Genomic DNA, 56,155 nt, shown 5'->3' on the forward strand with positions numbered 1-56,155 from the left:
CAAGACTTTTTGGTTACTTTTGAGGCGTTTGTCAAAAGTGACCCGCCGTAAGGGCGGAACCATAGGAGGCCGTTACCGCAGCAACGGATATGCACCCAAAACCCCAAAACCCAGTCGGCCCACAGGCCGCTGCGACCAGACAAACAAAAACGGCCTCTATATAAGAGGCCGTTCCCGATACAACTTCAAGACGTTATCGCAAGACAAGCCTTATTTGCGGTCTTCCAGCTTGGTGATATCACGCGACTCGTAGCCAGTGTACAACTGGCGCGGACGGCCAATCTTGTACGGGCTGGAGAGCATTTCTTTCCAGTGCGAGATCCAGCCCACAGTACGGGCCAGAGCGAAGATCACGGTGAACATGCTGGTTGGAATGCCGATCGCCTTGAGGATGATCCCCGAGTAGAAGTCGACGTTCGGGTACAGCGAGCGCTCGATGAAGTACGGGTCGGTCAGCGCGATCTCTTCCAGGCGCATGGCCAGTTCGAGTTGCGGATCGTTGTTGATGCCCAGTTCCTTCAGTACTTCGTCGCAGGTCTGCTTCATTACAGTCGCGCGCGGATCGCGGTTCTTGTAAACGCGGTGACCGAAGCCCATCAGCTTGAACGGATCGTTCTTGTCCTTGGCCTTGGCGATGAACTTGTCGATGTTGGACACATCACCAATCTCGTCAAGCATGGTCAATACGGCTTCGTTCGCACCGCCGTGGGCAGGGCCCCACAGTGCGGCGATACCGGCGGCGATACAGGCGAACGGGTTGGCACCCGAGGAGCCTGCCAGACGCACGGTGGAGGTCGATGCGTTCTGCTCGTGGTCGGCATGGAGGATGAAGATCCGGTCCATGGCCTTGGCGAGTACCGGGCTGATCGGTTTGATCTCGCACGGGGTGTTGAACATCATGTGCAGGAAGTTTTCCGCGTACGTCAGGTCGTTGCGCGGGTACATCATGGGTTGGCCCATGGAGTACTTGTAAACCATCGCTGCCAGGGTCGGCATCTTGGCAACCAGACGGATCGCGGAGATTTCGCGATGCTGCGGGTTATTGATGTCCAGGGAATCGTGGTAGAAGGCCGAGAGGGCGCCGACTACGCCGCACATGACGGCCATTGGGTGGGCATCGCGACGGAAGCCGTTGAAGAAGGTTTTCAGCTGCTCGTGAACCATGGTGTGGTTTTTCACGGTGCTGACGAACTGGGCCTTCTGTTCTGCGGTCGGCAGTTCGCCGTTGAGCAGCAGGTAGCAGGTTTCCAGGTAGTCCGACTTTTCAGCCAGCTGTTCGATCGGGTAGCCGCGGTGCAACAGAATGCCGTTGTCGCCGTCGATATAGGTGATCTTCGATTCGCACGAGGCGGTCGACATGAAACCCGGGTCGAAAGTGAAGCGGCCCGTGGCCGTCAGGCCCCGAACATCGATTACATCGGGACCAACGGTGCCGGTTAAAATGGGCAGCTCGACGGGGGCTGCGCCCTCGATGATCAACTGCGCTTTTTTGTCAGCCATGTGGCCTCCTATTTATGCTTGAACCATCAGACAGACCCCCCACGCAGGGCCCGCACCACTATAGTGAGATAAATTCGAATGTCAATTTGCCTAAAGTCTTGCTCCAGAAGGCTTTAAGCGCACTTTTTCCTCGAAATTGACTGCCATTTACGCCTTTTATGCGACTTGTGCAATCAGCTATTGGGGGTAGGTGATTGCGTTGTCATTAGTAGCCTAACTGTCTATACTCGGCCACCGACCGCCAAGGGCTTTTGGGCTTGCTTTCATTGGGGGTCGCATCCCTGGGTGGTGGTTACCTGACCAGTGCACTCCCCAACAACTTTGCCCTGATTGTTAGGGGCTCTTCAGTGTGAAAAAAAAGCCGTGAAAAGCCAACGACCTGTAAACCTAGACCTAAGGACCATCAAACTCCCAGTCACTGCTTACACGTCCATTCTTCACCGTATCTCCGGTGTCATCCTCTTCGTGTGCCTTGCCATCATGCTTTACGCATTGGACAAGTCGCTGAGCTCCGAGGAAGGCTTCGGTCAGGTGAAAGCGTGTCTGACCAGTCCGCTAGCCAAGCTAGTGATTTGGGGCATCCTGTCCGCTCTGCTGTATCACCTGGTTGCCGGTGTGCGCCATTTGATCATGGACATGGGCATCGGTGAGACGCTGGAAGGCGGCAAGCTGGGCTCGAAAATCGTTATCGCCGTTTCCGTGGTGGTAATCGTTCTGGCAGGAGTCTGGATATGGTAACTAACGTCACGAACCTCTCGCGTTCGGGCCTCTATGACTGGATGGCGCAACGTGTGTCGGCGGTCGTTCTCGCGGCTTACTTCATTTTTCTGATCGGATACGTCGTGGCCCACCCAGGCCTCGAGTACGCCCAGTGGCATGAACTGTTCGCCCACAACGGGATGCGTATTTTCAGCCTCCTGGCCCTTGTTGCTCTCGGCGCTCACGCCTGGGTCGGCATGTGGACCATCGCGACTGACTACCTGACGCCAATGGCGTTCGGCAAGTCCGCGACGGCTATACGTTTCCTTTTCCAGGCAGTATGCGGCGTTGCGATGTTCGCTTACTTCGTCTGGGGTGTGCAGATTCTCTGGGGTATCTGAGTCATGGCTAACATTCCAACGATTTCTTTCGACGCCATCATTATTGGTGGTGGCGGTGCCGGCATGCGCGCTGCGCTGCAACTGGCACAAGGCGGTCACAAGACTGCGGTGATCACCAAGGTTTTCCCGACCCGTTCGCACACTGTATCCGCCCAGGGCGGCATCACTTGCGCGATCGCGTCCGCTGACCCGAACGATGACTGGCGTTGGCACATGTACGATACCGTCAAGGGTTCCGACTACATCGGTGACCAGGACGCTATCGAATACATGTGTCAGGAAGGCCCGGCTGCCGTTTTCGAGCTGGACCACATGGGTCTGCCGTTCTCGCGTACCGAGCAAGGCCGTATCTACCAGCGTCCGTTCGGTGGTCAGTCCAAGGACTACGGTAAAGGCGGCCAGGCTGCACGTACCTGCGCAGCGTCCGACCGTACCGGTCACGCGCTGCTGCACACCCTTTATCAGGGCAACCTGAAAGCCGGCACCACGTTCCTGAACGAGTACTACGCTGTCGATCTGGTGAAAAACCAGGAAGGCGAGTTCGTCGGTGTGATCGCGATCTGCATCGAAACCGGCGAAACTTCGTACATCCGCGCCAAGGCTACCGTATTGGCCACTGGCGGTGCTGGCCGTATCTATGCCTCCACCACCAACGCCCTGATCAACACCGGTGACGGCGTTGGCATGGCGCTGCGTGCTGGCGTACCGGTACAAGACATCGAAATGTGGCAGTTCCACCCGACCGGCATCGCCGGCGCCGGTGTACTGGTGACCGAAGGTTGCCGTGGTGAAGGTGGTTACCTGATCAACAAGCACGGCGAGCGTTTCATGGAGCGTTATGCTCCGAACGCGAAAGACCTGGCTGGTCGTGACGTGGTTGCCCGCTCGATGGTTAAAGAAATCATCGCCGGCAACGGTTGCGGTCCGAATGGCGACCACGTAATGCTCAAACTCGACCACTTGGGCGAGGAAGTGCTGCACAGCCGTCTGCCAGGCATCTGCGAACTGTCGAAGACTTTCGCACACGTTGACCCGGTGGTTGCTCCGGTTCCGGTTGTTCCGACCTGCCACTACATGATGGGCGGCGTTGCCACCAACATTCATGGTCAGGCGATCACCCAGAACGCCGAAGGCGTGGATCAGATCATTCCTGGTCTGTTCGCCGTAGGTGAAGTGGCTTGCGTATCGGTACACGGTGCCAACCGTCTGGGCGGCAACTCGCTGCTCGACCTGGTGGTATTCGGCCGCGCTGCCGGCCTGCACCTGGAAAAGGCGCTGACCGACGGCATCGAATACGACGACGCTACCGAAGCCGACATCGAAGCTGCCCTGTCGCGTCTGAACGCGCTGAACGGCCGTACCGATGGCGAAGACGTGGCGACCCTGCGTCGCGAGCTGCAAAGCTGCATGCAGAACTACTTCGGTGTATTCCGCACTGGCGAATACATGCAGAAGGGCATCGCTCAGCTGGCCGATTTGCGCAAGCGCATCGCCAACGTGAAGATCAACGACAAGTCGCAAGCGTTCAACACCGCGCGTATCGAAGCTCTGGAGCTGCAAAACCTGCTGGAAGTGGCTGAAGCTACCGCCATCGCGGCCGAAGTGCGTAAAGAGTCCCGCGGCGCTCACGCCCGTGAAGACTTCGAAGACCGTGACGACGAAAACTGGCTGTGCCACACCCTGTACTTCCCGGGTGAGAAACGCGTCGCCAAGCGTGCCGTAAACTTCTCGCCGAAGACTGTTCCGACTTTCGAACCTAAAGTCCGGACTTATTAAGGGTGATCGCCATGTTGCAAGTCAGTGTTTATCGCTACAACCCTGATCAGGACGCTGCGCCGTTCATGCAGGAATTCCAGGTCGATACCGGTGGTAAAGACCTGATGGTGCTGGACGTGTTGGCCCTGATCAAAGAGCAGGACGAGGGTTTCTCCTATCGTCGCTCTTGCCGTGAAGGCGTCTGCGGCTCCGACGGTATGAACATCAACGGCAAGAACGGCCTGGCGTGCATCACGCCGCTGTCCGCTGTCGTAAAAGGCAACAAGTTGATCGTTCGTCCGCTGCCAGGTTTGCCGGTTATCCGTGACCTGGTTGTCGATATGAGCATCTTCTACAAGCAATACGAGAAGGTTAAGCCTTACCTGCAGAACGACACGCCGGCTCCGGCCATCGAGCGTCTGCAGTCCCCAGAAGAGCGTGAAAAGCTCGACGGTCTATACGAGTGCATCCTGTGCGCCTGCTGCTCGACCTCGTGCCCGTCCTTCTGGTGGAACCCGGACAAGTTCCTGGGTCCAGCTGCCCTGCTGCAAGCGTATCGCTTCCTGGCAGACAGTCGTGACACCAAGACGTCCGAGCGTCTGGCTTCGCTCGATGATCCGTTCAGCGTCTTCCGCTGCCGGGGCATCATGAACTGCGTCAACGTATGTCCGAAAGGCCTGAACCCGACTAAGGCCATCGGTCACATCCGTAACATGTTGCTTTCGAGCGGCGTGTGATTCAGCTGCTGTAACCGTAGAACCGCTGTAACGAAGAGGCTGTGGCGCGGGCTTCAACCCGCGTCATGGCTATAACCAGAGCAGTAGCCACAAGCTGCAGCTCTTATTTTGAAGAAATGAGACAAGCAGGGGCATCCGGGCTGGTACCCGGACTATCAGCGTGATCCTAAGTGGCTTGTTTTGGTCGCTGCATTCGGACTTCTGCAAGTTTGCTCGGTATTGACGCCGATGGTGTTCCCCTAACCGAGGGTGACCAAGCATGCAAGAAAGCGTGATGCAGCGCATGTGGAACAGCGCCTACCTTTCAGGTGGAAACGCTGCCTATGTGGAAGAGCTTTATGAGCTCTACCTGCACGACCCTAACGCTGTGCCAGAAGAGTGGCGCACCTACTTTCAGAAGCTGCCTGCCGACGGCAGCTCTGCCACTGATGTTTCGCACTCCACAATTCGCGATCATTTCGTGCTGCTGGCAAAGAACCAGCGCCGCGCCCAACCGGTTTCCGCCGGGAGCGTGAGCAGTGAGCACGAGAAGAAGCAAGTTGAAGTGCTGCGATTGATCCAGGCCTACCGTATGCGTGGCCACCAGGCAGCCCAGCTTGACCCGCTGGGGCTGTGGCAGCGTCCTGCACCTGCAGACCTGTCGATCAATCATTACGGCTTGACCAATGCCGATCTTGATACGACCTTCCGTGCCGGCGACCTGTTCATCGGCAAAGAGGAAGCGAGCCTACGCGAAATTCACGAAGCGTTGCAGCAGACATATTGCCGCACCATCGGCGCTGAATTCACGCACATCACCGATTCCGAGCAGCGCCAGTGGTTCCAGCAGCGTCTGGAAAGCGTGCGCGGTCGTCCGACGTACTCCGCCGACATCAAGAGCCACCTGCTCGAGCGCGTCACTGCCGGTGAAGGCCTGGAAAAATACCTGGGCACCAAATACCCGGGCACCAAGCGTTTCGGTCTGGAAGGCGGCGAAAGCCTGATTCCTATGCTCGACGAACTGATCCAGCGTTCCGGTTCCTACGGCACCAAGGAAGTCGTCATCGGCATGGCCCACCGTGGCCGTCTGAACGTGCTGGTCAACACCTTCGGCAAGAACCCGCGCGAGCTGTTCGACGAGTTCGAAGGCAAGAAGAAGGTCGAGCTGGGTTCCGGTGACGTCAAATACCACCAGGGCTTCTCGTCCAACGTGATGACCACCGGCGGTGAAGTTCACCTGGCCATGGCGTTCAACCCGTCCCACCTGGAAATCGTTTCCCCGGTGGTAGAAGGTTCGGTTCGCGCCCGTCAGGATCGTCGTAACGACCCGACCGGTGAGAAGGTGCTGCCGATCTCCATCCACGGTGACGCTGCATTCGCAGGTCAGGGCGTGGTCATGGAAACCTTCCAGATGTCGCAGACCCGCGGTTTCAAGACCGGCGGTACCGTGCACATCGTGATCAACAACCAGGTCGGTTTCACCATCAGCAACCCGCTGGACTCGCGTTCCACCGAGTACGCCACCGACGTTGCGAAGATGATCCAGGCGCCGATCCTCCATGTGAATGGTGATGATCCGGAAGCCGTGCTGTTCGTGACCCAGATGGCCATCGATTACCGCATGCAGTTCAAGCGTGACGTGGTGATCGACCTGGTCTGCTACCGTCGTCGCGGCCACAACGAGGCCGACGAGCCAAGCGGCACCCAGCCGCTGATGTATCAGCAGATCACCAAGCAGCGCACCACCCGTGAGCTGTACGCGGATCGCCTGACTCAGGCCGGTGTGCTGGACGCTGAGCGTGTTCAGGCCAAGGTCGACGAATACCGCAACGCGCTTGACAACGGTCTGCATGTAGTGAAATCGCTGGTCAAAGAGCCGAACAAAGAGTTGTTCGTGGACTGGCGTCCGTATCTGGGCCACGCCTGGACTGCGCGTCACGACACGCGTTTCGACCTGAAGACCCTGCAGGAACTGTCCGCCAAGCTGCTGGAAATTCCGGAAGGCTTCGTGGTTCAGCGTCAGGTCGCGAAGATCTACGAAGACCGTCAGAAGATGCAAGCCGGCGGCCTGCCGATCAACTGGGGTTACGCCGAAACCATGGCGTACGCGACCCTGGCGTTCGAAGGTCACCCGATCCGCATGACTGGTCAGGACATCGGCCGCGGTACGTTCTCGCACCGTCACGCTGTGCTGCACAATCAGAAAGACGCGGGCACCTACATTCCGCTGCAGAACCTGTACGACGGTCAGCCACGCTTTGACCTGTACGACTCGTTCCTCTCGGAAGAAGCGGTATTGGCCTTCGAATATGGTTACTCGACCACCACGCCAAACGCGCTGGTGATCTGGGAAGCCCAGTTCGGCGACTTCGCCAACGGTGCACAGGTTGTTATCGACCAGTTCATCACCAGCGGCGAACACAAGTGGGGCCGTCTCTGCGGTCTGACCATGCTGTTGCCACACGGCTACGAAGGTCAGGGCCCTGAGCACAGCTCGGCTCGTCTTGAGCGTTACCTGCAGCTGTGCGCCGAGCACAACATTCAGGTATGCATGCCGACCACCCCGGCCCAGATCTACCACTTGCTGCGTCGTCAGGTGATTCGCCCGCTGCGCAAACCTCTGGTAGTGCTGACGCCGAAGTCGCTGCTGCGCCACAAGCTGGCCGTCTCGACTCTGGAAGATCTGGCTGAAGGTTCGTTCCAGACCGTGATCCCGGAAATCGATGCCCTAGACCCGAAAAAGGTCGAGCGCGTTGTTCTGTGTAGCGGCAAGGTCTACTACGACCTGCTGGAAAAACGTCGTGCCGAAGGCCGTGACGATATCGCCATCGTGCGTATCGAGCAGCTGTATCCATTCCCTGAGGACGACTTGAAAGAAGTCCTGGCGCCTTATACCAACGTCAAGCATGCCGTCTGGTGTCAGGAAGAGCCGATGAACCAGGGTGCCTGGTACTGCAGCCAGCATCACTTGCGTCGCAGCATCGGTAACCTCGACAAGTCTCTCGTACTCGAGTACGCGGGCCGTGAGGCTTCTGCTGCCCCAGCATGTGGTTACGCATCGATGCACGCCGAGCAGCAGGAAAAACTGCTGCAAGACGCGTTTACCGTTTAACGCCTTCGCGCACCTGAAACCGAATTTAAGGAACCACAGATAATGGCTATCGAGATCAAAGCCCCCACTTTCCCGGAATCGGTTGCCGATGGCACCGTTGCCACCTGGCACAAAAAACCGGGCGACGCTGTCAAGCGTGACGACCTGATCGTCGACATCGAAACTGACAAAGTCGTACTGGAAGTGCTGGCGACCGCTGACGGCGTGCTGGGCGCAATCGTCAAGAACGAAGGCGACACCGTTCTGTCCGACGAAGTCCTGGGCTCCATCGAAGCGGGTGGCGCTGCTGCCGCTGCTCCAGCCGCCGCTGCTGCTCCGGCCGCTGCTGCCGCTGCTGCCGAAGGCGAAGATGATCCTGTTGCTGCTCCGGCTGCGCGCAAGCTGGCTGAAGAAAACGGCATCAACATCGCTTCCGTTGCCGGCACCGGCAAAGGCGGTCGTGTGACCAAGGAAGACGTGGTGGCTGCTGTTGCCGCGAAGAAAGCCGCTCCGGCTGCTGCTCCTGCAAAAGCCGCTGCTCCAGCCGCTGCTGCTCCGGTATTCGCTGCCGGTGATCGCGTTGAGAAGCGCGTACCGATGACCCGTCTGCGTGCCAAGGTTGCCGAGCGTCTGGTTGAAGCCCAGTCGAACATGGCAATGCTGACCACGTTCAACGAAGTCGACATGACCGAAGTCATGGCGCTGCGTTCGAAGTACAAGGACCTGTTCGAGAAGTCCCACAACGGCGTACGCCTGGGCTTCATGTCGTTCTTCGTCAAGGCTGCCACCGAAGCGCTGAAACGCTTCCCGGCAGTCAACGCTTCGATCGACGGTGCAGACATCGTCTACCACGGCTACGCCGACATCGGTGTTGCCGTTTCCAGCGACCGTGGCCTGGTCGTACCGGTTCTGCGTAACGCCGAGCTGATGAGCCTGGCTGAAATCGAAGGCGGCATCGCTACATTCGGCAAGAAGGCCCGTGACGGCAAACTGTCGATGGAAGAGATGACCGGCGGTACCTTCACCATCACCAACGGTGGTACCTTCGGTTCGATGATGTCGACCCCGATCGTCAACCCGCCGCAGGCAGCGATTCTGGGCATGCACAACATCATCCAGCGTCCTATGGCCATCAACGGTCAGGTCGTGATCCGTCCGATGATGTACCTGGCACTGTCCTACGATCACCGCCTGATCGATGGCAAAGAAGCTGTAACCTTCCTGGTGACCATCAAGAACCTGCTGGAAGATCCGGCTCGTCTGTTGCTGGATATCTGATAGAAGCAGCCATGCGCTGCGGGTGGCGTATCGTCGGCAACGGCGGTACGGCCCGCAGCGCGCGGCTTGAAGCTTTTCGCTAAAGAGGATTTTTTGAATGTCGCAGAAATTTGACGTAGTAGTGATCGGTGCCGGCCCTGGCGGCTATGTAGCTGCCATCAAGGCCGCGCAGCTGGGTCTCACCACTGCCTGCATCGAGAAGTACACCGACGCTGAAGGCAAACAGGCCCTCGGCGGTACTTGCCTGAACGTCGGCTGCATTCCGTCCAAGGCGCTGCTGGACAGCTCCTGGAAGTACAAGGAAGCCAAAGAGAGCTTCAACGTTCACGGTATCTCGACCGGCGAAGTCAAAATGGACGTCGCTGCGATGGTTGGCCGCAAGGCTGGCATCGTCAAGAACCTGACTGGCGGCGTTGCCACTCTGTTCAAGGCCAACGGCGTTACTTCGATCCAGGGCCACGGCAAGCTGCTGGCTGGCAAGAAAGTCGAAGTCACCAAGCCGGACGGTTCGGTTGAAGTCATCGAAGCCGAAAACGTCATCCTGGCTCCAGGTTCGCGTCCGATCGACATTCCGCCGGCTCCGGTCGATCAGAAAGTCATCGTCGATTCGACTGGCGCTCTGGAATTCCAATCCGTACCTAAACGTCTGGGCGTGATCGGCGCTGGCGTGATCGGTCTGGAACTGGGTTCGGTCTGGTCGCGTCTGGGTGCAGAAGTGACTGTCCTGGAAGCTTTGGACACGTTCCTGATGGCAGCGGACACCGCCGTTTCCAAGGAAGCGCTGAAAACCCTGACCAAGCAGGGTCTGGACATCAAGCTGGGCGCTCGCGTCACCGGTTCCAAAGTCAACGGCGACGAAGTCGTTGTTAACTACACCGATGCCAACGGCGAACAGACCATCACTTTCGACAAGCTGATCGTAGCCGTTGGTCGCCGTCCGGTGACCACTGATCTGCTGGCTGCCGACAGCGGCGTGACCCTGGACGAGCGCGGTTTCGTGCACGTTGACGATCACTGCGCCACCACCGTACCGGGCGTTTACGCCATCGGTGACGTGGTTCGCGGCATGATGCTGGCGCACAAGGCCTCGGAAGAGGGCATCATGGTTGTCGAGCGCATCAAGGGCCACAAAGCCCAGATGAACTATGACCTGATCCCTTCGGTTATTTATACTCACCCGGAAATCGCGTGGGTTGGCAAAACCGAGCAGGCCTTGAAAGCCGAAGGCGTTGAAGTTAACGTCGGCACCTTCCCGTTCGCCGCTTCCGGCCGTGCCATGGCCGCCAACGATACCGGTGGTTTCGTCAAGGTCATCGCTGATGCCAAGACCGACCGCGTATTGGGCGTGCACGTGATTGGCCCGAGCGCTGCAGAACTGGTTCAGCAGGGCGCGATCGGTATGGAATTCGGCACCAGCGCTGAAGACCTGGGCATGATGGTTTTCTCCCATCCGACCCTGTCTGAAGCCTTGCACGAAGCTGCTCTGGCTGTGAATGGCGGCGCCATCCACATTGCCAACCGCAAGAAGCGTTAAGACACAATAAGAAACCACGGCGGTAACGGCCCGTCGTGAGCCTTGCGAGCAAGTCTCACCGCGGAATGTCCGCTGGACGCAGTCTTGCGTAGCTGCACCGGGTATCCGGAAAGGCTACGCAAGCAGCAGTCACAGGTGGCGCGGCACTCATCAAGAGCGCAGCGCCGAATGCGCAGTACCTAACGAAGACGGTAAAAAGCATGAATCTTCACGAGTATCAGGGTAAGCAGCTGTTCGCTGAATACGGCCTGCCAGTTTCCACTGGTTACGCAGTAGACACCCCGGAAGCAGCAGCAGAAGCTTGCGACAAAATCGGCGGCAGCGAGTGGGTTGTCAAAGCCCAGGTCCACGCCGGTGGTCGCGGTAAAGCGGGCGGCGTCAAGCTGGTTCGCAACAAAGAAGACGCCAAGGCCTTCGCACAGCAGTGGCTGGGCAAGCGTCTGGTGACTTACCAGACTGACGCCAATGGTCAGCCAGTCACCAAGATCCTGGTTGAATCGTGCACTGATATCGCTAAAGAGCTGTACCTGGGCGCTGTCGTTGACCGTTCGAGCCGTCGCATCGTGTTCATGGCTTCCACCGAAGGTGGCGTGGACATCGAGAAAATCGCTCACGACACTCCAGAAAAAATTCTGAAAGCCACTATCGATCCACTGGTTGGCGCTCAGCCGTTCCAGGGTCGCGAGCTGGCGTTCCAACTGGGTCTGGAAGGCAAGCAAGTTGCCCAGTTCGCCAAGATCTTCGTTGGTCTGGCCAAACTGTTCCAGGATCACGATCTGGCCCTGCTGGAAGTGAACCCGCTGGTGATCAAGGCTGACGGCGATCTGCACTGCCTGGACGCCAAGATCAACATCGACGCCAACGCCATGTACCGTCAGCCTAAGCTGAAGACTTTCCACGATCCGTCGCAAGACGATCCGCGCGAAGCGCACGCTGCCAAGTTCGAACTGAACTACGTAGCCCTGGAAGGCAACATCGGCTGCATGGTCAACGGTGCCGGCCTGGCCATGGGTACCATGGACATCGTCAACCTGCACGGCGGCAAGCCAGCCAACTTCCTCGACGTAGGTGGTGGTGCTACCAAAGAACGCGTTACCGAAGCATTCAAAATCATTCTGTCCGACACCAACGTCGCTGCAGTACTGGTTAACATCTTCGGCGGCATCGTTCGTTGCGACATGATTGCCGAAGGCATCATCGGTGCAGTGAAAGAAGTCGGCGTGAAAATCCCGGTTGTTGTTCGCCTTGAAGGCAACAACGCTGAGCTGGGCGCTAAAGTACTGGCAGAAAGCGGTTTGAACATCATCGCTGCTACCAGCCTGACCGACGCTGCTCAACAAGTTGTCAAAGCTGCGGAGGGCAAATAATGAGCGTCCTGATCAATAAAGACACCAAAGTTATCTGCCAGGGTATTACCGGTTCGCAAGGTAGTTTCCACACCCAGCAAGCCATCGAATACGGCACCAAGATGGTTGGTGGCGTAACTCCGGGCAAAGGCGGCACCGAGCACTTGGGTCTGCCAGTGTTCAACACCGTTAAAGACGCAGTAGCTGCCACTGGCGCTACCGCCAGCGTGATCTACGTTCCGGCTCCTTTCTGCAAGGACTCGATCCTGGAAGCAGCGTTCGGCGGCATCAAGCTGATCGTCTGCATCACCGAAGGCATTCCTACCCTGGACATGCTGGACGCCAAAGTTAAGTGCGACGAGCTGGGTGTTACCCTGATCGGCCCTAACTGCCCAGGCGTGATCACCCCAGGCGAATGCAAGATCGGCATCATGCCAGGTCACATTCACTTGCCAGGCAAGGTCGGTATCGTTTCGCGTTCCGGCACCCTGACCTACGAAGCTGTGAAGCAGACCACTGACGCCGGTTTCGGTCAGTCGACCTGCGTCGGCATCGGTGGTGACCCGATCCCGGGTTCGAACTTCATCGACATCCTGAAGCTGTTCCAGGAAGACCCGAAGACCGAAGCGATCGTGATGATCGGCGAGATCGGCGGTTCGGCTGAAGAAGAAGCGGCTGCCTACATCAAGGCACACGTGACCAAGCCGGTTGTTTCCTACATCGCTGGTGTGACTGCTCCTCCGGGCAAGCGCATGGGCCATGCTGGCGCAATCATCTCTGGCGGCAAAGGCACTGCAGACGAGAAATTCGCTGCGCTGCAAGACGCAGGCGTAAAAACCGTGCGTTCGCTGGCAGACATCGGCAAGGCCCTGGCCGAGCTGACCGGTTGGGCTGTCAAGTAAGCCTCGTGCTTGACTGACGCTTCACCAGACAAAGGCCACCTTCGGGTGGCCTTTGTTGTTTCTGAAGATCAAAAGATCGCAGCCTTCGGCAGCTCCTACAGATGATCCTGCGTAGGAGCTGCCGAAGGCTGCGATCTTTTGATCTTTGCTTTGTTTATGAAATTTAAATGCGTAAACGCGACACAGACACGTCGTGTATCGGATAGTTCGCCCTCAAACAGTGCGTTTGTCAGACAAATTCGTTAGGCTAGCAGCCATTTTTGCGTCTGCCGCCCACAAGGCATGCAACGCGCTAAACGGGTCAGTCTTATACGGACTGACAGCATTTCCCTAACCCCACAGGGAAATCCCCCTCTAAATTCCGATTCAGTAGTGTGGTATTTCCTTAATGAAAGTTTTGAAAGGTCAGGACATCCTGGCACTGGGCTTTATGACATTTGCCCTGTTTGTCGGGGCCGGCAACATCATTTTTCCGCCTATCGTCGGCCTGCAGTCCGGACCTAACGTCTGGATGGCGGCGCTGGGCTTCCTGATCACGGCCGTCGGTCTGCCGGTGGTCACCGTCGTCGCCCTGGCCAAGGTCGGTGGTGCGATGGATGCGCTGAGCAGTCCGATCGGCAAGATCGCCGGTGGTGTGCTCGCCGCGGCATGCTACCTGGCGGTCGGCCCGCTGTTCGCCACCCCGCGGACCGCGACCGTGTCGTTCGAAGTGGGTCTGGCGCCGCTGACCGGCGAAAGCCCGCTGGCGCTGTTCCTCTACAGCTCGGTGTACTTCCTGCTGGTGTTCTTCATCTCGCTGTATCCGGGCCGTCTGCTCGATACCGTGGGGCGTTTCCTCGCGCCGCTTAAAATCATCGCCCTGGCGGTACTCGGCATCGCCGCGTTCGCCTTGCCGGCGGGTGATATCGGTCAGGCCACGCCGGAATATGTCGCGGCACCGTTCTCCCAGGGCTTCATCAATGGTTACCTGACCATGGATACCCTCGGCGCGCTGGTGTTCGGTATCGTCATCGTCAACGCGATCCGCTCCCGTGGCGTCGAGTCGCCTGCGCTGATCACCCGTTACGCGATCATTGCCGGTCTCATCGCCGGTGTCGGTCTGGCGCTGGTGTACATCAGCCTGTTCCGCCTCGGCTCCGGCAGCCACGAAGTCGCGGTCGGTGCCACCAACGGCGCGGCGGTGCTGCATGCTTACGTGCAACACACCTTCGGTTCGCTGGGCAGCGGTTTCCTCGCGGTGCTGATCTCGCTGGCGTGCCTGGTGACGGCGGTCGGTCTGACCTGCGCGTGCGCCGAATACTTCAGTCGCGTGCTGCCACTGTCCTACAAGACCCTGGTGATCATCCTGGCCGCGTTCTCGTTGCTGGTGTCGAACCTGGGCCTGACCAAGCTGATCGCGTTCTCGATCCCGGTGCTGACCGCGATCTACCCGCCATGCATCGTTCTGGTGGCTCTGAGCTTCTGCAAGGACTTCTGGCATGAACACGGTCGGATCCTCGGCCCGGTGATGCTGGTATCTTTCCTGTTCGGCACCATCGACGCGCTCAAGGGCGCCGGTCTGGCTGACTGGATGCCGTCGCAGCTGTCGCACCTGCCGCTGAGCGAGCAGGGTCTGGCGTGGCTGGTGCCATGCGTGATGACCCTGGTGGTCGCCGTGGTCTGCGATCGCCTGCTGGGCAAGCGCAGCGAAGCCGTTGCCTGACGTTGTCTGACCCGCCACAAGCGGGTCTTCAGCGCTTAAACAGAAATGCCCCGTATCAATCGATACGGGGCATTTTTTATGGGCGTCTGGCAGTGTCTTTTTCCGCGAGCTAACGTCGAAGCACTGCACAGATTTTATGTAGGAGTGAGCCTGCTCGCGTTGGCGTCGTACCTGTCGGATCAATGCCGGGTGTGCCAGCGAATCGCGAGCAGGCTCACTCCTACAGGTAATGCATCCACACTTCACAGGAAAACGAATGTCGTTCATCCAAGCCAATCTGATCCACCTGCTGGCCGCGCTCTGGTTTGTCATCTGCTGGGGCGGCTACACCCGCTATGCGTCGTGGAAGGCCCGCGACACCGCTTGCCTCGCCAGCGTGCTGCACCTGTATCGCGAAGACTGGATGCGCCGCATGCTGCTGCGTGACAACCGTATCGCCGACGCCAGCGTGATCGGCAATCTGGAGCGCAACGCCTCGTTCTTCGCCTCCAGCACCCTGATCATCCTCGCCGGCATTCTCACCGTGCTCGGTGCATCCGAGCGCGCCGTGTCGTTGCTGGCGGATATCCCGATGGTGCAGCAGGCATCGCAGGGCATGTCGGAGATCAAGTTGCTGTGTCTGGCGCTGGTGTTCGTCTATGCGTTCTTCACCTTCAGTTGGTGCATGCGTCAGTACAACTTTGCTGCCGTGCTGGTCGGTTCCGCGCCGATGATCGGTGAGCGTCAGGTCTCGGAGCAGGAGCGCAAGGCGTTCGCACTGCGGGCGGCGCGGGTGATTTCGATGGCGGCCAACCAGTTCAACTTCGGTCTGCGTTCTTATTACTTCGGCATGAGCATGCTGGCGTGGTTTGTCAGCCCGTGGCTGTTCATGTTGATGAGTGCCGGGGTGGTCATCGTGTTGTACCGCCGCGAGTTTCATTCCGACGTGCTGGATGTGATGGTCTATACCCCTACAGAGGCACCATTGCCCGAAACCAATAAAGAGGCCGCTTGATGAGTATTCCGTTCTGGTGTGTGTTTATCAGTGCACTGTTGATTTACATCGCGCGTATGCCGGTGGGTAAAGCCATGAAAGAGCAGGGCGGTTACAACAACCACCTGCCGCGCCAACAACAGGCGCAACTCACCGGTTACGGCGCGCGGGCGCTGGCGGCGCATCAGAACTGCATCGAAGCGTTCATCCTGTTCGCAGTGGGTGTGCTGATGGCGCACACCACGCAAACCCAAGGCTGGTTGATCGATGCTCTGGCAATCATCTTTGTGATCGCGCGGATTCTTTACGTGTGGTTGTACCTGGCGGATAAACCATCCCTGCGCAGTCTGGTGTGGCTGGTCGGCCTGGTCTGCAGTTTGTTGCTGATGATTAGTCCGACTTTTAGAACCGTATTGCTCTAAGAAAGCCTCTAAGCCAAGACTGACAAAAAATCACAGGCAAAAGAAAACCCGCACTTGGCGGGTTTTCTTTTTCTGCATCAAGTCGCAATTATTGCTTCTTGGCAGCTTCTTCCTGAGCAGCTTGATTCGATTCAGCCTGAGCTTTGGCAGCTTCGGCATTTTCTTTTGCTGCGTCGTTCACTTTATCCTGAGCTTTGTTCATGTCTTGCTGAGCTTGCTCAGCATGTTGGTTGGCATCTTGAGCTTTGTCCTCGGATTTTTTATCGCAGGCAGCGAGACCGAGGGAAGCGGTCAACATCAAGGCAATAGCTAAAGTCTTACGCATGGGGTGTTTCTCCTTATGGAAAATAACTACTGGCCTTAAGAGCACTGGCCCAAAGGTTAAGTTCCTCATTTCGTTCAGATATATAAGTTTGTTTTTTAGTGGAACTTTTGCCGTATTTCTTACTACTGGCAAAAGGCTCTGACGAGAGTAATTATCAAATGGCTGAAAACCCCGTTTTTGAGCGCGCGACACGATTTCTTTCGGCCCTGCGCCATTGTCAGGTGCTCGGTTTGACGGTACACAGCGCCAGCAGCGAAGGGCTCACGGTGAGGTTGCCGTACAGCGCGCAAATCGTCGGCAATCCACAGACCGGGGTCATCCACGGCGGCGCCATTACCTCGCTGATGGACACCGCGTGCGGCATGTCCACGTTGTGCGTGCTGGCGGAGTTCGAAGTCTGCCCGACCCTGGACCTGCGTATCGACTACATGCATGCCGCCGAGCCGAATAAGGATGTCTATGGCTTTGCCCAGTGTTACCGGGTCACCACCGACGTGATCTTCGCCCGCGGCTTCGCTTATCAGGACGACCCGCAGCAACCGATCGCCCATGTCGTCGGCACATTCATGCGCATGGGCAAGGGCCTGAAAGGTACCCAGGGATTTGGCGGCAAGGTCAAAGGAGAAAATCGATGAGCGATGACTGGAAGCAACAGTTGCTGCAGGCTCACGCTCAGGGCGATTACGCGCCGCTGCTGCAACTGATTCCTTATGCAGGGCTGATCGGCGTCGAATGCGCGCGAGTCGGCGATGAGTTGCTGTTCAAGCTGCCGGCGAACAAGGACAACATTGGTAACCCTTTATTGCCGGCGATCCATGGCGGGGTGATTGCCGGGTTCATGGAGCTGGCGGCCGCGTTACATTTGCTGATCTTCACCGGTTCGCCCGGGGTGCCGAAGATCATCGACTTCTCTCTGGATTACCTGCGCGCCGGGCAGTTTCGCGACACTTGGGCCAAATGTCAGGTCTGTCGTCAGGGCCGGCGCGTGGCCAACGTCGCCATCACGGCCTGGCAAAGCACCGAGAGCGAACCGATTGCCACCGCCCGTGCACATTTCAAAATTGATGAGCCCTTGAAATCCTAAACGCTGCCCCCAACTCAGTGAACAACCCGCCGTTGACCCTCTGGGTCGCGGCCACTGCCATCTGATTGGAGTTTGATGACCATGAGTGTGGAAACTCAAAAGGAAACCCTGGGCTTCCAGACCGAGGTAAAGCAGCTGCTGCACCTCATGATCCATTCGCTGTATTCCAACAAGGAAATCTTCCTTCGCGAATTGATCTCGAACGCCTCTGACGCTGTCGACAAGCTGCGCTTCGAAGCCCTGGCCAAGCCTGAGTTGCTCGAAGGTGGCGCTGAACTGAAAATCCGTGTGAGCTTCGACAAGGACGCCAAGACCGTCACCCTCGAAGACAACGGTATCGGCATGAACCGTGACGATGTGATCACCCACCTGGGGACCATCGCCAAGTCGGGCACCGCCGATTTCATGAAGAATCTCTCGGGCGATCAGAAAAAAGATTCTCACCTGATCGGCCAGTTCGGTGTCGGCTTCTACTCGGCCTTCATCGTGGCTGACAAAGTCGACGTGTACAGCCGTCGCGCCGGCACTCCGGCCAGCGAAGGCGTGCACTGGTCGTCGAAAGGCGAGGGCGAATTCGAAGTCGCCACCATCGACAAGCCAGAACGCGGCACCCGCATCGTCCTGCACCTGAAATCCGCTGAAGACGAGTTCGCCGAGGGCTGGCGTCTGCGCAACATCATCAAGAAATACTCCGACCACATCGCGCTGCCGATCGAGCTGCCGAAAGAAGTCACTGCCGCCGAAGGCGAAGAGAAGCCTGCCGTTGAATGGGAAACCGTCAACCGTGCCAGCGCCCTGTGGACCCGTCCGCGCACTGAAGTGAAGGATGAGGAATACCAGGAGTTCTACAAGCACATCGCTCACGACTTCGAAAACCCGCTGGCCTGGAGCCACAACAAGGTCGAAGGCAAGCTCGAGTACAGCTCGCTGCTGTACGTGCCGGCCCGCGCGCCGTTCGACTTGTACCAGCGTGAAGCGCCGAAAGGCCTGAAGCTGTACGTGCAGCGCGTGTTCGTGATGGATCAGGCCGAGTCGTTCCTGCCGCTGTACCTGCGCTTCATCAAGGGTGTGGTCGATTCCAACGACCTGTCGCTGAACGTATCGCGGGAAATCCTGCAGAAAGACCCGATCATCGACTCGATGAAGTCGGCGCTGACCAAGCGCGTGCTGGACATGCTGGAAAAACTGGCGAAGAACGAGCCTGAGCAATACAAGGGCTTCTGGAAAAACTTCGGTCAGGTCATGAAAGAAGGCCCGGCAGAAGATTTTGCCAACAAGGAAAAAATTGCCGGTCTGCTGCGTTTCGCATCGACTCAAGGCGACGACGGCGAGCAAGTTGTCGGTCTGGCTGACTACCTGGCGCGCGCCAAGGAAGGTCAGGACAAGATCTACTACCTCACCGGCGAAACCTACGCGCAGGTCAAGAACAGCCCGCACCTGGAAGTCTTCCGCAAGAAAGGCATCGAAGTGCTGCTGCTGACCGACCGTATCGACGAGTGGCTGATGAGCTACCTCAGCGAATTCGATGGGAAGACGTTTGTCGACGTGGCACGCGGTGATCTCGATCTGGGCAACCTGGACTCGGAAGAGGACAAGAAAGCCGCAGAAGAAGTCGCCAAGTCCAAAGAAGGTCTGGTCGAGCGCCTGAAAACCGCGCTGGGCGATTCCGTGGCGGAAGTCCGGGTTTCCCATCGTCTGACCGACTCGCCAGCCATTCTGGCGATCGGCGAACAGGACCTGGGCCTGCAAATGCGCCAGATCCTCGAAGCCAGCGGGCAGAAAGTGCCGGAGTCGAAGCCGATCTTCGAGTTCAACCCGAGCCACCCGCTGATCGAGAAACTCGACGGCGAGCAGAACGAAGGGCGTTTTGGCGACCTGTCGCACATCCTCTTCGATCAGGCCGCTCTGGCGGCTGGCGAAAGCTTGAAAGACCCGGCCGCTTACGTGACCCGTCTGAACAAGCTGCTGGTTGAACTGTCAGCTTGATCACGTTGTAGAAAAACCCGCTTCGGCGGGTTTTTTCATTCTGGTGTTTAACTAATCAGGAGTCAGAAATGAGCCAAGTTACTGTACGTTCCGTGGTCTATCAGCTGGATGGCCAGCCCTTTGAAGGTCGTCTGGCATTCGATGCTGAGCACAAGGGCGCACGCCCGGGCCTGTTGATGGCGCCGAACTGGATGGGCGTCAGCGCCGGGGCGGAAGAAATCGCCAAATCGGTCGCGGCCAAGGGCTACGTGGTGTTGATTGCTGACGTGTATGGCCAGGCAGTACGTCCGCAGAACGCTGACGAGGCCGGCGCGGCGATGATGCCGCTGAAGAACGACCGCGCACTGCTGCGCAAGCGCATGCAGGCAGCGTTCGAACAATTGCAGAAGCAGGGCGAGGCTGCGGTCGATGCCTCGAAGCTGGCGGTGTTCGGGTTCTGCTTCGGTGGTTGCTGTGCACTGGACCTGGCGCGTACCGGCGCACCGGTCAAGGCGGCGGTGTCGTTCCACGGCACGCTCGACTCGCCGAACCCGGCGGACGCAAAGAACATCAAGGGCTCGGTGCTGGTGCTGCACGGTGCCTCCGACCCGTTGGTGCCGAAAGAGCAATTGCCGGCGTTCGAAGATGAAATGAACGCGGCGAAGGTCGATTGGCAGCTGCTCAGCTACGGCGGTGCGGTGCACTCGTTTACCGATCCGCATGCCAATGTGCCGGGCAAGATGATGTACGACGCGAAGACCGCCAAGCGTGCGTTCAAGTCGATGCATGATTTGCTGGATGAAGTGTTCAAAGGCTGAAAAGCAAAAAGCCCCTCACCCTAACCCTCTCCCAGAGGGAGAGGGGACTGAATGGCGTATGCTGTAAATTTGCACCGACCTGAAAGTGCCTGCGGTGAATCTATAATCGCCAAGAATTTTCAGGTCGGTGTATGACGCAAGACAGCTCAGTCGGCTCCCTCTCCCTCTGGGAGAGGGCTGGGGTGAGGGTAAAGGCTTAACGCGGCAATTCAATCCGCTCCACTTCCCCCGGCACCGTCGGCCAATCCCCGGCCGCCCACTTGCGCCGCGCCTCATCAATCGCCGCCGAATCGCTCGCGACAAAATTCCAGTTGATCCGCCGTGGCCCGTCCAGCGGTGCGCCGCCAAACACCACTGCGTGCACATCGCTTTCGGCGAACAGGCTCAGCTCTTCCCCGGCCGGCAATACCGCCAGCGCATGGGATTCGAGGGGGTCGCCATTCAACTGCGCATCGCCACTCAGCACATAAATAGCGCGTTCTGCGTGCTCGGTCGGGATCAGCAAAGTGGTGGCGGTGTGCATCTTCACTTCGGCGTAGAGCGTAGGAGAAAGCACCGGCACCGGCGATTCCAGGCAAAAGCCTGACCCGGCGATCATCCGAATCTGCACACCAAGGTTATCGCTGACCGGCAAGGTTGCCGCCGGGTGATGGCTGTAATGTCCCGGGCCTTGCTCGTGATCCTTGGGCGAAGCGAGCCAGATTTGCAAACCGTGCATGGTGAAGCTTTGCTGCCACAACGGCTCGGGCGTGCGCTCGACGTGGGCAATCGCACTGCCGGCGGTCATCCAGCTGACATCGCCGGCGCTGACCACCTGATCGGAGCCAAGGCTGTCCTTGTGCTGGATCTGTCCTTCGAACAGGTAGGTCAGGGTCGACAGACCAATGTGCGGATGCTGTCGGATGTTCATGCCTTTGCCCGTCGGATAAATCGTTTCGAGCATGTGGTCGAAAAACACGAAAGGCCCGACGCTGCGGCATTTGGCTGACGGCAGCGGGCGCAGGATCGGCTGGCCTTCGACGTCTTCGGCGCGCGGGCGGATGATCAGTGGTTGCGTATCCATGGTGCATTCCAGGCTGAGCGGGTGATGCCAGAAGCATAACCCGCCGCTGGCAGAGGGTGATTACTGGCTGTCGAAGCCCTGTGGAGCGTGGGTTTCGATGCTGACGTCGGTGGTAGTCATCAGTTTGTGGATCGGGCAGCGATCGGCGACGCGCAGCAGTTCTTCACGCTGGGCATCGGTGAGGACGCCCTTGAGGGTAAGCGTCACGTGCAGGACGTATTTGCCTTTCTGCTCTTCGCTGTTGTCGCGCTTGACCTCGACACCCACGCCGGTCAGCGGGATGTCTTTCTTCTTCGCGTACATTTTCAGGGTCAGGGCTTTGCAGGCACCCAGCGCGGCGTCGAAGTAGTCGTGTGGCTCGGGTGCCGAGCCTTCACCGCCGGCAGACTTCGGCACGTCGGCAAACAATTCATGGTCATCGATCTGTACGGTGTGACGAAAACCTTCGGCGGAGACGGTATTGACGGTAACAGTCATGGCAACCTCACTGGCAGTAGGAAAAGTCGTGCGATCAAAAAAAGACCTTGCAGTTATAGAGCATTCCTACGGAGGCGCGTTCCACTTTCCTGCAGGATGAACCCTTGTCATCGGCTCAGGGTCTAGGCTATGCCTACCTGCCGGAGATTACTTGTGTCCTTGTTTCGTTTGAGTCTTGCCTGCCTGCTGGCATTTGCCGGAAGCGCCAGCGCCCGCGATTACACCTACAGCGATGCGCACCTGCATTACGTGGATTTTTTCCAGGAAACCGCCGGCATGGCGAAATTGCTCACGGCGATGAAGGACAATTCCATCGACCATGTGATGATTTCCGGTATTCCCGTGGCGAAGAAATGGCATGAGGACGAACCCAAGCGTCCGCGTTATTACGCCGGCGATGATGCCGATGCCTACTGGTACAGCGCCACCGACGTGATCGTTGCCGATGCCGTGCAAAAGCTGACTTCGGAGCAGCGTCAGCACTTCCATCCGTTTCTTTCCGGGTTTAACCCCAACGACAAGAACTCCGCCGCGCACATCCAGCGCATGCTCGATCTATATCCGGGGCTGTGGCAGGGCATAGGCGAGGTGTTTACCCGCCATGATGACCTGACGGCGCTGACCGCCGGCGACACGCCACGGGCCAATAACGAAGCGATGAAGCGGATTTATCACCTGGCAGCGGAAAATGATCTGCCAGTGATGCTGCATTCCAATATCACCTCCAAGCGTGAGAGAAATCCGCTGTACCTGAAGGAAATCGAGGAGCCGCTGCGTAATCACCCGCACACGCGTTTCATCTGGGCTCACGCCGGTACCAGCGCCGAGATTCATCGGCACCAGACGCAGCTGAAATTCCTCCTGCCCACCGTGAGCCGGATGCTTGAGGCCTACCCGAACCTGTTCATTGATCTGTCGTGGAGCATGCTCAGCCCTTATTTGCTGGACGAGCAGGGCAAGCCGCGAGCGGAATGGCTGGCATTGGTGGAAAAATACCCTGAGCGCTTCATGGTCGGTTCGGATGTTGTCGGCCGATTCAACAAGCTCGGTCAGGAAATGCACAGTTTCACCCCGTTCCTTGATGCCTTGCCCGAGGATGTCGCCCGTAAAGTGGCCCGGGACAACTTCCTGGCAATATTGCCGCGAACAGCGGCAAAGTCCGGGGAAACCGCGCTGAATCGTTAATGCCGAGGGTTCGAAGTATCAAGGCCTTTTGATATCACCTTTTGGTCTTACGCAAATTTTCGCCGGGCCGATACCTTCTAAAGCAACCAGCTGCAGGGTTGATGCAGCGCTTTTGGAAGGAACCAGAGTCATGAGCATCCGTAGTCTCAATATCGCGCCGCGAGCCGGCCTTGGTTTTGGTGTGTTGGCGCTGATGGTATTTGCCCTGGGGGCGTTCGCCCTGCTGCAAATGGCGAACATGCGCGCCCAGTCTGATGAGGTCGACAACAACTGGCTGCCGAGCGTGATGGCGGTCGGCGAGATGAGTCAGGACATGTTGCGCCTGCGTGCGCTGACCATGCGCCTGCTGCTCAATCGCGACCCGCAGGCGCTGGCGCAGAATGTCGCCAAGCTCAATGACCTGCGCGGTGTCTTGAGCGAAGCGCAACAACGCTATGACGTGTTGATCGTGCTGCCCGAAGAGCGCAAGTTGTTCGACCGCTTCAAGGTCGCCGAGCACAAGTACCTGGAGTTTCAGGCGCAGGTCATGCAGTTGTCCGCACAGAATCGGGTGGAGGAGGCGGCGGCGATTCTCAACGGTGAAATGAGCCCGTTGGCCGACGACATGGCGGCCACCCTGAAGGAGTTGGTCGAGCTGAACAAGCACAACGCCAATCTTGCCACTGAAGCAGCGCGCCTGGTTTTCATCAATTCGCGGGTGTGGGTCGGGGTGATGATTGGCATTACCGCATTGATCACCATCGGTCTGGCGTTGTTGCTGACCCGCAGCATCGTCCTGCCGCTGGCGCAATCACTGGGCGTGGCGGAAGTGGTGGCCGGCGGTGATCTGACGGGCGATATCAACATCTCCGGCAAGGACGAACCGGCGCGGCTGCTGCAGGCGCTGAAAAGCATGCAGCACAACCTGCGCGACACCATTCGGCAGATTTCCGAATCGTCCAGCCAGTTGGCGTCGGCTTCGGAGGAACTGAGTTGCGTCACCGAGGACGCCACGCGCGGGCTGCACCAGCAAAGCCTGGAGATCGAGCAGGCCGCCACGGCGGTCAATCAGATGACCGCTGCCGTGGAAGAGGTGGCGAGCAACGCCGTGGCTACTTCCGAGGCGTCGCGCGAGTCTGACCGGATTGCCCAGCATGGGCGCGAGCAGGTCAACCAGACGGTGACTTCGATCCAGTCCCTGGCTGACGACGTCACGTCCAATGCAACGCAGGTCGAGGATCTGGCGCAGAAGGTTCATGGCATCAGCAAAGTGCTCGATGTGATCCGCTCGATTGCCGAGCAGACCAATCTGCTGGCACTGAACGCAGCGATTGAGGCGGCGCGGGCCGGGGATGCCGGGCGTGGCTTCGCGGTGGTGGCCGATGAGGTGCGGGCGCTGGCCCATCGCACCCAGCAATCGACCCAGGAAATCGAGCAGATGATCGGTGGCATCCAGCAGGGTACCGATTCGGCGGTCAGTTCGATGCAACAGAGCAGCGTCCGCGCCAATTCGACTCTGGAACTGGCCAAGGCTGCGGGTTTGGCGCTGGAGGAAATTGCCTCGGCGTTCACCTTGATCAACGAGCGCAACCTGGTGATCGCCAGCGCCTCGGAGGAGCAGGCAGCGGTGGCGCGGGAGGTGGACCGCAACCTGATGAACATCCGCGATCTGGCGATGCAGACGTCGGCGGGGGCAAATCAGACCAGTGCGGCAAGCCAGGAGTTGTCGCGGCTGGCGGTGGATTTGAACAATATGGTGGCCAAATTTTCGGTCTGATCCTGTCCCTGTAGGGGCTGCGGCACGCTGCGATCTGTTGATTCTGCTTCAAGATCAAAAGATCGCAGCGTGCCGCAGCTCCTACAGGGCGGAATTGCAGGCATAAAAAAGCCCCGCATCTGCGGGGCTTTCGGTGTAGCGGCGGATCAGCTGCCTTTAACGGTTTTGCCGTTGACCGTGCCGTCCTGAAGCATGATGTTGTACTCCTTGCCGTCGGTTTCAACCTGTTGCAGGCGGACCAGCAGGTAATCCCAGTCCTTGGCGAACCACAGCACCGTGATGCGCTTGCTTTGTGTCGGGTCACGCACGCGCTCGACCTTGATTGCATCGATCTTGCCGGCCTTGGTGTCGACTTTCTCGGCACCCAGTACACGGAAGTCATAGGTGTCGACTTCACCGTCGTCGACCACCTGATAGCTCATGGTCTTCTTGCCGGCGGCCACGTCATGCTGCAGGGCCAGCTGGTAGGTCGACTTGTCGACCATGCCACGGTTCAGCGGGATCTTCACCGCGTCGCCCCGGTCAGTGCCGGTGACCATCTTGCTGTTCCAGTCGAAGTCCAGATCAGCCTTTTTCGCTTTGCCCAGACCGCCACGTTCGAAGTGGTAGGACTGTGGCAGCAGGGTGTCCTTGTCCAGGGTCAGGGTGCTTTCTTCGGTCAGGCTGGCGATCATCATCGACGCTTTGAAGCTGAGTTTCCAGACGCCGTTGGCTTCCTTGGTCAGGCTGCGTTCGGCGGTGCCGCTCATGGGCAACTGTTTCCAGTCGGCGGTGTAGCTGGCGGAGAACGGTTGAAGGTCTGCCGCCTGCGCGAAAGGCAGGGCGAGCAGAGCGCAAGCGAAGAGCAGGGCGCGACGCATAAAATCTCCTAGTGTCGAATCAAGTGGCCGCTGGCCGCGAGTAACTGGCCATCCAGTAAAGCACCTTGCTCACCGAGTGCCAGTCGGCCTTCGGCAAACCAGCGTACAGCCATCGGGTAGATCAGGTGTTCCTGGACATGCACTCGCTGCGCAAGTGTCTGCGGCGTGTCGTGCAACTCTACCGGTATTACTGCCTGTACGACCAGTGGTCCACCATCGAGTTCCTCGGTGACGAAGTGCACGGAGCAGCCGTGCTCCGCATCGCCGGCCTCGAGCGCGCGCTGATGAGTGTGTAACCCTTTGTATTTGGGCAGCAGCGACGGGTGGATATTGAGCAGACGACCCTGATAGTGGCGCACGAAATCAGCGCTGAGAATGCGCATGAAGCCGGCCAGTACCACGAGTTTCGGTTTGAATTCGTCGATCAGTTCGATCAGGGCAGCATCGAAGGCCTCGCGACCTTCGAAAGCCTTGTGATCCAGCGAGCGGGTGGCGATACCCGCGTCACTGGCGCGTTGCAGGCCATAGGCGTCGGCGCGGTTGGAAATCACCGCAGCGATGCGGACCGGGCTGTCGCCGGTCCGCGTGCTGTCGATCAGAGCCTGCAAGTTACTGCCGGTGCCGGACAACAGCACCACGACATCACAGGTCTGGGACATCAGTGAGCCTTGAGGTTTTTCAGCTCGACTTGAGCAGCGCCTTCGGCAGCGGCAGCGATCTGGCCGATGACCCAAGGCTGTTCGCCGGCGTCACGCAGGGTGTTCAGGGCCACTTCAACGTGCTCCTGAGCCACGCAGATCACCATGCCCACGCCGCAGTTCAGTACGCGGTGCATTTCGGTCTCGTCGACGTTGCCTTTCTCTTGCAGCCAGTCGAAGACCGCCGGGCGAGTCCAGCTGGCTACGTCAACCACGGCCTGAGCGCCTTTTGGCAGAACGCGCGGAATGTTGTCCAGCAGGCCGCCACCGGTGATGTGGGCCATGGCTTTGACCGCACCGGTGTCTTTGATCAGCTTGAGCAGCGGCTTCACGTAGATGCGGGTCGGGGCCATCAGCAGTTCGGTCAGTGGCTTGCCGTCGAGCTGAACGGTTTCAATGTCGGCACCCGACACTTCGATGATCTTGCGGATCAGCGAGTAGCCGTTGGAGTGCGGGCCGGACGATGGCAGGGCGATCAGCGCGTCACCGGTGGCGACTTTCGAGCCGTCGATGATTTCGGCTTTTTCCACGACGCCGACGCAGAAGCCGGCCAGATCGTAGTCTTCGCCTTCGTACATGCCAGGCATTTCAGCGGTTTCGCCGCCGACCAGGGAGCAGCCAGCCAGTTCGCAGCCTGCACCGATACCGGTGACCACGGTGGCAGCTACGTCGACGTTCAGCTTGCCGGTGGCGTAGTAGTCGAGGAAGAACAGCGGTTCTGCGCCGCACACCACCAGATCGTTGACGCACATGGCGACCAGGTCCTGGCCGATGCTGTCGTGCTTGTTCAGGTTCAGCGCCAGGCGCAGCTTGGTGCCGACGCCATCAGTACCGGAAACCAGCACCGGCTGTTTGTAACCGGCCGGGATCTCGCAGAGGGCGCCGAAACCGCCCAGGCCGCCCATGACTTCCGGGCGCGCAGTGCGCTTGGCGACGCTCTTGATGCGTTCGACCAATGCTTCACCGGCGTCGATGTCTACACCGGCGTCCTTGTAGCTCAGGGAGGGTTGCTTGCTCATGATCCAGGCCTTTAGGGGAGGGGATTCAGGGGTAACGACCGAGTTCAGCGGGAACATCGAAATCGAGAGGGCGATGGCCTTACGCGAATTTCGGGGTGCCCGGCTGTTGCCGGTCTGCGAAGGCGCGCGATTTTATCAGGCTTGAGGGGCAGCGGCCATCCTCGCGCCGACGGGCAGGGGCATAATCGACTGAAATTTTTTGCAATTGTGCCGGGCGGCTGCCTGTATAAGGTGTGCCGATTAACCGTCTATCGTTATCACTGTGCAAAAACTTACCGCTAGCGTGTGAATGTTTTGCGATGGCAGATTGTCACAGCCTTGCTTAACCGGTTCACGCGGCCTGTTCCAGCCGCTCCTGTCGACGGGAATTTTCCATGCGTTTTTGTAAATTGTTGGTTGTGGGTTGTTTGTCGTTGGTCAGCCTGGCGAGTCATGCCGAAAACCTCAAGGGTCTCTATCAAGTGCGCCAGCCGGTCAGCAGCCAGGCGCCGGAAGAGCGTGATCGCGCCACTCAGGCGGCACTGGATACGCTGGTGTTGCGCCTGACCGGTGACCCCAAGGCTCCGCAGAATCCGGGGTTGGCGGCGATTCGCAAGGATCCGCAGCAGATCATCAGTCAATTCGGTTTCGATGCCGGGCCGCCGGAGGTGCTCAAGGTCGATTTCGATCCGGCCACCACCGAGCAGGCGCTGCGCCGGGCCGGGCTGTCATTGTGGGGGGCGAGTCGGCCGTCGATTCTGAGCTGGTGGTTGAACGATTCGACTGAAGGTTCGAGCCTGGTCGGCGACGGTCAGGCAGCGGCTGCACCATTGCGTTCTGCGGCTCAGCATCGCGGCTTGCCGCTGCGTCTGCCGCTGGCGGATCTGAGTGAGCAACTGGTGGCTACCGCGCCAGTGCTGGATGGCACCGATCCCGCGCCATTGCGCGGCGCTTCGGAGCGTTACGGCGCGGATGCCTTGCTGGCGGTGCATGCGCACGAAGAGGGCGGGCAGTGGCAGGCCAAATGGCATCTGTGGCTGGGCGATCAGAAAGAGGCCGGCAGTGTGCAGGGCGCCGATCAGGCTGCCGTGGCCGATGCCGTGATGCTGGCGGTGGCCGAGCGTCTGGCGCCGCGCTTTGTCGCCAAGCCTGGCGCTTCGGGCCAACAGACTCTGGAAGTGCAGGGCATGAATCTTGAGCATTACGCCACGCTGCTGCGGTTACTCGAACCGTTTGGTGTGCGTCTGCAAAGTGTCGATGGTGATCGCATCGTGTATCGGGTCAACGGCAGTGCCGATCAATTGCGCGCGCAATTGTCGCTGGCGAAGTTGCAGGAGTTGCCGGCCGAAGCACCGACGCCAGTGGCAGCGCCGCAGCCAGCCGTCGCAGGTGCAGCGCCTATTGCGGCTCCAGCGCCTGCACCGGTAGCACCTTCGTTGCGGTTTCGCTGGTAAGTCTTTCCTTATATAGAAGCAGTGGGAGTGGTACATGGCCGATACGCGGCGTTGGTTCTGGCTCGGTGGGGTAGTCCTGCTTTGCGCATTTGTCTGGTTGCTGCATCCGATCCTCACGCCGTTTCTGGTGGCGTTGCTGCTGGCGTATCTGTTCGATCCGCTGGTGGATCGGTTGGAGAAACTCGGTTTGTCGCGAACCTGGGGTGTGATCGCGGTGTTCGCCTTGTTCACTCTGATCGTCACCACGTTGCTGTTGGTGCTGGTGCCGATGCTTGCCAAGCAGTTGGTGCGTTTGTATGAGTTGGCGCCGCAGATGCTCGACTGGCTGCAGCACACGGCGTTGCCGTGGGCGCAATCGAAGCTGGGCCTGTCGGACGGTTTCTGGAAGTTCGACAAGGTCAAGGCTGCAATCAGTGAACACATGGGGCAGACCACTGACATCGTCGGCGTGGTGCTGAGTCAGGCGACGGCCTCGAGTCTGGCGCTGATCGGCTGGCTGGCGAATCTGGTGTTGATCCCGGTGGTGAGTTTCTACCTGCTGCGTGACTGGGACGTGATGATGGCCAAGATCCGCAGCCTGCTGCCGCGTGATCGTGAAGAAACCATCGTCTCGCTCGCAGCTGAGTGCCACGAGGTGCTCGGCGCGTTTGTGCGCGGACAGTTGCTGGTGATGCTGGCGCTGGGCGTGATCTACGCAGCGGGCCTGATGATTGTTGGTCTGGAACTGGGGCTATTGATCGGCCTGATCGCAGGTCTGGCGGCGATCGTGCCGTACATGGGCTTTGTGATCGGTATTGGCGCGGCGCTGATTGCCGGGCTGTTCCAGTTCGGTGGCGACCTGTACCCGATGATCGGCATCGTGGCGGTGTTCATGGTCGGGCAGGCGCTGGAAGGCATGGTGCTGACGCCACTGCTGGTGGGGGATCGGATCGGCCTGCATCCGGTGGCGGTGATCTTCGCGATCCTGGCCGGCGGCGAGCTGTTCGGCTTTACCGGTGTGCTGCTGGCATTGCCGGTGGCGGCGGTGATCATGGTGCTGGTGCGTCACGTGCACGATTTGTACAAGGACTCGGATATCTACAGCGGGGCAGATGAACCCGAGTTGTAATTCGATCACGGGCGGCCCGGCGTCGTGCCGGGCTGGCCCGGGCTTTGCGGCAGGTTGGTTCGCTACTGCGTCAGAGAAACTGTCATAAAACCAGCGTGTTAACGCAAACCTTTGATTTTGCTTGGGGTCTGTCGCATTGTGCGCTCAGCTTCACGGGTATAAACTTCGCAAACTTTACACAGAGGCCACTAACGGTTCCTTGAGAACTGTTCAGTCAGCATGAAACCGATTCAGCTGCCCCTAGGTGTGCGTCTGCGTGACGACGCCACCTTCATCAACTACTACCCAGGCGCCAATGCCGCTGCACTCGGCTATGTCGAGCGCTTATGCGAAGCCGACGCCGGCTGGACCGAAAGCCTGATCTACCTGTGGGGCAAGCATGGGGTAGGGCGTACGCATCTGTTGCAGGCGGCTTGCCTGCGTTTCGAGCAGATGGGCGAACCGGCGGTGTATCTGCCGCTGGCCGAGCTGATGGATCGTGGTATCGAAATCCTCGACAACCTTGAGCAGTACGAACTGGTTTGCCTGGATGACTTGCAAGTGATTGCCGGCAAGCCGGACTGGGAAGAGGCGATGTTTCATCTGTTCAACCGCTTGCGTGACAGCGGTCGACGTTTGCTGATTGCCGCTTCAACCTCGCCGCGCGAGCTGCCGGTGAAGCTGGCTGACCTCAAATCGCGCCTGACCCTGGCGCTGATCTTCCAGATGCGTCCGCTCTCCGATGAAGACAAATTGCGTGCCCTGCAATTGCGCGCGTCGCGTCGCGGTCTGCACCTGACCGATGAAGTCGGACACTTTATTCTGACTCGCGGCACCCGCAGCATGAGTGCATTGTTCGACCTGCTCGAACAGCTGGATCAGGCCTCGTTGCAGGCGCAACGCAAGCTGACGATTCCGTTCCTGAAAGAAACCCTCGGCTGGTAGCCAGCCCTTGAAATACGCGGCTTTGACCGCGTTTCGACATATTTCAGGCGCCAGAAAATCCGCTTTTCCGCAACGTGTGCAGACCGCGTATCGAGTCAAATGGGCTTAAGCGCTTAGATGTAAACGAGAAACCGGGAAGTCACAAAAAGATCGATTGAATTTGCAAATGAGGCCGATAGCGGGCATAGTCTCGGCTTCTTTACAACTTCAGCCACGGTCGTGCCCATGCTAAATCGCTTCGCACCCCTCGTGCCTCTCGCACTCGTCACCCTGTTGTTCGGTTGCGCTGCTCATTCTCCAGTTCAAGAGCAGCCTCAACAGGTCAAAAATTCTGCCACTGCCCAGTCTTCCGTTATTTACCAGGAAGAGCTGGACACCGAAAAAGAACTCTCGGACTTCAACAAGAAGCCGTACGAGCTCCCGGTTCTGGCCGACAGCATCCTTGAACGCGGCATGTCCCTGATCGGTACCCGTTACCGTTTCGGCGGCACCTCTGAAGCCGGTTTCGACTGCAGCGGTTTCATCGGTTACCTGTTCCGCGAAGAAGCCGGCATGAATCTGCCGCGCTCCACCCGTGAAATGATCAACGTGGATGCGCCTCTGGTCTCGCGCGGCAACCTTGAGCCGGGCGATCTGCTGTTCTTCGCCACCAATGGTCGTCGCGGTCGTGTGAGCCACGCCGGGATCTACCTGGGTGACAACCAGTTCATCCACTCCAGCAGTCGTCGCAGCGGCGGTGTTCGCATCGACAGCCTGGGTGACAGCTACTGGAGCAAGACCTTCATCGAAGCCAAGCGCGCCCTCGCGATGGCTCCGACCGTGGTAACCGCTCGCAAGTAATTCCCCCGTTGTCGCCACGTCCGTGGCGACAAAACGGTGCCCGGCAAGGGAGTAGACCTAGACTTTACAAGGTGAAGTTAAAGTCTTACTTGAAGTTTGCCGCGTAGCCGCTAGAATCCTGTATCTATATTGATGGCAAACCGCCTGCGTGCTGCGCAGGCGGTTTTGTTTCTGTCCATTCGGCAGAGAAAGCCGCAGCCAGATCAGGATGTTCTGCTTATGATGATGTCGGCCCGCCTCACGTTGATCTTCTTCGCAGCGCTGCTCAGCGCTTGCGCCAGCCGCACTCCGCCGCCTGCGCCCGTGGTACGCGCCCCGATGGTGTTCGGGCCTTCCCAAGCTTTTTCACCGGCTGCTGAAGACGTGCTGTTTCGCGCGCTGGGCCTGGTTGGCACGCCTTATCGCTGGGGCGGCAACACTCCGGATTCCGGGTTTGATTGCAGCGGCCTGATCGGTTTCGTCTACCGCGACGCGGCCGGTATCTCTTTGCCGCGTTCGACGCGCGAGATGATCGTGATGCAGGCGCCGAATGTCGGCAAAGAGGGTTTGCAGACCGGCGACCTGATCTTCTTCGCCACCAATGGCGGCTCACAGGTCAGTCATGCGGGGATCTACGTCGGCGAAGGGCGCTTCGTGCACGCGCCGGCCACCGGCGGCACGGTGAAGCTGGACAGTCTGTCGAAGGCGTACTGGCAGAAGGCGTACCTGAGTGCCAAGCGGGTATTGCAGCCGGAGCATCTGGCGCGTAACCCGTAGTAAAGATCGCAGCCATTCCAATGTAGGAGCGAGCCTGCTCGCGAAAGCGGTGTATCAGTCAACCCAATGGAGACTGACACTACGCATTCGCGAGCAGGCTCACTCCTACAGTTGTTTCAGGTCAGGCAAAAGTTACTTGGCCGACGACACACGCCACACCTTGTTACCCACATCATCCGCCACCAGCAAACCACCTTGCTGGTCGATCACCACGCCTACCGGGCGGCCAAGTGCGTTTTCGTCCTTGTCGAGGAAACCGGTCAGCACATCCACCGGTGCTCCGCTCGGCTTGCCAGCGGCGAACGGTACGAAAATCACTTTATAGCCACTGTGCGGTTTGCGGTTCCATGAGCCGTGCTGGCCGATGAAGGCGCCTTCCTTGAACTGCGCCGGCAGGCTGTTGCCTTCGGCGAAGGTCAGGCCCAGCGAGGCAGTGTGCGGGCCGACGGCGTAGTCCGGGGCGATAGCTTTGGCCACCAGATCCAGATTCTGCGGCTTCACCCGCACATCCACGTGCTGACCGTAATAGCTGAAGGGCCAGCCATAGAAGCCACCGTCCTTGACCGAGGTGATGTAGTCCGGCACCAGGTCACTGCCGATCTCGTCACGCTCATTGACCGCTGTCCACAGCGCGCCTGTCGTGGGCTCCCACGCCAGGCCGTTGGGGTTGCGGATGCCCGAGGCGAAGATCCGGTGGTTGCCGGTGGCGCGATCGACTTCCCAGATCGCCGCGCGACCTTCTTCTTTATCCAGACCATTCTCGCCGACGTTGCTGTTCGAGCCGACAGTGACGTACAGCTTGCTGCCGTCCTTGCTGGCGATGACGTTTTTGGTCCAGTGATGGTTCAGCGTGCCGCCCGGCAGATCCGTGACTTTGATCGGCTGGGTCTTGATCTCGGTCGCGCCGGATTCGTAGTGAAAGCGCAGCAGGCGATCGGTATCAGCGACGTACAAATCGTTGCCGACCAGGGTCATGCCAAACGGCGAATTGAGGTTTTGCAGAAACACCGTGCGGGTCTCGGCCACGCCGTCGTGGTCGGCATCGCGCAGCAGGGTGATGCGATTCGGGCTTGGCACACCAGCGCCGGCCTTGCCCATGACTTTCTTCATCACCCAGCCGCGAATACCGCTGCTGTCGTCAGGCTTGGGCGGGGCGTTGGTTTCCGCCACCAGCACGTCACCGTTGGGCAGCACGTAGAGCCAGCGCGGATGGTCGAGGCCTTCGGCGAATGCAGCGACTTGCGTGCCGGCTGCGGCGGTCGGTTTACCGCCGGCGGGCCAGCCGACCGCCGGGGCGATGTTCACCGTCGGGATCAAAGTTTTGTTTGGTTCAGGCAGTTTCGGTGACGGGCCGGTGCCGTCAGAAACTTGCAGGCTGGAGGATTCACCGCAGGCGGCGAGCCCTCCGGCGAGGGCGATGACGAGAGCGAGTTGGGTTTTGCGCATTACTGATCTTCCCTATGAATGCATGCCTAATCATAGAGGAGTGCGCGCACCCGATGGTTCAACCGCTCAACCACGGGCCTCTTTGAACAGCACGGCGATGCCTGGGTGATAGTTACCCGCTTCGCTGCGCAACTTGCGGTAGGCGTAGGGGAAATACCAGGCCACGGCGCAGCAGTGTTCCTTTTGCAGGTCGTCGACCATGTCCTGCAACTCTTCGGGGCTGGCGCTGTGTTGGGCTTTTTGCGGGGCGACGAACAGACAACCGAGCTTGAGGTCGCTGGCAAAACTGATGCGTTTGGCGTCGCTGGTGATGTCCAGCAGGGCCTGGGTCAGATTAAGGTTGTTGACCCGTGGCCAGCGCTGGGTCGCCTGAAGGTAGGCGCGGTCTTCGGCGCCGGCGATGAACAGGTCGGCGCGAGCATTGCGTTCGCCTTCCTCGTTCTGCTTTCGGGTCGAGGTATCACAAAGGGTCACCAGCTCGGCCATCCATGCCGCCGCGGAGAGCAAGCCGAGATTGGCGTTCTCGTCATGCCAGTAAGGGGTGTCGTTGTCGCCGCGAATGGCATTGTAGCGGTCGATACAGTCAAACCAGCGTTCCAGCATCGGGCGCAGGAATTCCAGGCGCGGGTTGCTGATGATCATGCCTTGCATCGTCATCATCCTTATTGTTGTGATGTGCTTTTCTATCAAAAGCATGGCTCTTTGATATCACTTGTCTCAATGTGGCACAAGATTGGCGTCAGTTAATTGATCGGCGGCAGTTATTCGCCCGACGGCCCCCTCTTTAATTGACGCTCCACCCCCAACCCTCTAACCTTCGCGGCTTGTTTCAGGTGCTCTGTGACGTGTGTCGACAGGGTGAAACAGGGAAGCCGGTGAGGGTTGTCTTCAGGCGAAGCACGATCACGATCCCGGCGCTGCCCCCGCAACGGTAAATGAGTGAAAACTGCGCATTGAGCCACTGTGTCGACAGACGCGGGAAGGCGCGCAGTCAGGCGATGCGCCGCTCATGAGCCCGGAGACCGGCCTGATCCATCCAGCGGCATCACGGTGGGCGATGCCAGGCTTTTTGCCGTCTATTCTTGTGCCTGCCCGCCGTTATCCAGCCTCAACGGAGAGCTCCCCCATGACCGATTCCCCCGAGCGCGACGAACGCCATCTGGCGCGTATGCAGCGCAAAAAAGCCGTGATCGACGAACGCATCGCCAATTCGCCTGACGAGTGCGGCCTGGTGCTGGTGCTGACCGGCAATGGCAAAGGCAAAAGCAGCTCGGCGTTCGGCATGCTCGCCCGCGCCATGGGCCACGGCATGCAGTGCGGTGTGGTGCAGTTCATCAAGGGCCGCAACAGCACAGGCGAAGAACTGTTTTTCCGCCGCTTTCCCGAGCAAGTGCGTTTTCACGTGATGGGCGAGGGTTTCACCTGGGAAACCCAGGATCGCCAACGTGACATCGCCGCCGCCGAAGCGGCGTGGGAAGTGTCCCGCGAGCTGCTGCGCGATCCGTCGATCGGCCTGGTGGTGCTGGACGAATTGAACATCGCCCTCAAGCACGGTTACCTCGATCTGGATCGAGTGCTCAGCGACCTGCAGGCGCGTCCGCCGATGCAACACGTAATCGTCACCGGTCGTGCGGCCAAGCCGGAAATGATCGAGATGGGCGATACCGTTACCGAAATGGGCATGCTCAAACACGCCTTCCAGGCCGGCATCAAAGCGCAGAAAGGCGTCGAACTTTGAATCAACCACGTCACTGCCCGGCGGTACTCATCGCCGCGCCGGCCTCCGGTCAGGGCAAGACCACCGTCACCGCCGCGCTCGCGCGCTTGCATCGCAACCAGGGGCGCAAGGTGCGCGTGTTCAAGTGCGGCCCGGACTTCCTCGACCCGATGATTCTCGAGCGCGCCAGCGGTGCGCCGGTGTATCAACTGGACATGTGGATGGTCGGCGAGCAGGAAAGCCGCCGTCTGTTATGGGAAGCCGCCGCCGAAGCCGATCTGATCCTGATCGAAGGTGTGATGGGCCTGTTCGACGGCACGCCGTCCAGCGCTGATCTGGCGCGGCATTTTGGTGTGCCGGTGCTCGGCGTGATCGACGGCACCGCCATGGCCCAGACCTTCGGCGCCTTGGCGCTGGGGCTGGCGCGTTACCAGCCGGACCTGCCGTTTGCCGGCGTGCTGGCCAACCGCGTCGGCACCTTGCGTCATGCGCAGTTGCTTGAAGGCAGCCTCACCGAAGGTCTGCGCTGGTACGGTGCGTTGTCCCGCGAGACCGGGATCGAGTTGCCGAGCCGCCATCTCGGTCTGGTGCAGGCCAGCGAACTGAATGACCTCGACCTGCGTCTCGACGCCGCGGCCGAAGCGTTGGCCAGCAGTTGCGAGGTAGCGTTGCCACCGGCCGTGGAATTCGCTGCGCCTGAAGTGATCAACGCTGAACCGCTGCTCGACGGCGTGCGCATCGCTGTCGCTCGCGATGAAGCCTTTGCGTTCACTTATGGCGCCAGCCTCGACCTGCTGCGGGCGATGGGCGCCGAGTTGAGCTTTTTCTCGCCGATCCGCGATACGCAATTGCCCGACGCCGACAGTCTGTATCTGCCCGGCGGTTATCCGGAATTGCACCACGTCGTGCTGGCGCAAAACACTGCGATGCTCGATGCAATCCGAGCGCACCACGCCGCCGGCAAACCGTTGCTCGCCGAGTGCGGAGGCATGCTCTATCTGCTCGACGCGTTGACCGATGTTGACGGCACCCGCGCCGAACTGGTCGGCCTGCTGCGCGGTGAGGCGGTGATGCAAAAACGTCTGGCGGCACTGGCACTGCAAGCGGTGGATTTGCCGGAAGGTTCGTTGCGCGGTCACACCTATCACCATTCCCTGACCAGCACCGAACTGACGCCGATTGCCCGGGGCATCAGCCCCAACGGCGGGCGCGGGGCCGAGGCGGTTTATCGGGAAGGGCGGATGACGGCGTCGTACGTGCATTTCTACTTTCCGTCGAATCCGACTGCGATTGCCGCATTATTTGCACCAGACCTCAAGGCCGCCTTCGCGAGCAAGCTCGCTCCCACAGGGGATCGCGTTTCTTGAGCAAGCACCCCGTCCAATGTGGGAGCGAGCCTGCTCGCGATGAGACCATGACCGACAACGCATTCTCCGAAGCCGAGCGCCAAGCGGTTTACAAAGCCATCGCCGAACGCCGCGACATGCGCCACTTCACCGGCGGCACGGTCGAACCGGAGCTGCTGCGCCGCCTGCTCGAAGCCGCGCATCAGGCGCCCAGCGTCGGCCTGATGCAGCCATGGCGTTTCATCCGCATCAGCGATCGCGCCTTGCGCGGGCAGATCCAGAACCTTGTCGAAGAAGAGCGCGTGCGTACCGCTGAAGCCCTCGGAGAGCGCAGTGACGAGTTCATGAAGCTCAAGGTCGAAGGCATCAACGACTGCGCCGAAGTGCTGGTGGCGGCGCTGATGGACGATCGTGAAAAACACATTTTCGGCCGTCGCACGCTGCCGGAAATGGACATGGCCTCGCTGTCCTGCGCGATTCAGAATCTGTGGCTGGCGTCCCGTGCCGAAGGACTGGGCATGGGCTGGGTGTCGCTGTTCGAACCGCAGGCACTGGCCGATCTGCTGCAGTTGCCGGCCGGGGCCAAGCCGTTGGCGGTGTTGTGCCTGGGGCCGGTCAAGGAATTCTATCCGGCGCCGATGCTGGTACTCGAAGGGTGGGCGCAGGCGCGGCCGCTCAATGAGTTGCTGTACGAAAATTATTGGGGAGTGAGTCAATGAGTGTGGCGTTGTTGAGTGTCGCCGCGGTCGCGCTGGATGCGCTGCTGGGTGAACCGAAACGCTGGCATCCGCTAGTGGCGTTCGGCAATTTTGCCGGGCGCATCGAGCGCCGTTTCAATGCGGGCGGGCGCGGCTGGCGCAGTCACGGGGTCACCGCGTGGGTGATTGCGGTGCTGCCGCTGACCTTGCTCGCCACTGCGTTTTCCTGGGCGCCTTACGTGGGCTGGATCGTCGAGATTCTTGCGCTGTATTGCGCCCTCGGCATGCGCAGCCTCGGTGAGCATGTCGCGCCGGTAGCCGCGGCTTTGCGCGCTGATGATCTGGAAGAAGCGCGCAAGCGTGTCGGCTACCTGGTCAGTCGCCAGACCAGCGAACTGGACAGCACCGCGGTCGCCCGTGCCGCCACCGAATCGGTGCTGGAAAACGGCAGTGACGCGGTGTTCGCCGCGCTGTTCTGGTTTGTCGTAGCGGGTGCGCCGGGCGTGGCGCTCTATCGCCTGAGCAATACGCTTGACGCGATGTGGGGCTATCGCAACGAACGCTTCGAGCGCTTCGGCTGGTGCGCGGCAAAAATCGACGACGTGCTCAATTACATTCCGGCCCGACTGGTGGCGCTGACCTACGCGCTGCTGGGCAACACCTCGCTCGCCTGGAAATGCTGGCGCAGCCAGGGCCCGCAATGGGACAGCCCCAACGCTGGTCCGGTGATGGCGGCCGGTGCCGGTGCATTGAATGTCGAACTGGGCGGCCCGGCGATCTATCACGGCGAACTGCATGAGCGTCCGCAACTGGGCGAAGGTTCGCCGGCGGATGCCGATTCGATTGATCGCGGCTGGCAATTGGTCCAGCGCGGGGTATGGTTATGGCTGCTGATTCTCTGCGTGGGGGCTGAATTCTATGCTTGAGCACGGTGGCCGGCTGCGCAAGGCTGCACTCGATTACGGGATTGCCGAGGCTGACTGGCTGGACCTGTCCAGCGGCCTTGCGCCGTGGCCGTTTGCGGTGCCGCAGATTCCGTTGCGCGCCTGGGCACGCTTGCCGGAAACCGACGACGGGCTGGAGCAGGCCGCGTGCGATTACTACGGCGCCCCGCAGGTGCTGCCGGTGGCCGGTTCGCAAATGGCGATCCAGTTGCTGCCGCGTCTGCGCCGCGCTGGCAAGGTCGGTGTGTTGTCGCCGTGTTATGCCGAGCACGCCGAAGCCTGGCGGCGCAGTGGTTACATCGTGCGCGAAGTGCTGGAGCAGGAAGTCGAGTTCTTTCTCGACAGCCTCGACGTGCTGGTGGTGGTCAATCCGAACAACCCCACCGGCCTGAGCCTGACCCCGGCGCGGCTGCTCGACTGGCACGCGCGGCTGGCTCAACGCGGCGGCTGGCTGGTGGTCGATGAAGCGTTCATGGACAACACGCCGCAGCTGAGTCTGGCGTCGCATACCCATCACGTTGGCCTGATCGTGTTGCGCTCGTTCGGCAAGTTTTTCGGTCTGGCCGGGGTGCGTCTTGGCTTTGTGCTGGCCGAACGCAAATTGCTCAGATTGCTCGCGGAACAGGTCGGCCCCTGGGCGGTGAGCGGACCGACGCGGGTGCTCGGTCAGGCTTGCCTGCAAGACACCGAAGCGCACACCCGGCAACGTATACGTAGCGACGAGGCCAGTGAACGTCTGGCGCTGTTGCTGGAGCACTACGGCTTCAAACCCCACGGCGGTTGCGCGTTGTTTCAGTGGCTGACCACCGAGCACGCGCCTGCGTTGCACGAGTTCATGGCCCGACGCGGCATCCTCCTGCGCATCTTCACCCACAACAGCAGCTTGCGTTTCGGCCTGCCTGCCAACGCCGCTGAAGAAGCGCGTCTCGAACAGGCGCTGCAAGCCTTTGCCAAGGAATCGAAATGACCACGCTGATGGTGCAAGGCACCACGTCCGACGCCGGTAAAAGCACGCTGGTGACGGCGCTGTGCCGCTGGGCCACCCGTCAGGGCGTGGCGGTGGTGCCGTTCAAACCGCAGAACATGGCGCTCAACAGCGCGGTGACCGCCGACGGCGGCGAGATCGGCCGGGCGCAAGCGGTGCAGGCACAAGCGGCGCATCTCGAACCACACACCGACATGAATCCGGTGCTGCTCAAGCCCAACAGCGACACCGGGGCGCAGGTGATCATCCATGGCCGTGCGGTCACCAGCATGAACGCGGTGGCGTATCACGGCTACAAAGCCATCGCCATGCAAGCGGTGCTCGCGTCGCACGAGCGGCTGAGCGCGGCGTATCCGCTGGTGATGGTCGAAGGCGCCGGCTCGCCGGCCGAGATCAACCTGCGTGCCGGGGACATCGCCAACATGGGCTTCGCCGAAGCGGTGGATTGCCCTGTGCTGCTGATCGCCGACATCAATCGCGGCGGCGTTTTCGCGCATCTGGTCGGCACGCTGGAGTTGCTGTCGCCGAGCGAACAGGCGCGGGTCAAAGGTTTCATCATCAATCGTTTTCGCGGTGACATCGCCTTGCTGCAACCGGGCCTCGACTGGCTGGAACAGCGCACCGGCAAACCGGTGGTCGGCGTGCTGCCGTATGTGATGGATCTGCATCTGGAGGCAGAGGACGGCATCGACCAGCGCCAGACCGACAAGGCCGAGCAAGTGCTGAAAGTAGTGGTGCCGGTGCTACCGCGCATTAGCAATCACACGGACTTCGATCCGCTGCGTTTGCATCCGCAAGTGGACCTGCAATTCATCGGCCCGGGGCAGGCGATTCCTGCTGCCGACCTGATCATCCTGCCCGGCTCGAAAAGCGTGCGCAGCGACCTCGCGTATCTGCGTGCCAATGGCTGGGACACGGCGATCAATCGGCACCTGCGGTATGGCGGCAAGTTGCTGGGGATCTGCGGCGGTCTGCAAATGCTCGGCGAGCAAGTGCACGATCCGCTGGGCCTCGAAGGCGCGCCGGGTTCCAGTGCCGGCCTCGGTTTGCTGGCGTTCGAAACCACGCTGGAAGCCGAGAAGCAGTTGCGCAATGTCCGTGGGCATCTGGCGCTGGAAAACGCCGAGGTCTGTGGCTATGAAATCCATGCGGGCGTGACGGTGGGGCCGGCGCTGGAGAATGCGTCGGTGCATCTGGATGACGGTCGTTGCGACGGCGCGCAGAGTCTGGACGGGCAGGTGTTCGGCACTTATCTGCATGGCTTGTTCGAATCACCGCAAGCCAGTGCCGCGTTGCTGCGCTGGGCCGGGTTGAGCGATGTGCAGGAGGTGGATTACCACGGCTTGCGCGAGCGCGATATCGAGCGGTTGGCGGATCTGGTGGAGCAGCATCTGGATACCGATTTGTTGCGTCAGCTCTGCGGGATTTGAGTGGCCTGCCCAGGCCCCATCGCTGGCAAGCCAGCTCCCACAGGGTCTGATGTCGGATACATATTTTTTGAACACCGCTGAACCCTGTGGGAGCGGGCTTGCCCGCGATGAAGCCGGTGATCTCACTAAACCTTTTCTGGATAAAAAAATGCTCCAACTGATCCTCGGCGGCGCCCGCTCCGGCAAAAGTCGTCTGGCGGAAAAACTCGCCAGCGACAGCCACCTGGCGGTCACTTACATCGCCACCAGCCAACCGCTGGACGGTGAGATGAACGAACGCGTCGCCCATCACCGCGCGCGGCGTCCGGCCGAATGGGCGCTGATTGAAGAACCGCTGCAACTGGCCCGCGTCCTGCGTGAAAACGCCAGTGCCGAGCGTTTCCTGCTGGTCGACTGCCTGACCCTGTGGCTGACCAATCTGCTGATGCTCGATGACGCCGCGCGTCTCGCCGCCGAGCGTGAAGCCCTGCTGAACTGCCTGGCGTCATTGCCGGGGGAAATCATTTTTGTCAGCAACGAGACCGGAATGGGTGTCGTGCCGCTGGGCGAATTGACTCGCCGCTACGTCGATGAAGCCGGTTGGCTGCATCAAGCTCTGGCCGAGCGTTGTCAGCGAGTCGTCCTGACCGTCGCCGGCCTGCCCCTGACCCTGAAAGGACCTGCGTTATGACTCAAGCGTGGTGGTTGAACCCGTGCCAATCCGTAAATGCCGAGATCGTTGAGCAAGCGGCGGCGCGCCAACAGCAACTGACCAAACCGGCCGGCTCCCTCGGTCGCCTCGAAAGCGTGGCGGTGCAACTGGCCGGATTGCAGGGACAGATCAAGCCGACGCTCGACCAAGTCTGGATCGCGATTTTTGCCGGTGATCACGGGGTGGTCGCGGAAGGCGTTTCCGCGTTCCCGCAGGAAGTCACCGGGCAGATGCTGCTCAACTTTGTCAGCGGCGGTGCGGCAATCAGCGTGTTGGCGCGGCAGCTCGATGCGCAGTTGGAAGTGGTCGATCTGGGTACCGTGACACCGACGTTGAATCTGCCGGGCGTGCGTCATCTGAACATCGGCCCGGGCACGGCGAATTTCGCCAAAGGCGCGGCGATGACCCAGGCGCAGGGCGAACTTGCGTTGCAGGCCGGTCGTGACAGCGTGCTGCGCGCCAAAGCGGCGGGCGCGCAGTTGTTCATCGGTGGCGAAATGGGCATTGGCAATACCACCGCCGCCAGTGCGCTGGCGTGTGCCTTGCTAGATTGCCCGGTGGTACACCTGACCGGTCCCGGCACCGGGTTGAATGCCGAAGGCGTCAGCCATAAAGCACAAGTGATCGAGCGTGCACTGGCGCTGCACGCGGCGCAACGTGGCGATGCGCTGCAAACCTTGTTCAACCTCGGCGGTTTTGAAATCGCCGCACTGGTCGGCGCGTACCTGGCCTGTGCGCAGGAAGGCGTCGCGGTGCTGGTCGACGGCTTTATCTGCACGGTCGCTGCGTTGGTCGCGGTGCAGCTGAATCCGGCCTGCCGTGAATGGTTGCTGTTCGGTCACCGTGGCGCCGAGCCGGGCCATCGTCACGTGCTGGAAACCCTTAACGCCGAACCGTTGCTGGAGCTCGGCCTGCGTCTGGGCGAAGGCAGCGGGGCGGCGTTGGCCGTGCCGCTATTGCGTCTGGCCTGCGACCTGCACGGGCAGATGGCGACGTTCGCCGAAGCCGCGGTGGCGGATCGTCCGGCATGACCTTGCGTCTGGACCTGCTGCGCCACGGTGAGACTGAACTGGGCGGCGGTTTGCGCGGCAGTCTCGATGATGCGCTCACCGAAAAGGGGTGGGCACAGATGCGTGCTGCCGTGCTGGTGGGTGGGCCATGGGATCGGTTGATCAGTTCGCCGCTGCAGCGTTGTGCGCGGTTCGCCGCAGAGCTGGGCGAGCAACTGAATCTGCCGGTTCATTTGGACAAGCACCTGCAGGAACTGCATTTCGGTGCCTGGGAGGGCCAGAGCGCAGCGGCGTTGATGGAGACTGATGCCGAGGCGCTGGGGTTGTTCTGGGCCGATCCGTATTCGTTCACGCCGCCGCAGGGTGAGCCGGTCAGCGATTTTGCTGAACGTGTGCTGGGCGCGGTTGCGCGGTTGCATCAGGCCTATGCCGGTGAACGCGTTTTGTTGATCAGTCATGGCGGCGTGATGCGTCTGTTGCTGGCGCAGGCGCGAGGTTTGCCGCGTGAGCAGTTGCTCAATGTCGAAGTCGCGCATGCTTCGCTGTTCGCGCTCAGTGTCGAAGCCGATGGCGTGCTCAAGGAAGGTTACTGAGATGCTGCCACTGTGGATCGCCCTGCAATTTCTCAGCAGTTTGCCGATTCGTCTGCCGGGTATGCCGGAGCCCGAACAGCTCGGGCGTTCGCTGCTGTTTTATCCGCTGGTGGGGTTGCTGTTCGGGGTGATCCTCTGGGTGTTGAACCTGGCATTTGCTGGCGCGCCGTTGCTGCTGCATGCGGCGCTGTTGCTGACGGTGTGGGTGCTGCTCAGCGGGGCGCTGCACCTCGATGGTCTGGCTGACAGCGCCGATGCCTGGCTCGGTGGCTTCGGTGATCGCGAGCGCACGCTGACGATCATGAAGGATCCGCGCAGCGGGCCGATTGCCGTGGTAACGCTGGTGTTGGTGTTGCTGCTGAAGTTCTGCGCGTTGCTGGCGCTGATTGAGCAGGGGAATGCGGTGATGTTGATCATCGTGCCGTTGCTGGGGCGGGCGGCGTTGCTGGGGCTGTTTCTGACCACGCCGTATGTGCGGGCGGGGGGGCTGGGGCAAGCGTTGGCTGATCATTTGCCGCGCAGGGCCGGTTGGTGGGTGCTTGGGGCAAGTGCGCTGGCCTGCTTGCTGATTGCCGGGGTGAAAGCGATTGCTGCGCTGGCTGTCGCGTTGGTCGGGTTTGTCTGGCTGCGGCGGGTGATGATGCGGCGGCTGGGTGGGACCACCGGCGATACGGCGGGGGCGTTGCTGGAGTTGCTGGAGATGGTGGTGTTGGTTGGGGTGGTGTTGGTCTGAGATATTGTGTTGCCTGTTCTGGCTCCATCGCGAGCAGGCTCACTCCTACAGGGGAGTGCGGTCAATTTGTAGGAGTGAGCCTGCTCGCGATAGCGGTCTGTCCGGCGCCGGAACTACTAATGAAAAAACATGTGTAACTTGATTTAACACAGTCGCGGGTATATACACGCATCATGCTTCCTTCTCAGTGTTTGTGCACCAACCTGCGTCGCGCCGCTCGTGGCGTCAGCAGGCATTACGACGGCGCTCTCGACGGCTTCGGGATCAACGTTGCCCAGTATTCTTTGCTGTGCAATCTGCAGCGTCTGGATCAGCCGAGCATCTCGGAACTGGCCGAAGCCATGGGTCTGGATCGCAGCACCCTGGGGCGCAACTTGCGGGTGCTCGAAGGTGAGGGCCTGGTGGCGCTGGCCGAGGGCGAGGACATGCGTAACCGCATCGTCCGGCTCACCGAAACCGGTGCACAACGCCTCGCGGCGGCGCTGCCGGCCTGGGAAGCGGCGCAGCAGCGATTGATCGATCGTCTGGGCGCCGAGAAGCGTGAAACCTTGCTGCGACTGTTGGATGAACTGGCCTGAGGGCCGGTTTTTCCGGATTTAAGCGGGTATATACCCGCGAACGGAGAATAACAATGACATCGATGTGGCGTACGTGCGGTTGGGTGTTGCTGGGAAGTGCGCTGATTCTGGCGTTGTCATTGGGCGTGCGGCACGGCTTCGGTCTGTTCCTGTCGCCGATGAGTGCGCAGTTCGGCTGGGGGCGCGAAGTGTTTGCCTTCGCCATCGCCTTGCAGAACCTGATCTGGGGTCTGGCGCAGCCGTTCACTGGCGCCCTGGCTGACCGTTTCGGGGCGGCGAAAGTGGTGCTGGTCGGCGGCGTGCTGTATGCAGCGGGCCTGGTGTGCATGGGGCTGTCCGATTCGGCGCTGAGCCTGTCGCTGAGTGCCGGTCTGTTGATCGGTATCGGTCTGTCCGGTACGTCGTTCTCGGTGATTCTCGGCGTGGTTGGCCGTGCCGTGCCGCCGGAAAAACGCAGCATGGGCATGGGCATCGCCAGTGCTGCCGGTTCGTTCGGCCAGTTTGCGATGTTGCCGGGCACGCTGGGTTTGATCGGCTGGCTCGGCTGGTCGGCGGCGCTGTTGGTACTCGGTTTGCTGGTGGCGATGATTGTGCCGTTGGTGAGCATGCTCAAGGACAAGCCGCTGCCGGTGTTCGGTCATGAGCAGACCCTGTCTGAAGCGCTGCGCGAAGCCTGCTCGCATTCGGGTTTCTGGTTGTTGGCGTTCGGCTTTTTCGTCTGCGGCTTTCAGGTGGTGTTCATTGGCGTGCATCTGCCGGCCTATCTGGTTGATCAGCATCTGCCGGCAACCGTCGGCACCACAGTGCTGGCGCTGATCGGGCTGTTCAATATCTTCGGCACTTACACCGCCGGGTGGCTCGGCGGGCGCATGTCCAAACCGCGTCTGCTGACGGCGTTGTACCTGCTGCGTGCGGTGGTGATCGTGCTGTTCCTGTGGCTGCCGGTGACGACGACCTCGGCGTACCTGTTCGGCATGGCCATGGGTTTCCTCTGGCTGTCGACGGTGCCATTGACCAACGGCACGGTGGCGACCTTGTTTGGCGTGCGTAACCTGTCCATGCTCGGCGGTATCGTGTTCCTGTTCCATCAGCTCGGCTCGTTCCTCGGCGGCTGGCTGGGTGGGGTGGTGTATGACCGTACCGGGAGTTATGACTTGATCTGGCAAGTGGCGATTCTCCTGAGTCTGCTGGCCGCCGCGCTGAACTGGCCGGTGCGCGAGCGTCCGGTGGCGCGTCTGCAGCCGGCTGTCGGCGCCGTATGAAGCGTTCCTGGCCGCGAATCGCCTTCACCGCACTCGGCGCGCTGTTGCTGGCGCTGGTGTGGTGGGGCTGGCATCAAGGCGGCCTGGCATTGATGCAGTTGGGCCTGGGCGCTTGCTTGTAGGCTTGGATGGCGAGTAACGTCGGGAGTCTGATGACTGCTCAAAGGATGCCCCGACATGCTCATGCGCTGGTGTGCTGTACCCGCGTTGCTGATGGCGTTGACCGGACTGGCCCAGGCCGCTGACTGTCCGGAGGCGCTGCAAGGTTCGCTGCCGAAGTTGCGCGCCAAGGAATCCGTCGATCTGTGTCAGCGCTACGCCGGCAAGCCGCTGGTGGTGGTCAATACCGCCAGTTTCTGCGGCTTTGCCCCACAGTTCGAGGGCCTCGAAGCGCTCAATCAGCATTACAAGGCGCAAGGCCTGGAAATGCTCGGCGTGCCGTCCAATGACTTCAAGCAGGAGTCCAAGGACAGCGCCGAAACCGCCAAGGTCTGCTACGCCAACTACGGCGTGACGTTCACCATGACCGAGCCGCAGAAAGTCCGTGGCGACGATGCTACTCACTTGTTCAAGGTGCTGGCCGAACAGAGCAGTGCGCCGAAGTGGAATTTCTACAAGTACGTGATCGATCGGCAAGGCAAGGTGATTGCCAACTTCTCCAGCCTGACCAAGCCGGATGACCCGGAGTTTATTGCGGCAGTCGAGAAGGCCATCGCCTCAAAACCCCTGCAACCATGAAGATGCATGCCTTTGCCCCGTTCCTGTAGGAGCTGCGGCACGCTGCGATCTTTTGATTTTAAAGATCAGAATCAAAAGATCGCAGCGTGCCGCAGCTCCTACAGTGGCGGTCATGCGGAAACAAAAAAGCCCCGCTTTCTGCAAAGAGAGCGGGGCTTTTTTGTGGGCGAGGGTTCAGCCTCGCCGTGCAGCATCAGAAGCGGTAAGTAGCGCCAACACCGAAACCGTTTGCCGAGTTTTCATACTTGGCATCGTAGCTCTGGCCACGATTGTTTTCGTTGCGAATCTTGACCGACTCTTCCTTCAGGTACGAGTAAGCGACGTCGATGGTCAGGTCTTCGGTCGGGCTCCAGCCGGCACCGATGCTGAAAATGGTGCGGTCGCCAGTAGGAATGCGTGGCGAACGGTCGACGTTGTTGGTCGGCGACTGGTCGAAGGTCAGACCGGTACGCAGTACCCATTCCTTGTTCAGTTGGTACGAAGTACCCACGGCGTAGGCCCAGGAGTCGTGCCAGTTCTGGTCTTCGGTGATCTCGCCGAACTGACCGGCCAGCAGCGGCTGCACGCCCGAGTTTTCAACGGTGATCTTCTTCAGTTGGCTCCAGCGGGTCCAGGTCGAACCGGCATAGACGTTCCAGCGGTCGTTGATCGCCTGAGTAACCGAGAAGTCCACGGATTCAGGGGTGGTGATCTTCAGCGAAGCGTCGTACTTCTGGCTGGCACCCAGACCGACTGCGGCCAGTGCGCCGTAGTTGACCTTGGTGTTGCCTTCGAGCTTGTAGTCGACTTTCGAGTGGTAGGTCAGACCCAGGCGAGTGGTGTCGGTGGCCTGTACCAGTACGCCGATGTTGTAGCCCAGCGCGGTATCGTCACCCTTGATCTTGACCTTGCCGTCCGGCGCCAGCTGAGTCACCGAGAGGTTGGACTCGAGGGTGCCGTCGATGCGGTTGATGGTCGGGCCGAAACCGATCGACACCACGTCGTTGAACTTGTAGCTGACAGTCGGCTGGAAAGTGATGACCTGTACTTCGGACTTGCTGCCGAAGTAACGGCCGGCGAAGCCGTTTTCGTAGTCGGTAATCAGGCCGAATGGCACGTAAACGCCGAGGCCGAATGCCCAATGCTCGTCGATCGGTTTGACGTAGAAGCCCATAGGTACGGAGGTGAAGGGCACCATGTCGCCTTTGTTGCTGCCGCCGTTAGGGCTGGAGCTGGCGTCGCTGATATCGGTCTTGGCATCGAGAAATGCAACACCGCCAGTGACTTGTTCGCGCGTGAGGCGCGACATGCCGGCAGGGTTGCCATAAACAGTGCTTGCGTCGTCGGCAGAAGAGGATCGCCCAGCGTAACCAGTGCCCATCCCGCTGATGCTGTGTTCGTTGATGGCAAAGCCAGCTGCGAAGATCTGGGTGGATGCCATGGTAACGGCGAGGCTAAGGGTGGTTTTGAGCATGACTTTTTTCATTATTAGAACTCCTGGTGATCACCGGGGCGAAAATTACCAACATTTTCGTCCCAGCGCTATAGTCCCTATGGCTTGAGTTAGAGCGGTTTTGTAGGACAATCCGACCAGATTCGCGACCTGTTGAGCGATCTTCCAAAACTCGCCAGTCAACACGCGACCTGATTCACCGGTGAAACACAGGTTTGCCAGGCGTAGGTGAAGTCGCGCAGACGACCTTGCGGCTGAAAGGTCTGACGCCAGATTCGCGCCATTCCCAGCAGATCGTCCGGAGCGGGGAGGGTGGTGTGTTGTTCTTCTACCAGCAGCCAGGCGATGGCGGTGGCGTAACGCAGGTTGACGGTCAGTTCCAGGTGCGGGCCGCTCAAAAAAGCATGTTGGCTGGCGAGGCCGCGAACCAGGCTGGCACGCTCCGGATCGAGTGCCAGATAGTGATCCCAAAGGGCCTGGTGGCGGTGCTCGGCAATCCGGTATAGGCCGTGGCCACGGCGGTCATGCAGGGCGGAACCGAGGGCGGACTGGCTGGCGGCAATGCCCAGCAGCAGGGATTCGGCAGTTGCGCAGTGGCGTCCCAGATAAATCAGTGTGGGACGGATCACATAGCGGCACAGTTCGCTGGCAGCGATACCCATAAAACCCTCGGATCTTGTAATTGGCCGGCGATACCTGAAGGGGCCTTGGCAGCGGTGGATCGAATCAGGCTCGCCGAAAGCGGATCAAGCCGCTTGAGTTGAAGTGTAGTGTCATATTCGCGACGTAAAGGCCTGTTTTTAAAATATTTCTGGCAGCGAGCCACAGGCGTTATATCCGAAGGTGCTTAGGCGCGAAGGGCTAAAAGCGAAATATCGGGCAATAAAAAACCCCGCATTTTTGTGCGGGGCTTTTGCTTTTGCAGCCTTTTCGGCTCTCAGGCAATCAAGGCCTGACGCGTACGATCAATAATGGCCTGCAGCGGTTCGGCGCTGGAGTACTGATCTGGGTACAGACGCTCGCTGTGGCGAGCGATCCCGTGTTCATTGACCACGGTGAAGCTGAAGCAGCCTTTGCGAGCGGCCATGATCAGGCAGTTCATTGGGGCAAAAGCGTTGGTTAGGGTGCGAATGGCATCCTGAGTCTGGATTTGAGTAGACATAGTTATTAGGTGTTCCTACAAATGACACGGATAAGAACCGTGCAACGTTAAAACGTTCCAGTAATGTCGACCACCATTGGTCGTACAAAGAACCCGACTGGAACAAAGCAGCCAGTTTGAAGCGCTGATAAGTTGGCGCGCTTGGGCTGGCAGGTAGGTACTTAGGAGGACAGGCAACACATCGAGGGCAAAGGTTCTGGGCCCGGGGTGAAGATCCTGATCAATTTGCAGGCTGGTTCGGTCAGAGTAAGTGGTCTTCGCAACACCCTTTGCATTCATTCAAAGGCAGTGTCGGCGCAAGATTTACCTGGAAACCATCGAGGGGTCGTTCCCGCTTTTTCGGTGAAGGGCTTCTGGGAAGAAGGTTGACCGTGGGGATGTGTTCGACCGGAATTGACTTTCAGCTTGGTACTAACGCCGCGGATAGTAACGGAACGTCTTGGGTAATGCAAACCCGGCAGCAAGAAAAGATTTCGGCCGGTGGCGCGGATCATGGGTGACAGGGCTGGCCCCTTCGCGAGCAGGCTCGCTCCCACAGGAGAACGGGGCCGGTGGTGGGAGCGAGCCTGCTCGCGAAGAAACCATCCGTCGCCACAAAAGCGTGCAGCCATGCCCAGCGCCAACCCGCTTATCCCCAGTCCGAGGCGCAAAACGAGCCAAAAAAGCGCATCGATATAACCGGGTAACAGGTACTTGTGCACATTAGTTGCGCAGACAGTAACTTCGCTGTCATATCAATCCTGACCCCGGTGACTGCCTGTATCAAAAGTTTAAGTCAATGAAAAATATCGTCTTTTTTTGTTGGTGAAAAAATCGTCAGTTTGACTGCGAGCCCCATTCCACAAGGCTTTGCGGAGGTTCGAGAGCGGTTGTCCACTGAGTTATCCACAGCTTCTGTGGATTGTCCCTAGCGCTTGCTCTAGGACGGGCGTGCCGGGTTTTTTTCGACTTTACCTGTACGAAAAAGAGAGTAGAGTGGCGCGCCTTCCGATCTGTCCCACAGCGTTTTATGAAGTTTCGCTCAGTATCAGACTCTGTTACCTCCGAACACCCTCGTGTTACCCCTCCCAAGCGATTTTCCGTGCGTGTGGCCGAATGGCTGCTCGACAGCCCGCGCCTGGGCGATAGCCGTAATGCCAAGCATCTGGCGGGGCGTCTGCTCAAGCAACCGGCGCGCGAAGGCGTGGTCGCCGCGCAAAGTCGTCTCGGCCAATTGATGTGCCGCGAGTGCGGCAATGCCCGTGATCGGCGCATCGGGCAGGATCTGCTGCGCCAGGCCGCCCGCGCCGGCGACCGGCGTGCACAACGGGAACTCGGTCTACTCGAAGACTGAGCTGTCCAACGCCCCACGCCTTGGTTAACCTTCAGGCTTTATCGAATCGGCAGGAGTGGCTATGGCTATGGACTTGACCAGCGTGTTGCTGGGTCTGGCGGGCGCGGGATTGCCGCTGCTGGCGCTGGCCTGGCAACTGCAGCGGCGGGCCAGCGACCGGCAAGCCGAGGTCGCCTTGCTCGAAGAGCGCCTGGCCATGGCGCAACTGGCGCAGGACGGGCTCAACGCCCAGCTTGAGGCCAGCCGCGATGAAATCGTCGACCTCGGCCAGGCCAATGCCGCCAAGCAGGCGGAGCTGGCGGCCCTGCGCCGCGAAGTCGAGCTGCTGCAGATCGAGCGCGATGATGCCCGTGACGCTTCCCACGCGTGGAACATCGAGCGCGCCAACAAAGAAGCCGAATTGCGGCGTCTCGACGCTCAGGCCGCGTCGCTCAACGCCGAACTGCGCGAGCAACAGGAAAGCCATCAACAACGCCTCAACGACCTGCAAGGCTCGCGCGATGAGCTGCGCGCGCAATTCGCCGAGCTGGCAGGGAAGATCTTCGATGAACGTGAACAGCGGTTTGCCGAGACCAGTCAACAGCGCCTCGGGCAGTTGCTCGATCCGCTGAAAGAACGCATCCAATCCTTCGAAAAACGCGTGGAAGAAAGCTATCAGGCCGAAGCCCGCGAACGCTTCTCGCTGGCCAAGGAGCTGGAGCGTCTGCAAGCGCTTAACCTGCGCCTGAGCGACGAAGCGACCAACCTGACCCGCGCCCTCAAAGGCCAGAAGACCCAAGGCAACTGGGGTGAGCTGATTCTTGAGCGGGTGCTGGAACACGCGGGTCTGGAGAAGGGCCGCGAGTACCAGACGCAGGTCAACCTCAAGGGGCCAGACGGCGAGCGCTTCCAGCCGGATGTGATCATTTACCTGCCGGGCGACAAGCAGGTGGTGGTCGACTCCAAAGTCAGTCTCACCGCCTATCAGCAGTACGTCGCCGCTGAAGACGACACCCTCGGCCAGATCGCGATCAAGCAGCACGTGCTGTCTTTGCGCAGCCACGTCAAGGGCCTCGCCGGCAAGGATTACAAGCGTCTGGAAGGCCTGCACAGCCTCGATTTCGTCTTGCTGTTCGTGCCGATCGAAGCGGCGTTTTCGGCCGCATTGCAGGCCGAGCCGGCGTTGTTCCAGGAAGCGTTCGACCGCAACATCGTAATCGTCAGCCCGACCACGTTGCTGGCGACGTTACGGGTGATCGACAGCCTGTGGAAGCAGGAGCGGCAGAGCCAGAACGCCCGGGAAATCGCCGAGCGTGCCGGCTGGCTGTACGACAAGTTCGTGCTGTTCATTCAGGATCTGGACGAAGTCGGCAATCGCCTGCAACAGTTGGACAAGGCCTACAGCTCGGCGCGCAACAAACTCACGGAAGGCCGCGGCAACCTGGTCAGCCGCAGCGAGCAGCTCAAATTGCTCGGCGCGCGGGCCAGCAAGAGTCTGCCGGCGGATCTGCTGGAACGGGCGATGACCGATGTCGATGGCCTCGTCGAACTCCCAGAGTGAAGAGCACAAGATCGCAGCCTGCGGCAGCTCCTACATGGGATTTGCATTCATCCTGTAGGAGCTGCCGCAGGCTGCGATCTTTTGCTTTTACAACGGCACATACCGACTCAACAACGCCCGCAACGCCGCCGGTTTCACCGGTTTGGCCAGATAATCCAGCCCCGCCGCATGCACCTGCGCCACGGTTTCCGGACGACCATCGGCGCTGATCACCACGCCCGGCACCGGCTCACCCAGCGTGGTGCGCAACCACGCCATCAGCTCGGTCCCGGTATCGCCGTGATCGAGGTGATAGTCGACCAGTGCCAGTTGAGGTCGTACGCCATCGTTGAGCAACGCCGCGCATTCCTCGCGATTGCGCGCCGTCCATACTTGGCAGCCCCAGCGGGTCAGCAGGCTGTTCATGCCAATCAGAATGCTGTCTTCATTGTCGATGCACAGCACCTGCGCGCCGCTGAGTAGCTTGCCGTTCAACTCCACTGCGGCTTTTTGCGGCAGTGCTTGGGCTCGGGCTAGCGGCACGCTGACACTGAACACGCTGCCGCGCCCCGGCCACGAACGTACGCGCAGGGTATGGCCGAGCACGCGACATAAACCGTCGGCAATCGCCAGGCCCAGCCCGAGGCCTTTTTCGGCGCGGGTCTGATGGCTGTCGAGGCGTTTGAACTCCTCGAAAATCACTTGTTGTTTGTCTTCCGGAATCCCCGGCCCACGATCCCACACTTCCAGGCTCAGCTCGCCACCGCGCCGACGTACGCCCAGCAGCACCGGGCCCTTGGCATAGCGGAAAGCGTTGGTGAGGAAGTTCTGCAGAATCCGTCGCAGCAGCTTGATGTCGCTGTCGATGCGCAACTGGCTGCCGCGCACACGGAACCTCAGGCCTTGTTCCTGGGCCAACGCCTTGAATTCGGCACCGAGCGTGTCGAACAGCTCATTGAGCGCGAACGGCTTGCGATCGGGGTTGATCTTGCCGTTTTCCAGGCGGGAAATATCCAGCAGGTCGCTGATCAGGTCTTCCGCCGAACGCAGCGAACTGTCGAGGTGTTGCACCAGTTTCTGCGCCTCGCTGCTCAAGCCGTCGTCCTGATGGGAGAGGGCGGCAGAGAACAACCGGGCGGCGTTCAGCGGCTGCATCAGGTCGTGGCTGACGGCGGCGAGGAAGCGGGTTTTCGACTGGTTCGCCGCCTCGGAATGGCCCTTGGCTTCGGTCAGCGCGACGTTGAGCTGTGACAACTCCTGCGTGCGCTCGCTGACCCGTTGCTCCAGACCTTCGTTGGCCTCGGTCAGCGCCTGCTCGGCTTCGCGGAACGCGGTGATGTCGGTGAAACTCATGACGAAGCCGCCGCCGGGCATCGGGTTGCCGATCAGTTCGATCACCCGGCCATTGGGGAACAAACGTTCGGAAGTGTGCGCGCGGCCCTGACGCATCCAGTGCAGGCGCCGGGCAACGTGGACTTCCGCCTCGCCGGGGCCGCACAGGCCACGTTCGGCGTTGTAGCGAATGATGTCGGCAATCGGCCGGCCGACGCTGATCAAACCGTCCGGGTAGTTGAAAAGCTCCAGATAACGCCGGTTCCATGCCACCAGTTTCAGCGACTGGTCGACCACGCTGATGCCCTGGGTGATGTTCTCGATCGCGCCTTGCAGCAGGGCGCGGTTGAACTGCAGCACTTCCGAGGCTTCGTCAGCGATCCGGACGACGTCCTCCAACTGCATTTCCCGACCTTCGATGGCGGCTTTTACTACGGCGCGCGTCGAAGAAGCACCGAGCACGCCGGCCAGCAAGCGTTCGGTGTGGGCGATCCATTCGCCATCGGCGTTCTGGTTCGGGTTGAAGCCCTTGCCCTGGCGGTAAGCGAAACGAATGAAGCTCTGCCGCGCGCGTTCTTCACCGACAAAGCGTGCCGCCAGTTGCAGCAAATCATCGATCTGCACCGCGAGCATCGAGCGCGCACTCGGCCGAGCACTGATTTCCTGACCGATGAAGCGCCCGGCCTGCCAGTGTTCCGAAACCCGCGTACGCGACAGCACCGAAACCCAGGCGAACAACGTGAAATTGCCCGCCAGCGACAGCACCACGCCTTGGGTCAGCGGGGTGATCGGCAGGTTCAGCGGGTTGCTGTGCAGCCACGCCAGGCCTGGGAAAGTGCTCAGCGACCAGCCGAGGCTGTGGGCGGCAATCGGCAGAATCAGCGTGTAGAACCAGAGGAACGTACCGGCGGCCAGACCGGCGAACACCCCGCGACGATTGGCCTGTTTCCAGTACAGCGCGCCGAGCATCGCCGGGGCCAGTTGGGTGACGGCGGCGAAGGCGATCTGGCCGATGGTCGCCAGGCTCGCGGTGGAGCCGAGCAAGCGGTAGCTGACGTAGGCCAGCAACAGAATCAGCACGATGCTCACGCGGCGCACCGAGAGCATCCACTGGCGGAACACCTCGAACGGGCGCTCGGCGTTGTTACGACGCAGCAACCACGGCAAGAGCATGTCGTTGGAGACCATGGTCGACAGTGCCACGCTGGCCACAATCACCATCCCGGTGGCCGCCGACGCGCCGCCGATAAACGCCAGCAACGCCAGGGCCGGATGGGCCTGGGCCAGCGGCAGGCTGATCACGAACGAGTCGGGCAACACGTGGCTCGGCAGCATCATCTGCCCGGCGAGGGCGATCGGCACCACGAACAGCGCGGCCAGCGCCAGATACGCCGGGAACACCCACTTGGCCAAGCGCAGGTCCTGCGGGTCGATGTTCTCCACCACGGTGACGTGAAACTGCCGCGGCAGGCAGATGATCGCCATCATCGCCACCCCGGTCTGCACCACCATCGATGGCCAGTTAATCGTTTCCTTCCAGTATTCCTCGAGGCGTGGCGCGAGCATCGCCTGATTGAACAGGTCGTCAAAACCGTCGTACAGCCCGTAGGTCACGAACGCGCCAACGGCAAGAAAGGCGAACAGCTTGACCAGCGATTCAAACGCAATCGCCAGCACCATGCCGCGGTGGTGCTCGGTGGCATCGAGGTTGCGCGTACCGAAGACGATGGTGAACAGCGCCAGTACCAGCGACACGATCAGCGCCGTGTCCTGGGCGCGGGTGCCCATGGCGTCGGCCCCGGCGCCGATCAGCAGGTTCACGCCGAGGACGATGCCTTTGAGTTGCAGAGCGATATAGGGCAGAACGCCAACCAGGCAGATCAGCGCCACCACCACCGCCAGCGATTGCGATTTGCCGTAGCGCGCGGCGATGAAGTCGGCAATCGAGGTGATGTTCTCCTGCTTGCTGATCATCACCATTTTCTGCAGGACCCACGGCGCGCCCAGCAGCAACAGGATCGGTCCGAGGTAGATCGGCAGGAATGACCACAGCTGTTCCGCCGCCTGGCCGACCGCGCCGAAGAACGTCCAGCTGGTGCAATAAACCGCCAGCGACAGGCTGTACACCCACGCGCGCATCCGCGGCGGCAACGGCGTGCTGCGACGGTCGCCGTAGAAGGCGATGGCGAACATGATGGCCATATAGGCCAGGGCGACGGCGGCGATCAGCCCGGTGGACAACGACATGCAACACTCCCGACAAAAGACTCCCCGGCAGTCCTGCCCGGGCGGACAGTCTCGCATGAGTATGGCGGTTAGTCAGTGTCGACCAAGGTCGTGGCGTGGCGGGGTGTCGCAGGTTTGAGACCGTGTGGTTTTTGGGGTGACCGGTCGGGCCCCATCGCTGGCAAGCCAGCTCCCACAAGGATCTGCAGTGGGCACAGCTTTTGTGAGCATCACAGACCCTGTGGGAGCTGGCTTGCCAGCGATAGCGTCAGTCCTGACGCAGTACGATATCGATCAACCGATGCAGCTCATCCACCTCCAGCGCCGCCGCCGAAAACAGAATCCTGAAC

Annotated in this window: 53 protein-coding genes and 1 riboswitch (1 of these 54 cut by a window edge); of the genes, 39 read left to right on the top strand and 14 right to left on the bottom strand. The window is 60.2% G+C overall.

Going from position 1 to position 56,155, the window contains the following annotated elements; translation table 11 throughout:
- Window positions 1-210 precede the first annotated feature (210 nt).
- Entirely contained in the window at window positions 211-1,500 is a 1,290-nt protein-coding gene (gltA, locus tag JN524_RS25210) for a citrate synthase (protein WP_003222994.1), read from the bottom strand.
- A gap of 363 nt (window positions 1,501-1,863) precedes the next feature.
- Here gltA and sdhC point away from each other — a divergent pair, with 363 nt between their 5' ends.
- The 12 genes from sdhC to JN524_RS25270 all read left to right on the top strand — a co-directional run bounded on the left by sdhC (window position 1,864) and on the right by JN524_RS25270 (window position 16,319).
- Window positions 1,864-2,238: a succinate dehydrogenase, cytochrome b556 subunit gene (gene sdhC, locus JN524_RS25215; protein WP_016773673.1), complete on the top strand. Its 375-nt coding sequence runs from the start codon at window positions 1,864-1,866 to the stop codon at window positions 2,236-2,238.
- The gene (gene sdhD / locus JN524_RS25220; protein WP_003222999.1) at window positions 2,232-2,600 is read left to right on the top strand and encodes a succinate dehydrogenase, hydrophobic membrane anchor protein; all 369 of its coding nucleotides are present in this window, start codon (window positions 2,232-2,234) and stop codon (window positions 2,598-2,600) included. Before sdhC ends, sdhD begins: the two co-directional genes overlap by 7 nt.
- 3 nt (window positions 2,601-2,603) lie before the next feature.
- Window positions 2,604-4,376: a succinate dehydrogenase flavoprotein subunit gene (sdhA, locus tag JN524_RS25225; protein ID WP_007962857.1), complete on the top strand. Its 1,773-nt coding sequence runs from the start codon at window positions 2,604-2,606 to the stop codon at window positions 4,374-4,376.
- Window positions 4,377-4,387: 11 nt separating this feature from the next.
- Window positions 4,388-5,092 (top strand): succinate dehydrogenase iron-sulfur subunit, encoded by a 705-nt coding sequence (locus tag JN524_RS25230; RefSeq protein ID WP_003223007.1) that lies wholly within the window; start codon window positions 4,388-4,390, stop codon window positions 5,090-5,092.
- A gap of 259 nt (window positions 5,093-5,351) precedes the next feature.
- Window positions 5,352-8,183 (top strand): 2-oxoglutarate dehydrogenase E1 component, encoded by a 2,832-nt coding sequence (locus JN524_RS25235; RefSeq protein ID WP_202371103.1) that lies wholly within the window; start codon window positions 5,352-5,354, stop codon window positions 8,181-8,183.
- 42 nt (window positions 8,184-8,225) lie between these two features.
- Window positions 8,226-9,440 carry a 2-oxoglutarate dehydrogenase complex dihydrolipoyllysine-residue succinyltransferase gene (gene odhB, locus JN524_RS25240; RefSeq protein WP_202371104.1) on the top strand — a complete coding sequence of 405 codons (1,215 nt, stop codon included), beginning with the start codon at window positions 8,226-8,228 and terminating at the stop codon, window positions 9,438-9,440.
- Window positions 9,441-9,537: 97 nt separating this feature from the next.
- Window positions 9,538-10,974 carry a dihydrolipoyl dehydrogenase gene (gene lpdA / locus JN524_RS25245; protein WP_003223013.1) on the top strand — a complete coding sequence of 479 codons (1,437 nt, stop codon included), beginning with the start codon at window positions 9,538-9,540 and terminating at the stop codon, window positions 10,972-10,974.
- A 200-nt stretch (window positions 10,975-11,174) separates the two neighbouring features.
- Entirely contained in the window at window positions 11,175-12,341 is a 1,167-nt protein-coding gene (gene sucC, locus JN524_RS25250; RefSeq protein WP_003223015.1) for an ADP-forming succinate--CoA ligase subunit beta, read from the top strand.
- Window positions 12,341-13,222, top strand: coding sequence for a succinate--CoA ligase subunit alpha (gene sucD / locus JN524_RS25255; RefSeq protein ID WP_003223019.1), 882 nt, complete (start codon window positions 12,341-12,343; stop codon window positions 13,220-13,222). The genes sucC and sucD overlap by 1 nt, the downstream gene beginning before the upstream one ends.
- 388 nt (window positions 13,223-13,610) lie before the next feature.
- Entirely contained in the window at window positions 13,611-14,924 is a 1,314-nt protein-coding gene (gene brnQ, locus JN524_RS25260; RefSeq protein ID WP_027614038.1) for a branched-chain amino acid transport system II carrier protein, read from the top strand.
- Between the two features lie 256 nt (window positions 14,925-15,180).
- Window positions 15,181-15,918, top strand: a complete 738-nt coding sequence (locus tag JN524_RS25265) for a DUF599 domain-containing protein (RefSeq protein ID WP_027614039.1) — start codon at window positions 15,181-15,183, stop codon at window positions 15,916-15,918.
- A complete protein-coding gene (locus tag JN524_RS25270; protein WP_202371105.1) occupies window positions 15,918-16,319 on the top strand; it encodes an MAPEG family protein in 402 nt (133 codons plus the stop codon). Before JN524_RS25265 ends, JN524_RS25270 begins: the two co-directional genes overlap by 1 nt.
- Before the next feature lie 88 nt (window positions 16,320-16,407).
- Here JN524_RS25270 and JN524_RS25275 read toward each other — a convergent pair whose 3' ends face one another.
- Entirely contained in the window at window positions 16,408-16,644 is a 237-nt protein-coding gene (locus tag JN524_RS25275) for a hypothetical protein (RefSeq protein WP_007962865.1), read from the bottom strand.
- A gap of 158 nt (window positions 16,645-16,802) precedes the next feature.
- On the opposite strand from JN524_RS25275, the gene JN524_RS25280 reads away from it, so the two are divergent.
- The 4 genes from JN524_RS25280 to JN524_RS25295 all read left to right on the top strand — a co-directional run bounded on the left by JN524_RS25280 (window position 16,803) and on the right by JN524_RS25295 (window position 20,511).
- Window positions 16,803-17,279 carry a PaaI family thioesterase gene (locus JN524_RS25280; protein WP_202371106.1) on the top strand — a complete coding sequence of 159 codons (477 nt, stop codon included), beginning with the start codon at window positions 16,803-16,805 and terminating at the stop codon, window positions 17,277-17,279.
- On the top strand, window positions 17,276-17,728 hold the full coding sequence (locus JN524_RS25285) for a PaaI family thioesterase (RefSeq protein WP_202371107.1): 453 nt from the start codon (window positions 17,276-17,278) through the stop codon (window positions 17,726-17,728). Before JN524_RS25280 ends, JN524_RS25285 begins: the two co-directional genes overlap by 4 nt.
- Before the next feature lie 81 nt (window positions 17,729-17,809).
- A complete protein-coding gene (gene htpG / locus JN524_RS25290; protein ID WP_202371108.1) occupies window positions 17,810-19,714 on the top strand; it encodes a molecular chaperone HtpG in 1,905 nt (634 codons plus the stop codon).
- 68 nt (window positions 19,715-19,782) lie between these two features.
- Complete coding sequence (locus JN524_RS25295; RefSeq protein WP_202371109.1) at window positions 19,783-20,511, top strand: dienelactone hydrolase family protein; 729 nt, start codon at window positions 19,783-19,785, stop codon at window positions 20,509-20,511.
- Window positions 20,512-20,707: 196 nt separating this feature from the next.
- On the opposite strand, the gene JN524_RS25300 is transcribed toward JN524_RS25295, so the two are convergent.
- A complete protein-coding gene (locus tag JN524_RS25300) occupies window positions 20,708-21,574 on the bottom strand; it encodes a pirin family protein (RefSeq protein ID WP_202371110.1) in 867 nt (288 codons plus the stop codon).
- A 60-nt stretch (window positions 21,575-21,634) separates the two neighbouring features.
- On the bottom strand, window positions 21,635-22,051 hold the full coding sequence (locus JN524_RS25305; RefSeq protein WP_041074368.1) for an OsmC family protein: 417 nt from the start codon (window positions 22,049-22,051) through the stop codon (window positions 21,635-21,637).
- A 129-nt stretch (window positions 22,052-22,180) separates the two neighbouring features.
- Between JN524_RS25305 and JN524_RS25310 the strand changes: the two genes are divergently transcribed.
- Window positions 22,181-23,236 carry an amidohydrolase family protein gene (locus tag JN524_RS25310; protein WP_237403172.1) on the top strand — a complete coding sequence of 352 codons (1,056 nt, stop codon included), beginning with the start codon at window positions 22,181-22,183 and terminating at the stop codon, window positions 23,234-23,236.
- 130 nt (window positions 23,237-23,366) lie between these two features.
- Window positions 23,367-24,992 (top strand): methyl-accepting chemotaxis protein, encoded by a 1,626-nt coding sequence (locus JN524_RS25315; RefSeq protein ID WP_103369304.1) that lies wholly within the window; start codon window positions 23,367-23,369, stop codon window positions 24,990-24,992.
- Between the two features lie 146 nt (window positions 24,993-25,138).
- Here JN524_RS25315 and JN524_RS25320 read toward each other — a convergent pair whose 3' ends face one another.
- Genes JN524_RS25320 through purM form a run of 3 tightly spaced genes read right to left on the bottom strand, consistent with a single transcriptional unit; the run spans window position 25,139 to window position 27,569 of the window.
- On the bottom strand, window positions 25,139-25,852 hold the full coding sequence (locus JN524_RS25320; RefSeq protein WP_007962880.1) for a DUF3108 domain-containing protein: 714 nt from the start codon (window positions 25,850-25,852) through the stop codon (window positions 25,139-25,141).
- Window positions 25,853-25,860: 8 nt separating this feature from the next.
- Entirely contained in the window at window positions 25,861-26,511 is a 651-nt protein-coding gene (gene purN / locus JN524_RS25325; RefSeq protein ID WP_041074361.1) for a phosphoribosylglycinamide formyltransferase, read from the bottom strand.
- Window positions 26,511-27,569, bottom strand: a complete 1,059-nt coding sequence (purM, locus tag JN524_RS25330; RefSeq protein WP_202371112.1) for a phosphoribosylformylglycinamidine cyclo-ligase — start codon at window positions 27,567-27,569, stop codon at window positions 26,511-26,513. Before purM ends, purN begins: the two co-directional genes overlap by 1 nt.
- A 374-nt stretch (window positions 27,570-27,943) precedes the next feature.
- On the opposite strand from purM, the gene JN524_RS25335 reads away from it, so the two are divergent.
- The 5 genes from JN524_RS25335 to JN524_RS25355 all read left to right on the top strand — a co-directional run bounded on the left by JN524_RS25335 (window position 27,944) and on the right by JN524_RS25355 (window position 32,630).
- Window positions 27,944-29,002, top strand: a complete 1,059-nt coding sequence (locus JN524_RS25335) for a DUF2066 domain-containing protein (protein WP_202371113.1) — start codon at window positions 27,944-27,946, stop codon at window positions 29,000-29,002.
- Window positions 29,003-29,036: 34 nt separating this feature from the next.
- The gene (locus tag JN524_RS25340) at window positions 29,037-30,110 is read left to right on the top strand and encodes an AI-2E family transporter (RefSeq protein ID WP_202371114.1); all 1,074 of its coding nucleotides are present in this window, start codon (window positions 29,037-29,039) and stop codon (window positions 30,108-30,110) included.
- A gap of 219 nt (window positions 30,111-30,329) precedes the next feature.
- A complete protein-coding gene (gene hda, locus JN524_RS25345) occupies window positions 30,330-31,034 on the top strand; it encodes a DnaA regulatory inactivator Hda (protein WP_025111852.1) in 705 nt (234 codons plus the stop codon).
- A gap of 225 nt (window positions 31,035-31,259) precedes the next feature.
- The gene (locus JN524_RS25350; protein ID WP_007962885.1) at window positions 31,260-31,874 is read left to right on the top strand and encodes a C40 family peptidase; all 615 of its coding nucleotides are present in this window, start codon (window positions 31,260-31,262) and stop codon (window positions 31,872-31,874) included.
- A 219-nt stretch (window positions 31,875-32,093) separates the two neighbouring features.
- Window positions 32,094-32,630, top strand: coding sequence for a C40 family peptidase (locus tag JN524_RS25355; RefSeq protein WP_202371115.1), 537 nt, complete (start codon window positions 32,094-32,096; stop codon window positions 32,628-32,630).
- Window positions 32,631-32,762: 132 nt separating this feature from the next.
- Here JN524_RS25355 and JN524_RS25360 read toward each other — a convergent pair whose 3' ends face one another.
- Window positions 32,763-34,076: a PQQ-dependent sugar dehydrogenase gene (locus JN524_RS25360; RefSeq protein WP_202371116.1), complete on the bottom strand. Its 1,314-nt coding sequence runs from the start codon at window positions 34,074-34,076 to the stop codon at window positions 32,763-32,765.
- Window positions 34,077-34,142: 66 nt separating this feature from the next.
- The gene (locus tag JN524_RS25365; protein WP_202371117.1) at window positions 34,143-34,727 is read right to left on the bottom strand and encodes a hypothetical protein; all 585 of its coding nucleotides are present in this window, start codon (window positions 34,725-34,727) and stop codon (window positions 34,143-34,145) included.
- Between the two features lie 163 nt (window positions 34,728-34,890).
- A riboswitch (cobalamin riboswitch) is annotated at window positions 34,891-35,121 on the top strand.
- An 81-nt stretch (window positions 35,122-35,202) separates the two neighbouring features.
- Here JN524_RS25365 and cobO point away from each other — a divergent pair.
- From cobO to JN524_RS25430, 14 genes are all read left to right on the top strand, one after another.
- Entirely contained in the window at window positions 35,203-35,814 is a 612-nt protein-coding gene (gene cobO, locus JN524_RS25370; protein ID WP_027614057.1) for a cob(I)yrinic acid a,c-diamide adenosyltransferase, read from the top strand.
- Window positions 35,811-37,160: a cobyrinate a,c-diamide synthase gene (locus JN524_RS25375; protein ID WP_202371118.1), complete on the top strand. Its 1,350-nt coding sequence runs from the start codon at window positions 35,811-35,813 to the stop codon at window positions 37,158-37,160. Before cobO ends, JN524_RS25375 begins: the two co-directional genes overlap by 4 nt.
- Window positions 37,161-37,207: 47 nt before the next feature.
- Entirely contained in the window at window positions 37,208-37,858 is a 651-nt protein-coding gene (bluB, locus tag JN524_RS25380; RefSeq protein WP_202371119.1) for a 5,6-dimethylbenzimidazole synthase, read from the top strand.
- A complete protein-coding gene (cbiB, locus tag JN524_RS25385; protein WP_202371120.1) occupies window positions 37,855-38,763 on the top strand; it encodes an adenosylcobinamide-phosphate synthase CbiB in 909 nt (302 codons plus the stop codon). The genes bluB and cbiB overlap by 4 nt, the downstream gene beginning before the upstream one ends.
- Entirely contained in the window at window positions 38,756-39,748 is a 993-nt protein-coding gene (cobD, locus tag JN524_RS25390) for a threonine-phosphate decarboxylase CobD (protein WP_202371121.1), read from the top strand. Before cbiB ends, cobD begins: the two co-directional genes overlap by 8 nt.
- Window positions 39,745-41,196: a cobyric acid synthase gene (locus JN524_RS25395; RefSeq protein WP_202371122.1), complete on the top strand. Its 1,452-nt coding sequence runs from the start codon at window positions 39,745-39,747 to the stop codon at window positions 41,194-41,196. The genes cobD and JN524_RS25395 overlap by 4 nt, the downstream gene beginning before the upstream one ends.
- A gap of 148 nt (window positions 41,197-41,344) precedes the next feature.
- Window positions 41,345-41,866 carry a bifunctional adenosylcobinamide kinase/adenosylcobinamide-phosphate guanylyltransferase gene (gene cobU, locus JN524_RS25400; protein ID WP_202371123.1) on the top strand — a complete coding sequence of 174 codons (522 nt, stop codon included), beginning with the start codon at window positions 41,345-41,347 and terminating at the stop codon, window positions 41,864-41,866.
- Complete coding sequence (gene cobT, locus JN524_RS25405) at window positions 41,863-42,918, top strand: nicotinate-nucleotide--dimethylbenzimidazole phosphoribosyltransferase (RefSeq protein WP_202371124.1); 1,056 nt, start codon at window positions 41,863-41,865, stop codon at window positions 42,916-42,918. The genes cobU and cobT overlap by 4 nt, the downstream gene beginning before the upstream one ends.
- Window positions 42,915-43,490: an alpha-ribazole phosphatase family protein gene (gene cobC, locus JN524_RS25410; protein WP_202371125.1), complete on the top strand. Its 576-nt coding sequence runs from the start codon at window positions 42,915-42,917 to the stop codon at window positions 43,488-43,490. Before cobT ends, cobC begins: the two co-directional genes overlap by 4 nt.
- 1 nt (window position 43,491) lies before the next feature.
- The gene (locus JN524_RS25415; RefSeq protein ID WP_202371126.1) at window positions 43,492-44,223 is read left to right on the top strand and encodes an adenosylcobinamide-GDP ribazoletransferase; all 732 of its coding nucleotides are present in this window, start codon (window positions 43,492-43,494) and stop codon (window positions 44,221-44,223) included.
- 173 nt (window positions 44,224-44,396) lie between these two features.
- Window positions 44,397-44,801 (top strand): MarR family winged helix-turn-helix transcriptional regulator, encoded by a 405-nt coding sequence (locus JN524_RS25420; protein WP_007950413.1) that lies wholly within the window; start codon window positions 44,397-44,399, stop codon window positions 44,799-44,801.
- A gap of 53 nt (window positions 44,802-44,854) precedes the next feature.
- Complete coding sequence (locus tag JN524_RS25425; RefSeq protein WP_202371127.1) at window positions 44,855-46,063, top strand: MFS transporter; 1,209 nt, start codon at window positions 44,855-44,857, stop codon at window positions 46,061-46,063.
- Window positions 46,060-46,185 (top strand): hypothetical protein, encoded by a 126-nt coding sequence (locus tag JN524_RS27365; protein WP_256588587.1) that lies wholly within the window; start codon window positions 46,060-46,062, stop codon window positions 46,183-46,185. The genes JN524_RS25425 and JN524_RS27365 overlap by 4 nt, the downstream gene beginning before the upstream one ends.
- A gap of 55 nt (window positions 46,186-46,240) precedes the next feature.
- A complete protein-coding gene (locus tag JN524_RS25430; RefSeq protein ID WP_041074325.1) occupies window positions 46,241-46,801 on the top strand; it encodes a glutathione peroxidase in 561 nt (186 codons plus the stop codon).
- 193 nt (window positions 46,802-46,994) lie between these two features.
- On the opposite strand, the gene JN524_RS25435 is transcribed toward JN524_RS25430, so the two are convergent.
- The 3 genes from JN524_RS25435 to JN524_RS25445 all read right to left on the bottom strand — a co-directional run bounded on the left by JN524_RS25435 (window position 46,995) and on the right by JN524_RS25445 (window position 49,395).
- Window positions 46,995-48,266, bottom strand: coding sequence for an OmpP1/FadL family transporter (locus JN524_RS25435; RefSeq protein WP_202371128.1), 1,272 nt, complete (start codon window positions 48,264-48,266; stop codon window positions 46,995-46,997).
- Window positions 48,267-48,412: 146 nt separating this feature from the next.
- Entirely contained in the window at window positions 48,413-48,895 is a 483-nt protein-coding gene (locus JN524_RS25440; RefSeq protein ID WP_096797718.1) for a hypothetical protein, read from the bottom strand.
- A gap of 275 nt (window positions 48,896-49,170) precedes the next feature.
- A complete protein-coding gene (locus JN524_RS25445) occupies window positions 49,171-49,395 on the bottom strand; it encodes a hypothetical protein (protein WP_007962908.1) in 225 nt (74 codons plus the stop codon).
- Between the two features lie 1,009 nt (window positions 49,396-50,404).
- Here JN524_RS25445 and JN524_RS25450 point away from each other — a divergent pair.
- Complete coding sequence (locus JN524_RS25450) at window positions 50,405-50,728, top strand: sel1 repeat family protein (RefSeq protein WP_081730279.1); 324 nt, start codon at window positions 50,405-50,407, stop codon at window positions 50,726-50,728.
- Window positions 50,729-50,903: 175 nt separating this feature from the next.
- Window positions 50,904-52,268, top strand: coding sequence for a DNA recombination protein RmuC (rmuC, locus tag JN524_RS25455; protein WP_202371152.1), 1,365 nt, complete (start codon window positions 50,904-50,906; stop codon window positions 52,266-52,268).
- 87 nt (window positions 52,269-52,355) lie between these two features.
- On the opposite strand, the gene JN524_RS25460 is transcribed toward rmuC, so the two are convergent.
- Together JN524_RS25460 and JN524_RS25465 are read right to left on the bottom strand one after the other, a co-directional pair.
- Window positions 52,356-55,826 (bottom strand): hybrid sensor histidine kinase/response regulator, encoded by a 3,471-nt coding sequence (locus JN524_RS25460; RefSeq protein ID WP_202371129.1) that lies wholly within the window; start codon window positions 55,824-55,826, stop codon window positions 52,356-52,358.
- Window positions 55,827-56,073: 247 nt separating this feature from the next.
- Window positions 56,074-56,155 carry the 3' end of a TetR/AcrR family transcriptional regulator gene (locus JN524_RS25465; protein ID WP_202371130.1) on the bottom strand. Its footprint extends 461 nt past the window's final position, so 82 of the gene's 543 nt are visible here — the last part of the coding sequence; its start codon lies beyond the right edge, outside the window; its stop codon occupies window positions 56,074-56,076.

The sequence above is a fragment of the Pseudomonas sp. MWU318 genome (assembly GCF_016756945.1).
GTDB lineage: Bacteria > Pseudomonadota > Gammaproteobacteria > Pseudomonadales > Pseudomonadaceae > Aquipseudomonas > Aquipseudomonas putida_A.

Coding starts and splice junctions, on each gene's coding strand:
- odhB (WP_202371104.1), top strand. CDS start 8,226: ATGGCTATCGAGATCAAAGCCCCCACTTTCCCGGAATCGGTTGCCGAT.
- lpdA (WP_003223013.1), top strand. CDS start 9,538: ATGTCGCAGAAATTTGACGTAGTAGTGATCGGTGCCGGCCCTGGCGGC.
- JN524_RS25435 (WP_202371128.1), bottom strand. CDS start 48,266: ATGAAAAAAGTCATGCTCAAAACCACCCTTAGCCTCGCCGTTACCATG.
- brnQ (WP_027614038.1), top strand. CDS start 13,611: ATGAAAGTTTTGAAAGGTCAGGACATCCTGGCACTGGGCTTTATGACA.
- JN524_RS25285 (WP_202371107.1), top strand. CDS start 17,276: ATGAGCGATGACTGGAAGCAACAGTTGCTGCAGGCTCACGCTCAGGGC.
- JN524_RS25265 (WP_027614039.1), top strand. CDS start 15,181: ATGTCGTTCATCCAAGCCAATCTGATCCACCTGCTGGCCGCGCTCTGG.
- cobO (WP_027614057.1), top strand. CDS start 35,203: ATGACCGATTCCCCCGAGCGCGACGAACGCCATCTGGCGCGTATGCAG.
- sdhD (WP_003222999.1), top strand. CDS start 2,232: ATGGTAACTAACGTCACGAACCTCTCGCGTTCGGGCCTCTATGACTGG.
- JN524_RS25235 (WP_202371103.1), top strand. CDS start 5,352: ATGCAAGAAAGCGTGATGCAGCGCATGTGGAACAGCGCCTACCTTTCA.
- JN524_RS25350 (WP_007962885.1), top strand. CDS start 31,260: ATGCTAAATCGCTTCGCACCCCTCGTGCCTCTCGCACTCGTCACCCTG.
- cobU (WP_202371123.1), top strand. CDS start 41,345: ATGCTCCAACTGATCCTCGGCGGCGCCCGCTCCGGCAAAAGTCGTCTG.
- JN524_RS25425 (WP_202371127.1), top strand. CDS start 44,855: ATGACATCGATGTGGCGTACGTGCGGTTGGGTGTTGCTGGGAAGTGCG.
- JN524_RS25395 (WP_202371122.1), top strand. CDS start 39,745: ATGACCACGCTGATGGTGCAAGGCACCACGTCCGACGCCGGTAAAAGC.
- JN524_RS25280 (WP_202371106.1), top strand. CDS start 16,803: ATGGCTGAAAACCCCGTTTTTGAGCGCGCGACACGATTTCTTTCGGCC.
- hda (WP_025111852.1), top strand. CDS start 30,330: ATGAAACCGATTCAGCTGCCCCTAGGTGTGCGTCTGCGTGACGACGCC.
- JN524_RS25295 (WP_202371109.1), top strand. CDS start 19,783: ATGAGCCAAGTTACTGTACGTTCCGTGGTCTATCAGCTGGATGGCCAG.
- JN524_RS25275 (WP_007962865.1), bottom strand. CDS start 16,644: ATGCGTAAGACTTTAGCTATTGCCTTGATGTTGACCGCTTCCCTCGGT.
- JN524_RS25340 (WP_202371114.1), top strand. CDS start 29,037: ATGGCCGATACGCGGCGTTGGTTCTGGCTCGGTGGGGTAGTCCTGCTT.
- JN524_RS25230 (WP_003223007.1), top strand. CDS start 4,388: ATGTTGCAAGTCAGTGTTTATCGCTACAACCCTGATCAGGACGCTGCG.
- JN524_RS25430 (WP_041074325.1), top strand. CDS start 46,241: ATGCTCATGCGCTGGTGTGCTGTACCCGCGTTGCTGATGGCGTTGACC.
- JN524_RS25305 (WP_041074368.1), bottom strand. CDS start 22,051: ATGACTGTTACCGTCAATACCGTCTCCGCCGAAGGTTTTCGTCACACC.
- cbiB (WP_202371120.1), top strand. CDS start 37,855: ATGAGTGTGGCGTTGTTGAGTGTCGCCGCGGTCGCGCTGGATGCGCTG.
- gltA (WP_003222994.1), bottom strand. CDS start 1,500: ATGGCTGACAAAAAAGCGCAGTTGATCATCGAGGGCGCAGCCCCCGTC.
- JN524_RS25360 (WP_202371116.1), bottom strand. CDS start 34,076: ATGCGCAAAACCCAACTCGCTCTCGTCATCGCCCTCGCCGGAGGGCTC.
- JN524_RS25365 (WP_202371117.1), bottom strand. CDS start 34,727: ATGCAAGGCATGATCATCAGCAACCCGCGCCTGGAATTCCTGCGCCCG.
- JN524_RS25445 (WP_007962908.1), bottom strand. CDS start 49,395: ATGTCTACTCAAATCCAGACTCAGGATGCCATTCGCACCCTAACCAAC.
- sucC (WP_003223015.1), top strand. CDS start 11,175: ATGAATCTTCACGAGTATCAGGGTAAGCAGCTGTTCGCTGAATACGGC.
- JN524_RS25355 (WP_202371115.1), top strand. CDS start 32,094: ATGATGATGTCGGCCCGCCTCACGTTGATCTTCTTCGCAGCGCTGCTC.
- cobT (WP_202371124.1), top strand. CDS start 41,863: ATGACTCAAGCGTGGTGGTTGAACCCGTGCCAATCCGTAAATGCCGAG.
- bluB (WP_202371119.1), top strand. CDS start 37,208: ATGACCGACAACGCATTCTCCGAAGCCGAGCGCCAAGCGGTTTACAAA.
- JN524_RS25270 (WP_202371105.1), top strand. CDS start 15,918: ATGAGTATTCCGTTCTGGTGTGTGTTTATCAGTGCACTGTTGATTTAC.
- sucD (WP_003223019.1), top strand. CDS start 12,341: ATGAGCGTCCTGATCAATAAAGACACCAAAGTTATCTGCCAGGGTATT.
- JN524_RS27365 (WP_256588587.1), top strand. CDS start 46,060: ATGAAGCGTTCCTGGCCGCGAATCGCCTTCACCGCACTCGGCGCGCTG.
- JN524_RS25460 (WP_202371129.1), bottom strand. CDS start 55,826: ATGTCGTTGTCCACCGGGCTGATCGCCGCCGTCGCCCTGGCCTATATG.
- JN524_RS25300 (WP_202371110.1), bottom strand. CDS start 21,574: ATGGATACGCAACCACTGATCATCCGCCCGCGCGCCGAAGACGTCGAA.
- JN524_RS25420 (WP_007950413.1), top strand. CDS start 44,397: ATGCTTCCTTCTCAGTGTTTGTGCACCAACCTGCGTCGCGCCGCTCGT.
- purM (WP_202371112.1), bottom strand. CDS start 27,569: ATGAGCAAGCAACCCTCCCTGAGCTACAAGGACGCCGGTGTAGACATC.
- JN524_RS25310 (WP_237403172.1), top strand. CDS start 22,181: ATGCCTACCTGCCGGAGATTACTTGTGTCCTTGTTTCGTTTGAGTCTT.
- JN524_RS25450 (WP_081730279.1), top strand. CDS start 50,405: ATGAAGTTTCGCTCAGTATCAGACTCTGTTACCTCCGAACACCCTCGT.
- JN524_RS25440 (WP_096797718.1), bottom strand. CDS start 48,895: ATGGGTATCGCTGCCAGCGAACTGTGCCGCTATGTGATCCGTCCCACA.
- JN524_RS25415 (WP_202371126.1), top strand. CDS start 43,492: ATGCTGCCACTGTGGATCGCCCTGCAATTTCTCAGCAGTTTGCCGATT.
- cobD (WP_202371121.1), top strand. CDS start 38,756: ATGCTTGAGCACGGTGGCCGGCTGCGCAAGGCTGCACTCGATTACGGG.
- htpG (WP_202371108.1), top strand. CDS start 17,810: ATGAGTGTGGAAACTCAAAAGGAAACCCTGGGCTTCCAGACCGAGGTA.
- sdhA (WP_007962857.1), top strand. CDS start 2,604: ATGGCTAACATTCCAACGATTTCTTTCGACGCCATCATTATTGGTGGT.
- cobC (WP_202371125.1), top strand. CDS start 42,915: ATGACCTTGCGTCTGGACCTGCTGCGCCACGGTGAGACTGAACTGGGC.
- JN524_RS25335 (WP_202371113.1), top strand. CDS start 27,944: ATGCGTTTTTGTAAATTGTTGGTTGTGGGTTGTTTGTCGTTGGTCAGC.
- JN524_RS25315 (WP_103369304.1), top strand. CDS start 23,367: ATGAGCATCCGTAGTCTCAATATCGCGCCGCGAGCCGGCCTTGGTTTT.
- purN (WP_041074361.1), bottom strand. CDS start 26,511: ATGTCCCAGACCTGTGATGTCGTGGTGCTGTTGTCCGGCACCGGCAGT.
- JN524_RS25320 (WP_007962880.1), bottom strand. CDS start 25,852: ATGCGTCGCGCCCTGCTCTTCGCTTGCGCTCTGCTCGCCCTGCCTTTC.